Origin of the sequence: Deefgea sp. CFH1-16, from assembly GCF_016881365.1 — a bacterium.
Lineage (GTDB): Bacteria > Pseudomonadota > Gammaproteobacteria > Burkholderiales > Chitinibacteraceae > Deefgea.
In genome coordinates, this window is the sequence record NZ_WLYT01000001.1 from 1,086,536 (window position 1) to 1,143,119 (window position 56,584).

General features: G+C 48.7%; 61 protein-coding genes, 5 tRNA genes, 3 rRNA genes and 4 pseudogenes (1 of these 73 only partly in view). 17 read left to right on the forward strand and 56 right to left on the reverse strand.

Features of this window, described 5'->3' with window-relative positions:
* The first annotated feature begins 65 nt into the window (after positions 1-65).
* Entirely contained in the window at positions 66-1,637 is a 1,572-nt protein-coding gene (gene aceB / locus GKO28_RS05885) for a malate synthase A (RefSeq protein ID WP_203563952.1), read from the forward strand.
* Between the two features lie 180 nt (positions 1,638-1,817).
* Entirely contained in the window at positions 1,818-2,393 is a 576-nt protein-coding gene (locus tag GKO28_RS05890; RefSeq protein ID WP_182075672.1) for a glutathione S-transferase C-terminal domain-containing protein, read from the forward strand.
* Between the two features lie 63 nt (positions 2,394-2,456).
* Here GKO28_RS05890 and GKO28_RS21215 read toward each other — a convergent pair whose 3' ends face one another.
* The 11 genes from GKO28_RS21215 to GKO28_RS05935 all read right to left on the reverse strand — a co-directional run bounded on the left by GKO28_RS21215 (position 2,457) and on the right by GKO28_RS05935 (position 11,566).
* Positions 2,457-2,723, reverse strand: coding sequence for a TOBE domain-containing protein (locus GKO28_RS21215; protein WP_307838954.1), 267 nt, complete (start codon positions 2,721-2,723; stop codon positions 2,457-2,459).
* Positions 2,605-3,546 carry an ABC transporter ATP-binding protein gene (locus GKO28_RS05900; protein WP_182075674.1) on the reverse strand — a complete coding sequence of 314 codons (942 nt, stop codon included), beginning with the start codon at positions 3,544-3,546 and terminating at the stop codon, positions 2,605-2,607. The genes GKO28_RS21215 and GKO28_RS05900 overlap by 119 nt, the downstream gene beginning before the upstream one ends.
* 43 nt (positions 3,547-3,589) lie before the next feature.
* Positions 3,590-4,444 carry a carbohydrate ABC transporter permease gene (locus GKO28_RS05905; protein WP_182075675.1) on the reverse strand — a complete coding sequence of 285 codons (855 nt, stop codon included), beginning with the start codon at positions 4,442-4,444 and terminating at the stop codon, positions 3,590-3,592.
* A 164-nt stretch (positions 4,445-4,608) separates the two neighbouring features.
* On the reverse strand, positions 4,609-5,508 hold the full coding sequence (locus GKO28_RS05910; protein WP_203563953.1) for a carbohydrate ABC transporter permease: 900 nt from the start codon (positions 5,506-5,508) through the stop codon (positions 4,609-4,611).
* A gap of 93 nt (positions 5,509-5,601) precedes the next feature.
* Positions 5,602-6,249: an ABC transporter substrate-binding protein gene (locus GKO28_RS19360; RefSeq protein WP_247646395.1), complete on the reverse strand. Its 648-nt coding sequence runs from the start codon at positions 6,247-6,249 to the stop codon at positions 5,602-5,604.
* Positions 6,212-6,382 carry a hypothetical protein gene (locus tag GKO28_RS19365; RefSeq protein WP_247646396.1) on the reverse strand — a complete coding sequence of 57 codons (171 nt, stop codon included), beginning with the start codon at positions 6,380-6,382 and terminating at the stop codon, positions 6,212-6,214. Before GKO28_RS19365 ends, GKO28_RS19360 begins: the two co-directional genes overlap by 38 nt.
* Positions 6,363-6,806 (reverse strand): ABC transporter substrate-binding protein, encoded by a 444-nt coding sequence (locus GKO28_RS19370; RefSeq protein WP_247646397.1) that lies wholly within the window; start codon positions 6,804-6,806, stop codon positions 6,363-6,365. The genes GKO28_RS19365 and GKO28_RS19370 overlap by 20 nt, the downstream gene beginning before the upstream one ends.
* Before the next feature lie 248 nt (positions 6,807-7,054).
* On the reverse strand, positions 7,055-7,699 hold the full coding sequence (locus GKO28_RS05920) for a response regulator transcription factor (RefSeq protein WP_182075676.1): 645 nt from the start codon (positions 7,697-7,699) through the stop codon (positions 7,055-7,057).
* Positions 7,696-8,991 carry an ATP-binding protein gene (locus GKO28_RS05925; protein ID WP_203563954.1) on the reverse strand — a complete coding sequence of 432 codons (1,296 nt, stop codon included), beginning with the start codon at positions 8,989-8,991 and terminating at the stop codon, positions 7,696-7,698. Before GKO28_RS05925 ends, GKO28_RS05920 begins: the two co-directional genes overlap by 4 nt.
* Positions 8,906-9,994, reverse strand: a complete 1,089-nt coding sequence (locus GKO28_RS05930) for a PAS domain S-box protein (RefSeq protein ID WP_182075678.1) — start codon at positions 9,992-9,994, stop codon at positions 8,906-8,908. Before GKO28_RS05930 ends, GKO28_RS05925 begins: the two co-directional genes overlap by 86 nt.
* Positions 9,995-10,111: 117 nt before the next feature.
* Entirely contained in the window at positions 10,112-11,566 is a 1,455-nt protein-coding gene (locus GKO28_RS05935; RefSeq protein WP_182075679.1) for an aminoacyl-histidine dipeptidase, read from the reverse strand.
* A gap of 383 nt (positions 11,567-11,949) precedes the next feature.
* Here GKO28_RS05935 and rquA point away from each other — a divergent pair, with 383 nt between their 5' ends.
* The 4 genes from rquA (at position 11,950) to GKO28_RS05955 (ending at position 13,914) form a co-directional block, all read left to right on the forward strand.
* The gene (rquA, locus tag GKO28_RS05940) at positions 11,950-12,657 is read left to right on the forward strand and encodes a rhodoquinone biosynthesis methyltransferase RquA (RefSeq protein ID WP_182075680.1); all 708 of its coding nucleotides are present in this window, start codon (positions 11,950-11,952) and stop codon (positions 12,655-12,657) included.
* A 165-nt stretch (positions 12,658-12,822) separates the two neighbouring features.
* Complete coding sequence (locus GKO28_RS05945) at positions 12,823-13,215, forward strand: type I restriction endonuclease (RefSeq protein ID WP_203563955.1); 393 nt, start codon at positions 12,823-12,825, stop codon at positions 13,213-13,215.
* Positions 13,208-13,363 carry a hypothetical protein gene (locus GKO28_RS05950; RefSeq protein WP_203563956.1) on the forward strand — a complete coding sequence of 52 codons (156 nt, stop codon included), beginning with the start codon at positions 13,208-13,210 and terminating at the stop codon, positions 13,361-13,363. Before GKO28_RS05945 ends, GKO28_RS05950 begins: the two co-directional genes overlap by 8 nt.
* 104 nt (positions 13,364-13,467) lie before the next feature.
* The gene (locus GKO28_RS05955; RefSeq protein WP_203563957.1) at positions 13,468-13,914 is read left to right on the forward strand and encodes a hypothetical protein; all 447 of its coding nucleotides are present in this window, start codon (positions 13,468-13,470) and stop codon (positions 13,912-13,914) included.
* 172 nt (positions 13,915-14,086) lie between these two features.
* On the opposite strand, the gene GKO28_RS19375 is transcribed toward GKO28_RS05955, so the two are convergent.
* The 6 genes from GKO28_RS19375 to GKO28_RS05980 form a co-directional block, all read right to left on the reverse strand.
* Positions 14,087-14,779: a transporter associated domain-containing protein gene (locus GKO28_RS19375; protein WP_247646398.1), complete on the reverse strand. Its 693-nt coding sequence runs from the start codon at positions 14,777-14,779 to the stop codon at positions 14,087-14,089.
* 46 nt (positions 14,780-14,825) lie between these two features.
* Positions 14,826-15,404 carry a CNNM domain-containing protein gene (locus GKO28_RS19380; protein WP_247646399.1) on the reverse strand — a complete coding sequence of 193 codons (579 nt, stop codon included), beginning with the start codon at positions 15,402-15,404 and terminating at the stop codon, positions 14,826-14,828.
* A 161-nt stretch (positions 15,405-15,565) separates the two neighbouring features.
* The gene (locus GKO28_RS05965; RefSeq protein WP_182075681.1) at positions 15,566-15,964 is read right to left on the reverse strand and encodes an acid-shock protein; all 399 of its coding nucleotides are present in this window, start codon (positions 15,962-15,964) and stop codon (positions 15,566-15,568) included.
* Positions 15,965-16,087: 123 nt separating this feature from the next.
* Entirely contained in the window at positions 16,088-16,753 is a 666-nt protein-coding gene (locus tag GKO28_RS05970; RefSeq protein ID WP_182075682.1) for a HAMP domain-containing sensor histidine kinase, read from the reverse strand.
* Entirely contained in the window at positions 16,713-17,426 is a 714-nt protein-coding gene (locus tag GKO28_RS05975; RefSeq protein WP_182075683.1) for a hypothetical protein, read from the reverse strand. The genes GKO28_RS05970 and GKO28_RS05975 overlap by 41 nt, the downstream gene beginning before the upstream one ends.
* Positions 17,402-18,064: a response regulator transcription factor gene (locus GKO28_RS05980; protein WP_182077408.1), complete on the reverse strand. Its 663-nt coding sequence runs from the start codon at positions 18,062-18,064 to the stop codon at positions 17,402-17,404. The genes GKO28_RS05975 and GKO28_RS05980 overlap by 25 nt, the downstream gene beginning before the upstream one ends.
* A 191-nt stretch (positions 18,065-18,255) precedes the next feature.
* On the opposite strand from GKO28_RS05980, the gene GKO28_RS22690 reads away from it, so the two are divergent.
* Both GKO28_RS22690 and GKO28_RS05990 read left to right on the forward strand, forming a co-directional pair.
* Positions 18,256-18,459, forward strand: coding sequence for a S4 domain-containing protein (locus tag GKO28_RS22690; protein WP_203564298.1), 204 nt, complete (start codon positions 18,256-18,258; stop codon positions 18,457-18,459).
* Entirely contained in the window at positions 18,395-19,015 is a 621-nt protein-coding gene (locus GKO28_RS05990) for a pseudouridine synthase (RefSeq protein WP_203563958.1), read from the forward strand. The genes GKO28_RS22690 and GKO28_RS05990 overlap by 65 nt, the downstream gene beginning before the upstream one ends.
* Positions 19,016-19,178: 163 nt before the next feature.
* Here GKO28_RS05990 and GKO28_RS05995 read toward each other — a convergent pair whose 3' ends face one another.
* From GKO28_RS05995 to tmk, 8 genes are all read right to left on the reverse strand, one after another.
* Positions 19,179-19,412, reverse strand: coding sequence for a TIGR02450 family Trp-rich protein (locus GKO28_RS05995; RefSeq protein WP_182075684.1), 234 nt, complete (start codon positions 19,410-19,412; stop codon positions 19,179-19,181).
* A 64-nt stretch (positions 19,413-19,476) separates the two neighbouring features.
* Positions 19,477-19,848 carry a DUF2237 family protein gene (locus GKO28_RS06000; RefSeq protein WP_182075685.1) on the reverse strand — a complete coding sequence of 124 codons (372 nt, stop codon included), beginning with the start codon at positions 19,846-19,848 and terminating at the stop codon, positions 19,477-19,479.
* Between the two features lie 19 nt (positions 19,849-19,867).
* Positions 19,868-20,644: an MBL fold metallo-hydrolase gene (locus tag GKO28_RS06005; RefSeq protein WP_182075686.1), complete on the reverse strand. Its 777-nt coding sequence runs from the start codon at positions 20,642-20,644 to the stop codon at positions 19,868-19,870.
* The gene (locus GKO28_RS06010) at positions 20,641-21,420 is read right to left on the reverse strand and encodes a TatD family hydrolase (RefSeq protein WP_182075687.1); all 780 of its coding nucleotides are present in this window, start codon (positions 21,418-21,420) and stop codon (positions 20,641-20,643) included. The genes GKO28_RS06005 and GKO28_RS06010 overlap by 4 nt, the downstream gene beginning before the upstream one ends.
* A 64-nt stretch (positions 21,421-21,484) precedes the next feature.
* Entirely contained in the window at positions 21,485-21,853 is a 369-nt protein-coding gene (locus GKO28_RS06015; protein ID WP_173532396.1) for a PilZ domain-containing protein, read from the reverse strand.
* Positions 21,850-22,647 (reverse strand): DNA polymerase III subunit delta' C-terminal domain-containing protein, encoded by a 798-nt coding sequence (locus GKO28_RS06020; RefSeq protein WP_374220713.1) that lies wholly within the window; start codon positions 22,645-22,647, stop codon positions 21,850-21,852. The genes GKO28_RS06015 and GKO28_RS06020 overlap by 4 nt, the downstream gene beginning before the upstream one ends.
* Positions 22,648-22,663: 16 nt before the next feature.
* Positions 22,664-22,888 carry a hypothetical protein gene (locus tag GKO28_RS06025; protein ID WP_247646707.1) on the reverse strand — a complete coding sequence of 75 codons (225 nt, stop codon included), beginning with the start codon at positions 22,886-22,888 and terminating at the stop codon, positions 22,664-22,666.
* Positions 22,881-23,519, reverse strand: a complete 639-nt coding sequence (gene tmk / locus GKO28_RS06030; RefSeq protein WP_182075689.1) for a dTMP kinase — start codon at positions 23,517-23,519, stop codon at positions 22,881-22,883. The genes GKO28_RS06025 and tmk overlap by 8 nt, the downstream gene beginning before the upstream one ends.
* A gap of 189 nt (positions 23,520-23,708) precedes the next feature.
* Between tmk and GKO28_RS06035 the strand changes: the two are divergent.
* Positions 23,709-25,282, forward strand: a pseudogene (locus GKO28_RS06035) (IS3 family transposase).
* Between the two features lie 139 nt (positions 25,283-25,421).
* Here GKO28_RS06035 and rrf read toward each other — a convergent pair.
* The 6 genes and pseudogenes from rrf to GKO28_RS22695 all read right to left on the reverse strand — a co-directional run bounded on the left by rrf (position 25,422) and on the right by GKO28_RS22695 (position 33,268).
* Positions 25,422-25,535: ribosomal RNA gene (rrf, locus tag GKO28_RS06040) — 5S ribosomal RNA — on the reverse strand.
* 255 nt (positions 25,536-25,790) lie between these two features.
* Positions 25,791-28,683, reverse strand: a 23S ribosomal RNA gene (locus tag GKO28_RS06045).
* A 360-nt stretch (positions 28,684-29,043) separates the two neighbouring features.
* Positions 29,044-29,119: transfer RNA gene (locus GKO28_RS06050), tRNA-Ala, on the reverse strand.
* A 7-nt stretch (positions 29,120-29,126) separates the two neighbouring features.
* Positions 29,127-29,203, reverse strand: a tRNA-Ile gene (locus GKO28_RS06055).
* 128 nt (positions 29,204-29,331) lie between these two features.
* Positions 29,332-30,865: ribosomal RNA gene (locus GKO28_RS06060) — 16S ribosomal RNA — on the reverse strand.
* Together the 16S, 23S and 5S rRNA genes with 2 tRNA genes alongside form the textbook arrangement of a ribosomal RNA operon.
* Positions 30,866-31,256: 391 nt before the next feature.
* A pseudogene (locus GKO28_RS22695) lies at positions 31,257-33,268 on the reverse strand (UvrD-helicase domain-containing protein).
* Positions 33,269-33,401: 133 nt separating this feature from the next.
* Here GKO28_RS22695 and GKO28_RS06070 point away from each other — a divergent pair.
* Entirely contained in the window at positions 33,402-34,334 is a 933-nt protein-coding gene (locus GKO28_RS06070; RefSeq protein WP_182075690.1) for a flagellar brake protein, read from the forward strand.
* A 65-nt stretch (positions 34,335-34,399) separates the two neighbouring features.
* Here the strand turns inward: GKO28_RS06070 and nth are convergent, their stop codons facing one another.
* From nth to folD, 16 genes and pseudogenes are all read right to left on the reverse strand, one after another.
* Complete coding sequence (gene nth, locus GKO28_RS06075; protein ID WP_182075691.1) at positions 34,400-35,050, reverse strand: endonuclease III; 651 nt, start codon at positions 35,048-35,050, stop codon at positions 34,400-34,402.
* A gap of 72 nt (positions 35,051-35,122) precedes the next feature.
* A complete protein-coding gene (locus GKO28_RS06080) occupies positions 35,123-35,752 on the reverse strand; it encodes an electron transport complex subunit E (protein ID WP_182075692.1) in 630 nt (209 codons plus the stop codon).
* Positions 35,753-35,754: 2 nt separating this feature from the next.
* Complete coding sequence (locus GKO28_RS06085; protein ID WP_203563959.1) at positions 35,755-35,973, reverse strand: FMN-binding protein; 219 nt, start codon at positions 35,971-35,973, stop codon at positions 35,755-35,757.
* Positions 35,957-36,241 carry a hypothetical protein gene (locus GKO28_RS06090; RefSeq protein ID WP_203563960.1) on the reverse strand — a complete coding sequence of 95 codons (285 nt, stop codon included), beginning with the start codon at positions 36,239-36,241 and terminating at the stop codon, positions 35,957-35,959. The genes GKO28_RS06085 and GKO28_RS06090 overlap by 17 nt, the downstream gene beginning before the upstream one ends.
* Positions 36,238-36,384 carry a hypothetical protein gene (locus tag GKO28_RS06095; protein WP_203563961.1) on the reverse strand — a complete coding sequence of 49 codons (147 nt, stop codon included), beginning with the start codon at positions 36,382-36,384 and terminating at the stop codon, positions 36,238-36,240. The genes GKO28_RS06090 and GKO28_RS06095 overlap by 4 nt, the downstream gene beginning before the upstream one ends.
* Positions 36,381-36,593 (reverse strand): annotated as a pseudogene (locus GKO28_RS19385) (RnfABCDGE type electron transport complex subunit D); the annotation flags it as partial. The gene GKO28_RS06095 and the pseudogene GKO28_RS19385, both read right to left, overlap by 4 nt.
* Positions 36,493-37,491 (reverse strand): RnfABCDGE type electron transport complex subunit D, encoded by a 999-nt coding sequence (locus GKO28_RS06100; protein WP_374220714.1) that lies wholly within the window; start codon positions 37,489-37,491, stop codon positions 36,493-36,495. The pseudogene GKO28_RS19385 and the gene GKO28_RS06100, both read right to left, overlap by 101 nt.
* Positions 37,488-37,673: a hypothetical protein gene (locus GKO28_RS06105; RefSeq protein ID WP_203563962.1), complete on the reverse strand. Its 186-nt coding sequence runs from the start codon at positions 37,671-37,673 to the stop codon at positions 37,488-37,490. Before GKO28_RS06105 ends, GKO28_RS06100 begins: the two co-directional genes overlap by 4 nt.
* Complete coding sequence (gene rsxC / locus GKO28_RS06110) at positions 37,663-39,759, reverse strand: electron transport complex subunit RsxC (protein WP_203563963.1); 2,097 nt, start codon at positions 39,757-39,759, stop codon at positions 37,663-37,665. Before rsxC ends, GKO28_RS06105 begins: the two co-directional genes overlap by 11 nt.
* Positions 39,760-40,320 (reverse strand): electron transport complex subunit RsxB, encoded by a 561-nt coding sequence (gene rsxB, locus GKO28_RS06115; RefSeq protein WP_182075694.1) that lies wholly within the window; start codon positions 40,318-40,320, stop codon positions 39,760-39,762. It lies immediately after the preceding gene.
* Positions 40,321-40,395: 75 nt separating this feature from the next.
* Entirely contained in the window at positions 40,396-40,977 is a 582-nt protein-coding gene (gene rsxA / locus GKO28_RS06120) for an electron transport complex subunit RsxA (RefSeq protein ID WP_182075695.1), read from the reverse strand.
* A 290-nt stretch (positions 40,978-41,267) separates the two neighbouring features.
* Positions 41,268-41,516 carry a hypothetical protein gene (locus GKO28_RS06125; RefSeq protein ID WP_182075696.1) on the reverse strand — a complete coding sequence of 83 codons (249 nt, stop codon included), beginning with the start codon at positions 41,514-41,516 and terminating at the stop codon, positions 41,268-41,270.
* Positions 41,517-41,560: 44 nt separating this feature from the next.
* Entirely contained in the window at positions 41,561-42,085 is a 525-nt protein-coding gene (locus GKO28_RS06130) for a GNAT family N-acetyltransferase (RefSeq protein WP_182075697.1), read from the reverse strand.
* Between the two features lie 2 nt (positions 42,086-42,087).
* The gene (locus GKO28_RS06135; RefSeq protein ID WP_182075698.1) at positions 42,088-42,459 is read right to left on the reverse strand and encodes a hypothetical protein; all 372 of its coding nucleotides are present in this window, start codon (positions 42,457-42,459) and stop codon (positions 42,088-42,090) included.
* A 199-nt stretch (positions 42,460-42,658) separates the two neighbouring features.
* On the reverse strand, positions 42,659-43,690 hold the full coding sequence (locus GKO28_RS06140; protein ID WP_182075699.1) for a quinone-dependent dihydroorotate dehydrogenase: 1,032 nt from the start codon (positions 43,688-43,690) through the stop codon (positions 42,659-42,661).
* Between the two features lie 60 nt (positions 43,691-43,750).
* The gene (gene folD, locus GKO28_RS06145; RefSeq protein WP_182075700.1) at positions 43,751-44,605 is read right to left on the reverse strand and encodes a bifunctional methylenetetrahydrofolate dehydrogenase/methenyltetrahydrofolate cyclohydrolase FolD; all 855 of its coding nucleotides are present in this window, start codon (positions 44,603-44,605) and stop codon (positions 43,751-43,753) included.
* Between the two features lie 121 nt (positions 44,606-44,726).
* On the opposite strand from folD, the gene GKO28_RS06150 reads away from it, so the two are divergent.
* From GKO28_RS06150 to GKO28_RS06175, 6 genes are all read left to right on the forward strand, one after another.
* A tRNA-Pro gene (locus GKO28_RS06150) sits at positions 44,727-44,803 on the forward strand.
* A 24-nt stretch (positions 44,804-44,827) separates the two neighbouring features.
* Positions 44,828-44,904 (forward strand) — tRNA-Arg (locus GKO28_RS06155).
* Positions 44,905-44,941: 37 nt separating this feature from the next.
* Positions 44,942-45,017 (forward strand) — tRNA-His (locus tag GKO28_RS06160).
* A gap of 195 nt (positions 45,018-45,212) precedes the next feature.
* Positions 45,213-45,482 carry a hypothetical protein gene (locus GKO28_RS06165; protein WP_182075701.1) on the forward strand — a complete coding sequence of 90 codons (270 nt, stop codon included), beginning with the start codon at positions 45,213-45,215 and terminating at the stop codon, positions 45,480-45,482.
* A 67-nt stretch (positions 45,483-45,549) separates the two neighbouring features.
* The gene (sbcB, locus tag GKO28_RS06170; protein WP_182075702.1) at positions 45,550-46,986 is read left to right on the forward strand and encodes an exodeoxyribonuclease I; all 1,437 of its coding nucleotides are present in this window, start codon (positions 45,550-45,552) and stop codon (positions 46,984-46,986) included.
* 74 nt (positions 46,987-47,060) lie between these two features.
* The gene (locus GKO28_RS06175) at positions 47,061-47,279 is read left to right on the forward strand and encodes a DUF6500 family protein (RefSeq protein ID WP_182075703.1); all 219 of its coding nucleotides are present in this window, start codon (positions 47,061-47,063) and stop codon (positions 47,277-47,279) included.
* 86 nt (positions 47,280-47,365) lie between these two features.
* Here GKO28_RS06175 and GKO28_RS06180 read toward each other — a convergent pair whose 3' ends face one another.
* From GKO28_RS06180 to GKO28_RS21235, 4 genes are all read right to left on the reverse strand, one after another.
* Positions 47,366-48,718 (reverse strand): response regulator, encoded by a 1,353-nt coding sequence (locus tag GKO28_RS06180; RefSeq protein ID WP_203563964.1) that lies wholly within the window; start codon positions 48,716-48,718, stop codon positions 47,366-47,368.
* Entirely contained in the window at positions 48,690-51,254 is a 2,565-nt protein-coding gene (locus tag GKO28_RS06185; protein WP_182075705.1) for a CHASE domain-containing protein, read from the reverse strand. The genes GKO28_RS06180 and GKO28_RS06185 overlap by 29 nt, the downstream gene beginning before the upstream one ends.
* Positions 51,255-51,355: 101 nt before the next feature.
* Complete coding sequence (locus tag GKO28_RS21230; RefSeq protein WP_203563966.1) at positions 51,356-51,646, reverse strand: LysE family transporter; 291 nt, start codon at positions 51,644-51,646, stop codon at positions 51,356-51,358.
* Positions 51,643-51,969 (reverse strand): LysE/ArgO family amino acid transporter, encoded by a 327-nt coding sequence (locus GKO28_RS21235; RefSeq protein WP_203563967.1) that lies wholly within the window; start codon positions 51,967-51,969, stop codon positions 51,643-51,645. Before GKO28_RS21235 ends, GKO28_RS21230 begins: the two co-directional genes overlap by 4 nt.
* Positions 51,970-52,076: 107 nt before the next feature.
* On the opposite strand from GKO28_RS21235, the gene GKO28_RS06200 reads away from it, so the two are divergent.
* Complete coding sequence (locus GKO28_RS06200; protein ID WP_182075706.1) at positions 52,077-52,979, forward strand: LysR family transcriptional regulator ArgP; 903 nt, start codon at positions 52,077-52,079, stop codon at positions 52,977-52,979.
* 85 nt (positions 52,980-53,064) lie between these two features.
* On the opposite strand, the gene rplS is transcribed toward GKO28_RS06200, so the two are convergent.
* From rplS to ffh, 5 genes and pseudogenes are all read right to left on the reverse strand, one after another.
* The gene (gene rplS / locus GKO28_RS06205; RefSeq protein WP_173532416.1) at positions 53,065-53,445 is read right to left on the reverse strand and encodes a 50S ribosomal protein L19; all 381 of its coding nucleotides are present in this window, start codon (positions 53,443-53,445) and stop codon (positions 53,065-53,067) included.
* Positions 53,446-53,489: 44 nt separating this feature from the next.
* Positions 53,490-54,250, reverse strand: a pseudogene (gene trmD, locus GKO28_RS06210) (tRNA (guanosine(37)-N1)-methyltransferase TrmD).
* A 32-nt stretch (positions 54,251-54,282) separates the two neighbouring features.
* Positions 54,283-54,765 (reverse strand): ribosome maturation factor RimM, encoded by a 483-nt coding sequence (gene rimM, locus GKO28_RS06215; protein ID WP_173534586.1) that lies wholly within the window; start codon positions 54,763-54,765, stop codon positions 54,283-54,285.
* A 63-nt stretch (positions 54,766-54,828) separates the two neighbouring features.
* Positions 54,829-55,071, reverse strand: a complete 243-nt coding sequence (rpsP, locus tag GKO28_RS06220; protein WP_173532418.1) for a 30S ribosomal protein S16 — start codon at positions 55,069-55,071, stop codon at positions 54,829-54,831.
* Between the two features lie 196 nt (positions 55,072-55,267).
* On the reverse strand, positions 55,268-56,584 hold the 3' portion of the coding sequence (ffh, locus tag GKO28_RS06225) for a signal recognition particle protein (RefSeq protein WP_182075707.1). 27 nt of this gene lie beyond the right edge of the window; the window shows 1,317 of its 1,344 coding nt (coding positions 28-1,344); its start codon lies beyond the right edge, outside the window; its stop codon occupies positions 55,268-55,270.

The following is a 56,584-nucleotide window of genomic DNA, read 5'->3' on the forward strand; positions in this document are numbered from 1 at the left end:
TATAGCGACAAATACCCTGTGACGGCACATTGTGCCGTCACAGTCTCTTGCAAGGGAGCATCACGATGAATATGCGAATTAAAGGTCAAACCAGTCCAGAAGTGAGTAGCATACTGACTCCAGCTGCGCTTGATTTTTTGGCGCAACTACACCGCCAATTTGAACCCCGCCGCCGAGAATTAATGGCCGCTCGCCAAGCTCGCCAAGCGCAATTAGATGCCGGCATTAAACCCGATTTTCTCGCCGAAACGGCACACATCCGCGCCGGTGATTGGCAAATCAATCCTTTACCTGCCGATTTATTAGATCGACGCGTCGAAATTACTGGCCCGGTCGAAAGAAAAATGATGATCAATGCCCTTAATTCTGGGGCAAAATCATTTATGGCCGATTTCGAAGATTCCAACACCCCAACTTGGAACAATCAAATCGAAGGCCAAATCAATGTGCGTGATGCTTATCGCCGCACGATCAGCTTTACTAGCCCAGAGGGCAAGGTTTACGCACTCAACGATACAATTGCCACCCTCGTCATTCGGCCACGTGGCTGGCATTTAATGGAAAAACACTTTGAGGTTGATGGCGAAATCATGTCCGGTTCGCTATTTGATTTCGGTTTGGTGGTATTTCACAATCTGCAATATCGCCTCAGCCAAGGCAGCTCTTGTTATTTCTACTTGCCAAAAATGGAATCCCATCTTGAAGCACGCTTATGGAATGACGTGTTTACGTGGGCAGAAAATCAGCTCAAAGCGCCACATGCTTGTATCAAGGGCACGGTTTTAATCGAAACGATTTTAGCCGCGTTTGAAATGGACGAAATTTTATATGAACTCCGTGAGCATTCATCCGGCCTAAATGCTGGGCGTTGGGATTACATTTTTAGCTGCATCAAAAAATTCCGAATGGATGGCGACTTTTGCCTTGCCGATCGCAGCCAAATCACCATGACCGTGCCATTTATGCGCGCGTACTCATTACTGTTACTAAAAACCTGTCATCAGCGTGGCGCGCCAGCGATGGGCGGTATGTCGGCGTATATTCCGGTTAAATCCGATCCGGTAGCCAATGAAAAAGCCATGACCCAAGTCCGTGCCGATAAAGAACGCGATGCCGGTGATGGCTACGATGGTGGCTGGGTAGCGCATCCGGGCCTAGTCCCTGTGGCGATGGCCGCTTGGGATGCAGTCTTGGGTGATCAGCCCAATCAAATTAGCAAGCAGCGTGATGACATTGCCTGCTCGGCAGCCGATTTACTCAACTTCCAACCCGAAAGCCCAATTACTGAGGCCGGTTTACGCGGCAATATCTCAGTCGGCGTGCAATATCTGGCATCGTGGTTAGCGGGCATGGGTTGCGTGCCGATCCATAACTTGATGGAAGACGCGGCCACAGCTGAAATTAGTCGCTCGCAAATTTGGCAATGGCTACGCTCAGACAAAGGCGTGCTAGTTGATGGTCGCAAAGTCACCGTGGCGATGTTTCATCAATGGTTGCCTGAAGAAGTGGCTAAAATCGAAGCGCAGGGCCGTTTTAGCGCGACCTTGACTGAGGCGGCCAAGCTCTTTGACCAAATCACCACTGCGGATGAATTTATTGAGTTTCTGACGCTACCGGGCTACGCCAGAATTGCTTAATGCATATTTGATTTTATGCTTGATCTGCCTCGGGAAACCGAGGCATTTTTTGTTGTATCGGTGTAGATTCACTAGCCTATCTTACCAATGCCTCCTAGAATCTTACTTCGGTCTCAAGAGAAGCCCATAAAATGAAGCTGATTACCGCACTACATAGCCCATTCGGTCGGAAAATTCGCATTGTCTTGGCGGAAAAAAAAGATTGATTTTGAGCTGATCATTGCCAAACCTGGCGAAGATGATGCCCTGATTCAGAGCTATAACCCACTGGGTAAAGTGCCGGTTTTGGCGCTCGATGATGGCCGTGTCATTTATGATTCCAGTGTTATCGCCGAGCACTTAGACTACCTATCGCCGGTGTGTAAGTTATTTCCAAGCGATCAACGCCCAATGATTAGCGCCAAACGAACCGCGGCTTTGGCCGATGGGATTTGTGATGCTGCCGTTGCCGTCGTGATGGAGCAGCGCCGCCCTAGCGCTTTGCAAAGCCAAGACGCGATAAACCGCCAGCACGATAAAATCATTCGTGGCTTAGCCGCATTAGAAGGCCAACTCGAAGAAAAACGTTGGTTCTCTGGAGATGCCTATAGCATTGCGGATATTGGCGTCATTTGTATGCTTGAATATCTTGATTTACGCCTACCCCAACTGCAGTGGGCCACCCACTATCCGGCTTTGCAGCAATATCACCAGCGCGTCGGCGAGCGCGCGGCCATCATTGAGACTCGGCCAGTCGAGATGACTTCTGTCGCTTAAATCTAAGCCAATAAAAAAACGCAGATCTTTATCTGCGCTTTTTTTATTGGCGGTGGGCTGAGTTTAAATTCTAGCTTCAGTCGCTGGATCAAATAACACCACTTTTTTCATATCCAGCACCAGCTTAATACTTTGCCCTGTGGGTGGAACCAATCTCGGATGCACGCGCGCGATCACTTCCACCCCGTTGATTTCGGTGTACACCATGGTGTCAGGCCCCGTCGGCTCGGTGATTTTCACCTTGCACTCCAACGCACTCGATTGCGCCTCTGCCACATCCAGCTGTTCTGGCCGAATCCCTAGGGTAAATTTTCTCCCCCAAGCGCGCACGCAAATTAGGTCGTTCCGCCAAGCTAATAAAATAAGGGCTCGCCATCCCTTGCAAAGAAACGCCCAACTCGCCGTCATGCTCAATTAAGTGGCATGGAATAAAATTCATCGATGGCGAACCAATAAAACTGGCCACAAAAAGGTTGGCGGGGTTCTCATAGATATCTTGTGGGCGGCCAAATTGTTGAATCACACCGTCTTTCATGACTGCGATTTTGTCGCCTAAAGTCATCGCTTCAATCTGATCGTGCGTCACGTACACAATCGTCGTTTTCAGACGTTGGTGCAGTTGTTTGATTTCAACGCGCATTTCAACGCGCAATTTAGCATCCAAATTTGATAGCGGCTCATCAAATAAAAATAGCTTGGGATTGCGTGCCAATGCCCGCCCCATCGCCACACGTTGCCGTTGCCCGCCAGACAGGGCGGCAGGTTTACGCTCGAGCAAATGATCCATTTGCAGCATTTTAGCCACGCGAGCAATGATTTCATTTTGCTCAGCTTTCGCAATGCCGCGCGTTTCTAAGCCAAAAGCAATGTTTTGTCGAACAGTCATTGTTGGATAAAGCGCATAGCTTTGAAACACCATCGCGATATCGCGATCTTTTGGTGCGACATCATTCACCACTCGATCGGCAATACACACCTCACCGCTGCTGGGGCTTTCTAAGCCAGCAATGATATTCATTAATGTCGATTTACCACAACCGGATGGGCCAACCAAAATCAAAAACTCACCGGACTCAATATCAATATTGATGCCTTTTAAAATTTGCGTATCACCAAATGTCTTGGTGACATTTTTAATGGCTAAAGCACCCATTGCATTCTCCAAATTGATTGAATAAGCCAAGTCATCACTTGACTTAACCTTTGACCGCACCTGCCGACAAACCTTTCACAAAATATTTGCCGCAAAACACATACACTGCAATCGTTGGTAACGCCGCAATCAGTGCCGCAGCCATATCGACGTTGTATTCCTTCACATTGGTCGAAGTATTGGCCATATTATTCAAACCCACGGTAATCGGCTGACTATCCCCCGCTGAGAAAACCACACCAAATAAGAAATCATTCCAAATATTGGTAAATTGCCAAATCAACGTCACCATAATAATCGGCGTCGACATCGGCACAATAATTCGCCAAAAAATACGCCAAAACCCAGCCCCATCCAGCCGTGCGGCTTTAATCAGCTCATCGGGAATGCCCACGTAGTAATTACGAAAAAACAGCGTGGTTGAGGCCAAGCCACACACCACATGCACAAAGACCAAGCCCGTCGTGGTGCTGGCAATGCCCAGCCAACCCAAGGTTTGCGCCATGGGTAGCAGCAAGACCTGAAATGGCATAAACACCCCAAATAAAATCATCGCAAAAATGATATTTGAGCCAGCAAAGCGCCACTTCGACAACACATAGCCGTTAATCGCGCCCAAGCAGGTGGAAATCAACACCGCCGGAATGACCATTTTGACTGAGTTCAAAAAATAGCCCGACAAACCATCACAAGAAACCCCTGTGCAAGCCGAGCTCCACGCCTTACCCCACGCGGCAAAACCGATGTTTTGTGGGAAGGACAATAAGTTGCCCGTGCGGATTTCTTCCATATCTTTCACCGACGTCGTCAGCATCACATACAGCGGAATCAAGTAATACAGCGCGGCAAACACCAGCGCGGCATACACCAAACCCCGCCAAAAACGATCTTGAGTCATGCTGTTCCCCTTATCGCATCGTCGGTTCGTCGGACAAAAAACCCACCACAGAGGCACAAAGGCGCAGAGACAAGCATTCAACATCACGTTGCATTGAATTCAATATTTGTACCTCTGCGTCTCTGTGCCTCTGTGGTGAAGGTATTGGCCTTAGATTTATTTTTTTATGCATTACCGTCTTTCCTCAGCTCTGAATACAAATACGGCACCACAATGGCTGCTACCGCCATCAGCATCATCATCGCGCTGGCTGCACCGACGCCCATTTGGCCTCGAGTAAACGCCATTGAATACATAAAGGTCGCCGGCAGGTCTGACGAATACCCTGGGCCGCCACCGGTTAACGCCATAATCAAATCAAAGCTTTTAATCGCAATGTGTGAGAGCACCATCAAGGTGGAAAACACCACTGGCCGCAATGCCGGCAACACAATTTTCCAATAAATCCGCGGCAAGCTTGCGCCATCAATTTGCGCCGCTTTAATAATTGAATCATCGACCCCACGCAAACCGGCTAAAAACAGCGCCATCACAAACCCCGATGATTGCCATAAACCCGCCAGCACCACGGTATAAATCGACATATCGGAATTAACTAACCAATCAAACGTGAAATGGGTAAAGCCCCAGTCATGCATCAATTTTTCTATCCCTAAGCCGGGATTCAAAATCCATTTCCACGCGGTACCGGTCACAATGAAAGACAGCGCCATAGGGTAAAGATAAATCGTACGAATCGCGCCTTCAAAGCGGATTTTTTGATCCAATAAAACCGCCAATACGATACCAATGCCCATTGCGCCGCCAATAAACAGCACCGCAAAAATTCCTAAATTACGCACTGCAACCCACCAACGCTCATTTTCAAATAAGGTGATGTATTGCGCTAAACCAGCCCATTCATAATTGGGCAGCATGCGCGAGGTGGTGAAGGACAAATAGCCATTCCAGACAATAAAGCCATATAAAAAAACCAAGGTGAGTACAAACGACGGGGCTAAAACGAGGCGCGGCAGCCAGCGCTCCGCAAACCCATAATGGGCCGTACGGACAGGCATCGTCATATTTGGATTCTCCGCAAAAGCAAAGATAAAGAGATGGGTATATGAATGACCAGTACTACTTACTTCATATTCATCCATATACCCAATAGAGAATTACATTGTTTTGGCGGCTTTAGCGATTTTTGCCGCGGCGTCTTTGGCACTCATTTTGTCGTCATTCCAGAACTGCGTGACCACATCAAACATGGCACCTTGGGTCGCAGACTTCATCGCCATACCATGCGCCCATGATGGAATCAAAGTACCTTTAGTCGATGCCATCTTGAAGTCTTCAGCCGACTTTTGACCACACATATCAAACTTGCTCATATTCACCCCCAAACGCGCGGGAATTGAGCCTTTGTTTAAATTAAATAGCTCTTGAAACTCTGGGCTCATCAACGTTGCCGCTAATGCTTGCTGCCCTTTTTCTGCCTCTTTGTTTTTCAATTTGAACATCGCAAAACTATCAATATTAAAGGTGTAAGCATTGGCAGTACCCGGTGCGGCTACACAAAGAAAATCTTTGCCCGGCACTTTACCGGCCGCCATAAACTCGCCTTTGGCCCAGTCACCCATAAACTGCATACCGGCCTTGCCATTAATCACCATACTGGTGGCTAAATTCCATTCGCGGCCTGAGCTATTTTTGTCGGTAAGCGGTTTGATTTTTTTATACGTTTCTAAAGCCTTAATCATCGTTGGGCCGCTTAAAGTGCCTTGATCAAGTTGTACAAACGCTTTTTTTATAAAAATCAGCACCACCCACACCTAAAGCAACGGTTTCAAATACGGTGCTGTCTTGCCAAGGTTGGCCACCATACGCCACCGGCTGAACGCCAATTTTTTGTAATGCCGCTGCGGTAACAAAAAACTCATCCCAAGTGGTTGGCACTTTGGCATTGGCTTTTTTTCAATAACTCTGGATTCACCCATAACCAATTCACCCGATGCACATTCACTGGCGCGGCAACGTATTGGCCTTTGTATTTCACGACGCTAGAGACCACCGGTGGCAATAATTTATCCCAACCACCTTTTTTAGCCACGTCATCAATTGAAGCTAGCACCCCTTCGGCACCCCACTCTTGAATCGAAGGACCTTTAATTTGTGCTGCCGCAGGTGGGTTACCAGAAACCACACGCGTTTTGAGCGCAGTCATGGCGTTTTCACCACCACCACCGGCCACGGCAAAATCTTTCCAGGTGTAACCTTTGGCTTCCATCATTTTTTTTAATTCAGCCACTGACTTGGCTTCACCGCCTGAAGTCCAATAATGCAAGACTTCGACTTCAACAGCCTGTGCTGCAAAACGCAACGCCCATTCCTGCAACCAGCAAACCTAACTTGGTAAGACGCATTATCGTAATCTCCAGATGATTTTAATTTTGCCGAGTGCAGTCCTGCCTTCGGTTGTAGTCAGAATATAGTAACTACATACTGATACAAATCAGGTAATCACCGGACAGGTATTCAACCTAGGGTAAACACCTTACGATTAAATGCAAAAATGCCGTTCACTTTAGCAATGAACGGCACTGTAAACTGACTTAATTCTTTATTTATCTAAGCAAACCAATCGCTCGTTGGCACTTCTTTAAGCATGGCGGCTAATTCCATCGCCGAATGGACATGCATTTTGGTAAAAATTCGCGCCCGATGCACTTCGACGGTTTTGGTGCTGATATCTAAGCGATCTGCAATCTGTTTATTGAGCTTACCCAATAAGATTTCTTGCAGCACTTCGCGCTCGCGTGGCGTTAAATCGGCCAGCAATTCCACTACTTTTTGTTGATGCTGTGCATTACCTCGACGCTGCTGATCTTCACTCAAACACGCTTGTACGCGAGTGAGTAGTAAATCTTGATCGCACGGTTTTTCCATAAAGTCACTGGCACCATCTTTGAGTGCATTCACTGCCATTGGCACATCACCATGCCCTGTTAAAAAAATCACAGGCGGTAAATAGCTGCCTTCGCGCAGCTCGGCAAAGAGCTCAAGTCCACTCATTCCGTCCATACGTACATCAACAATCAAGCAAGCAAAACGGCTAGCATCACCCTCGTCTAAAAAAGCCTCAGCAGAGGCATACGTCACCACAGGGCAATCATGTGTTTCTAGCAATAAAGCCAATGAATCTCGTACCGCTTCATCATCATCAATCACCGCAACGGTTCGAATTGCTGCTTTGTTCGTCAAAACAGGCTTCATGATATTTCCTCACTCACATTAAAAGGCAGGCGAAACCGCATTCGAGTTCCACCACCAGGATTAGGTTCGGCCCACAAATGACCGCGATGTTGCTCAATCACTGAGCGGCAAATATTCAAGCCCATGCCCATACCTTCGGACTTGGTACTATAGAACGGTTGAAACAATTGAGCAGGATCGGCCAAGCCGCCCCCTCGATCTGCGACCGTCACCTTTAAAGTATCGGCGCTAAAACTCGCGCTAACGATAATCTGCCGCTCGCTAATCGGGGTTTCGCTCATTGATTCAAGCCCATTTTTAATCAAATTAAGCAACACTTGCTCGAGCATCACCGGGTCGCCCTGAAAACTGGGTAAATCACTCGGAATATCCAGCACAATTCGTGCCTTCATTTTTTGCACCATGGGCCCAAGTAATTGCACCGGTACGCTGACTAAATCATTCAAAATGCACAATTCTCGCGTCGGCGCGCGCTTCACGACAAACTGCCGAATGCCCCGAATAATTTGCCCGGCACGGCGAGCCTGTGCCGTCATTTTGACCAAGGTTTCTTGTACTTTACCCAGCGGAGGGTCTTTCTTGTACAGCATGGTCTCACAAGCGGCGCTATAGCTGGCAATCGCCGCTAATGGCTGATTGAGCTCATGCGCTAGACTTGACGCCAATTCGCCCATATTGACCAGTCGTGCGGTGTGCTGCAACTGATCATTGCGCGTGCGTGCCGCTTCTTGTGCTTGTTGCTTGGCGGTAATGTCAGTACAGATTTCCAAGATGGCACTGCGATTATTCACCCAATCGACTTTACGTTGCTCAATTTGATAAGTACGCCCAGTGTGCATATCGACGCTTTCAAAGACCCCATCGGGGATTACTGAATCCGTTGGCCAACGCGTTAAACAATACGCTTCGGCATCTTTGGGAATCGCAAAAGTCTTGCTATGCAAACGATTGCGATACAGCAATACCCCGGTTTCAATATCGGTCACCGACACGGCCACTTCCAGCCCTGCCAAGACCGTTCGCAATTGCTGACGCGAGCTCGCCAGCGCTTCACGCTCTTGTTTTAATTCCGTCACGTCATACATTGACGCCATCCAGCCACGATGCACACCATGACTATCGATTAATTTCGAAGAATATAAGCGCACATCAAAGCGCTCGCCATCATTGCGCATAAAGCGTAATTCAAAGCCATTGGCTGGGCATTCACCCCGCAAAATGGCTTGATAGGCATTGGCACACACATCCAGACACTCTGGCGGCCAAAAAAACCATCGGTGGCTTGGCGCCAATTAACTCCGCCTCAGACCAACCCACCATATTGGCAAACGCGCGATTCACGTAACTGAGCTTGCCATCGGTATCCATCGCACGTAAGCCGGTCACTAGCGAGTTTTCCATCGCCGAGCGAAATAAGATTTCATCGCGCAGCGCATATTCGGCATACTGCCTTTCACGCATGCGTAAGCGCAGCATTTTCAGCGACCACAACAGCAACAATAACAGCGCAGTAATTAAGCCAATCAACCAAAAATTGGATTGCTTGGTAATCGGATCGATCGACTTGGCCAATAAACGTAAACTCTGCTGGCTGGCGCCGCCAAATGGCACTTCACGAATATCTTTGCCTGTTAAGCGCGAATGATAGCGATTGGGCGCAATCACTTGGTTATTACTATCGATAAGCTGCAACTGATAGCGCTGCACCATCCACCACGGCACGCGCTGTAATAGTAAAATCGATAAATCGTAAACGGCTAACACCGCACCTTGATATTCGGTTTGATGAAAAAATGGCACCACATGCACCATTTGTGGTGAATTGCGCCAAATCACATTACTCACCATTGGATAACCCAAGGTCGCCGCACCATCAATCACTTCGGTGAGTAAAGAATCATCCAAAGCCACCAAACTTTCGGGACGGCGTTCAAAATTGGGAAAGCCATCACCACGCTGACCTTTGGCATTCACCCACTCTATATTGACGATTTCTGGATTGGACTTCATCAGCGCCTCAGCGCGGCGTTGAAAATCCAACTGCTGCATACTGTCAGACGCCAAGCCATACGCGAGGTTTTCTAAGATATTTTGATTGCTTTGCAAGCGACCACGTATTTCTTGCTCTTGCCAGAGCAAATCTTGCGCCATGGTCGCCTCACGGGCGAACAGCTCATTGCGATAATCTTGCCAAGCGTAAACCAAGACTGCCGTGAGCAATGATGCGATCGCCAAATACGCCAATGCCCACGGCCAATTGCGTTGCCAACTGCTTAAAATAGGCCATTTTTTCATAGGTGAGAGCATACGATGAAGTGGGTTCGATTCCCCATACAGTAATACCCATGCCATAGAAAAAACAAAAACCCTGCTCAATTTGCAGGGTTTTGCGTCTCAATCACCACATCGGCGTTAATTTGCCACGGGCACCGCCGCCAAACTGGCCGTCAATAAAGCCCAAAAATGCGTCACCGAGGCAATCTCAACACGTTCATCCGGAGAATGCGCGCCCCGAATCGTCGGCCCAAATGACACCATATCTAATGCGGGATACGCTTTACCAATCAAGCCGCATTCTAAACCGGCATGAATCACTTTCACTTTTGGCGCTGCGCCATACATCGCTTGGTAAGTCTCTTGCAACACGGTCAACGCCCGCGATTGCAAATTAGGTGCCCAACCGGGATAGGCTCCGCTACTTTCCACCGCAAATCCACCTAAGCGCGCAATCGCCCGAATGGTTTGTACCAATTCGGTTACGCCGGTTTCTGTTAAAGAGCGCACCATTAACACCGCATCAAAACGCCGGCCATCAAACTGCAGCACCCCCAGATTATTCGAGCTTTCCACTACGCCCGCCACTTCAGTACTCCAGCGGCGAATGCCGTGCGGTAAACCCATTAATAAGTTCACCACTTTGGCACTATCGGCGGTGCTGAGCACCTGCTCTGCTTGCGCATCGGCCAGTTGCAGGGCGATATCGGTTTCAACGCCTTGTAACTCTTGCTGCCATTCGGCCAAGCATTGTGCGGCAAATGCCGCAAAATTCGCCGCATCACACGCCGGAATCGCAATCCGCGCAAACGCTTCACGCGGTAAAGCATTACGTAATGAACCACCACGCAAACTCACTAAGCGCAAATCAAATAAAGGTATTGCTTGGAACAATAGACGGGACATGAGCTTGATGGCATTACCCCGCTCAAGATGAATATCAACCCCAGAATGACCGCCCTTCAAACCGGTTAACGCTAAATCACGCACCACCCAGCCCGCAGGCATTGGCTCGGGATGTAAAGTTTGCCCCACACTGATATCAATCCCACCCGCACAGCCAACGTACAACTCGCCCCAGTCTTCGGTATCTAAATTAAACAGCAGCTGCCCTTGTAACCAATCGGGCTGCAAACCTTTGGCGCCACTCATGCCCGACTCTTCATCGATGGTCAGCAACACTTCAAGTGGACCATGGGCTAGATCTTGGCTTTCTAGCACTGCCAATGCGGCAGCAACACCAATGCCATTATCTGCGCCAAGCGTCGTCCCCTTGGCATGCATCCAGCCATCGGCAATATAGGTTTGAATCGGGTCTTGCAAAAAATCATGCACTACGGCTTCGTTTTTTAACGCCACCATATCCAAATGACCTTGCAACACCACGCCCAGACGATTTTCCATCCCCGGCGTTGCGGGCTTGCGAATCAGTAAATTACCAACGGCATCGAGCTCATGACTTAAGCCCAATTGACTAGCCCAAGCTTGGATCTGCGCTCGCAACGCCGCCTCATGATGCGATGGTCGCGGATAAGCACACAACACGGCAAAGTGCTGCCACAACAAGCTCGGTTCAACGTTTTTACAAATCATGCAAAGCCTCAAACAACATTCAACTAGGGCGACAATCTACGGGAATTCGCCAATTTCAGCTGCAGCATTTTAGCGTAATAGGTATTTTTCACACCTAGCATAAACCCTGACAAGAAAAAAACAGCGCCACAAATCAAAACATCCCATAAGAGTATTTCAATAAAGCCCAACAAATTCAACGCTTAGATTTAAATATACCCTATAAATCAATCCAAACCACCCGCGAATAAATAAAAATAAAACGCCAGTATTACCAACCGCAAAACCAATTTTTCTTATCGCTTATTCATAATGAATTTGGTTTAAAGCAAATTCCATCTACCTCTTTTGACTTAGTCTAGATAGCGTTGATCTAGAGATCCGTCGCCTAAGGAATTGCCGCCATGACCCAAAATCATCCGAAACTGATTACCGATCCCTATTACGACGGCGTGCCTGAATACATGACCGAAGTGTATGACTGGGCCTATGTTGATCCGAAATGGGTGAAAGCACTAGATCGCAATATCGTGGTGCGTATTTTGCTGTTTTTAAACGATCAGCGACTGATGAAATGCTATCTGGATGAAATCCAACCCGGCATGCGCGTTTGGCAATTAGCCCATGTTTATGGTGATTTAGTCCGCCGCGCCGCCCAACGCGTCGGCCCCGCAGGCGCATTTCATTTAACCGATATCACCCCTATCCAAATTGAACACGGCAGCAAAAAATTAAAAGACATGGATTGGGCCAAAGTCATTCGCAGCGACGCGGCGGGTTTTGCTGGCATCGGTGGCGACTATCAATTAATTTGCAGTTTTTTCTTATTACACGAAGTGCCCGACGACAAAAAATATGAAATCGTCAATCATATGCTGGCTAAATTACCGGTTGGCGGCAAAGCCATTTTTGTCGATTATCACAATCCCAAAAAATGGCAACCGATTCGCTACATCCTCAAGCTCGTCAACCACCTGCTCGAACCGTTTGCCAATGCCTTATGGGAAAATGAAATTCAGCACTACGCCACTGATGCGGCCAAATTCACTTGGAAGAAAAAGACGATTTTTGGCGGGGTGTATCAGTGCGTGGTGGTAGAGCACGCGAAGTAAACAACAAAACCGCCGGACGATGATCTGGCGGTTTTATATACAACATATGGCGGCTATGGGGCGCTTTGAGTGCACCATTCAAATGTCATGCAGGCTTAAATTATATACAATCGTCAGCTTCGAGTTTGCTTGTTTTCATTTTCACGACATAACCTGTGGGGCTTTATGGAATTTCTTAGACGGTTAAGTGCTCTTGCTGAAAAAATTCGCCAACAAGGCGCGGCAATTCAAACTGAAGAGGCAACAAAAAATGCATTTGTTATGCCGTTCATTAATTCGGTACTTGGATATGATGTCTTTGATCCAACGGAAGTAATTCCTGAGTATGTATGTGATGTAGGAACAAAAAAAGGAGAAAAAATTGATTACGCTATTTTCAAAAATGGCGAAGTGCAGATTTTGGTCGAATGTAAAAAAATTGGTGAGCCTCTAAATATAAATCATGCCGCGCAGCTATTTCGTTATTTCCATGTAACAAATGCTAGAATTGCCATTCTAACAAATGGACAAGTTTATAAGTTTTATACAGACTTAGATTCTCCAAATAAAAATGGATGAGAAGCCATTTCTAGAATTAGACTTGCTAAATATTGATGAATTTATTGCCCCTGAACTGCAAAAATTAACTAAGGCGACATTTGACGTTGAGTCCATCATTAGTGCAGCAGGTGAACTTAAGTATGTAAGCCAAATAAAAAAAAAATAATTTCCACTCAGTTCACTCAGCCTGGAGAGAATTTCGTAAGATTTTTTGCTGCACAAGTATATGAAGGACCTTTAACTCAAAAAGTTAAAGAACAATTTAATGAGTTGACTAAAAAAGCATTGACTCAATTTTTAAATGATCAAGTTAATGATCGCCTAAAGTCAGCGATGAGTGGAGTAGCGACTCCAAGCTACGTTGATTTACCTGTGATAGAAAACCCTACAGATTCGATTGAAGAAAAAATAGAAAGTTTGATTGTTACAACTCAAGAAGAATTAGAAGGATTTCATATTGTAAAATCGATCCTTCGTACGATCATTGATTCAAAAAGAATTATTCAACGTGATACTCAAAGTTACTTCGGAGTTTTACTTGATGACAACAATAGAAAACCACTTTGTCGCTTACATTTCAATAGAAATCAAAAGTATATTGGTATTTTCGATTCTGAAAAAAATGAAACCCGCTATTCTATTGAATCACTCGATGATATCTACACGCATTCAGATAAATTAATATCAACTGTAAAAATTTATGAAAATAATGTTTAAAGCCTATTACGAAAAAACACATCAATAATAACTCTATAAGGCCAGTAGAGATCCACGCTAAAATGAAATTTTGATATGCCATAATCTTGGCGGGTTACGCCTTCGGCTAACCCGCCCGTGTAATGTATTCAGCGGCAGCTATTGATCAACAAAGGCTACAGACAAATACCCATTAATCATCACCCACACTGCCTTCAGACTTGGTCGCTGGCATCACTTTCACCAACACAATCCGTGGGCCGTTCATTTTTTTGACGACGATGGTAAAGCCATCAAATTCGATGCGTTCACCTTCGACCGGTAGATTGCCAAGTTTCCATTGAATCAAACCACCGACAGTTTCCGCTTCCGGGTGATCGATGTCTTTACCCAGCATTCGGCCCAGCGAATACAGCGATAAACTGCCTTTGCCCAACAGCGCGCCGTCGTCTTGCTCTAACCAATCATTGCGCGATTGCCGAAATTCATCACGGATTTCGCCGACCAGCGCGGCCATCAAATTATCCAGCGTGACAAAGCCCATCGGCTGCGCTTCATCGGCGTAGGTGACGATAGCAAAATGCGGCGCGCCTTCGCGAAAGCGGCGAAACAATTCTAGCACCGGCGTTTCTGGCGTGACTTGTTCCACTGGGCGCACGTAATCGCTTAAATCGGATACGTCGGCGTGGCGCAACTCGGCCAAAAATAGATTTTTTAAATGAATAATCCCCAACACTTCACCGTCTTCATTCACAAAGGGATAGCGGCTAAAGCGTTGCGTGGCGATGACTTGTAAATTTTCGGCCAGCGAGACATTGCTATGCAGCACCGCTGCCTCATGAAACGGCCGCATCAAATCGGCGACTTTCAGTCGGCCAAAATCCAATGACTGCTCAACGACATTCCATTCTTCGCGGCTATTGCCATCGCCGTTACCGCGCGCAAATCATTTTTAACTCATCGGCTGAATAATGACTTTCATGACCAGAATGCCCATCCAAACCCAATTGGCGTAACAAACTATTGGCGCTGTGATTGAGCAACCAAATCGCTGGATACATTAGCCAATAAAAGAAATACAAGGGAACCGAAGTCCATAGCGCCACGACTTCAGGGCGGCGGATGGCCAATGATTTAGGCGCTAATTCGCCAACGACGATATGTAAAAATGAAATTAAAGTGAAGGCAAAAAAGAAGGAGACGCTATGAATCAAGGCCGCCGATTCAACGCCCAGTACCATAAAGAGGGGCTCAAGTAAGCGAGAGAATGCCGGTTCACCAATCCAACCTAAACCGAGCGATGCTAAGGTGATCCCGAGCTGGCAAGCCGATAAATAAGCGTCCAGTTGACTATGCACTTTGGCGAGAATTCGCCCGCGCCAGCCATAGATTTTGGCTAAACCCTTAGCGCGAGTAGCACGCAATTTAACCAAGCCAAATTCGGCGGCAACAAAAAAACCATTGAGCAGCACCAACGCCAAAGCGATGAGGCTTAAAAAGAAATTTTCCATAATGCGGGCTAAGCCCGTCCAGAACCAATCAGCATTTTATTTTAGCGCTCCGATCCCATTGCAGGGACAAATATTCAGCAAAGCACCAAAAAGACCACGAATTACGGCAAAAAAGAGCGCATGCGCGCTCTTTTTAAACTCAATCTGACAAACAGCTCAAATTACATGGCGTGTTTTTTAGCTGCAGATGCTTTAGATGCTGAGTCTGAAGCTTTTTTAGCTTGGGCTTTTTGCGCTGCAGATGCTACGTGTGATGCTTTTTTAGCTTGAGCTTTTTGTGCTGCTGAAGCGACATGTGATGCTTTTTTAGCTTGGGCTTTTTGTGCTGCTGATGCTACATGCGATGCTTTTTTAGCTTGGGCTTTTTGCGCCGCTGATGCTACATGCGATGCTTTTTTAGCTTGAGCTTTTTGTTCTTGAACTGCGGCTGGTTTTACTTTTTTTGCTTGTGAATGATGTTTTGTTGCGTGGTGTTTAGCCGGTACAGCTTCAGCCGCAAAGCCAGATGCGGCAGTCAATGCAAAAGCGCTAGCAACTACAAGAGCAAGAATTTTTTTCATGGTCATCACCTTGTCAAAACAGAGTTAGGAAACACGAACTTCGTGTTAGCTCGCACTATAAATTTGTAAACTTAGTGAATACTTAGCCCAGCCAGCTGAGGTGTAACCAAATGTAAACGGTATTTAACTGAGCGGTATGCGCACCTTTACAATGAGTCCAGTACCCTGCATCGCATCCAATAATTCAATTTGCCCCTGCAAACGCTCAATCGTGTTTTTTACAATCGCCAAGCCCAAGCCTGTTCCTTCTGCCTCTTGCCCTAAAATACGATGAAATGGTTCAAAAACCTGTATTTTCTCCACATCACTAATCCCTGGCCCACTGTCCGCGATTTCAATACATAAAAAACCGGCGTGCAGATAGGCAGTTAGATCAACCACGCCACCTTGCGGGGTATAACGCACCGCGTTATCCAATAAATTACGCAGCAAAGTACGGATATCTAAATCATGCGCCAGTAGGCTTAGACCCTCATCTACCTTGGCCCCCAGATCGATGTTTTTTGCTTCTGCTTGTGCGGCAATCTCTTCGAGGAGTTCACGAATAATCGGTAATAACAAAATCGGCGTAACTGCCGATTTCATCAACGCTTGGCTACGCGCAAAAGCCAGCAATTGCTCAAGTAGATTTTTGGCGCGATCAATTCCTTGCTGCAAAGGAATCAAGCGAGCTTGCGTTTCGCTCGATAATTCGGTCGCCATCACATTTTGGGCCTGCAATGACAGCGCCGTCAGCGGTGAACGAAGTTCATGCGCCGCATCTGCGACAAAGCGCCGCTGTAAATCCATCGCTTTGCGCAACGCGCTCTAATAAGCGATTGATGGATGCCACAAAAGGACGAATTTCATCTGGAATCTGGTGCGCAGCCAATGGCCGCAAATCTTGCTCTGCGCGACTATCGACATCATGCGAAAGCCGCGTAATCGGTTTGAGCATGCTACTGACCATAATACTAATCAAGGCGGTCAATATCGGAATTAACACCACCAAGGGCAACACCGTTCGGTAACTACTATCGGTCGCGATTTGATCGCGGATTTCTGATTGTTGCGCCACCGCCAAACGCTCGCCAGAGCGCAAAGTACGCACAAATACCCGCCAACGCTCACCATTGAGCACAATGGTTTGAATCCCGTCATGCAGCAGATTGGCGGGCAAGGCGATCTTCTCGCCGCCAGTGCCAGCGCCACTGTCGCCCAAAGTTTGAATAATCAATTTCAGATCAGGGTCGGCTTCTTTGTCTTCTCGACTTAAGTCGGGCGGCTCAACGGGCAAGCCATGCTCGTCAACCAAGGCCGCCACTTGCCGCAATTGATCATCTTGCAGCACTTTGGCTTCTTTAAATGCGGTAAAAAAAGACAACGATCCCGCAGCGACCGCCACCAGAATAATCGCCAGCGATAGCCACAGCGATAATCTAAAGCGCAGCGACGACGTTAATTTGCTTTGGAAACCATCCATCCCATTCCCCGAATATTTTTAATCGCCGTAGCGCCGAGTTTTTTCCGCAGACTGTGAATCAAAAATTCAACCGCATTGCTTTCTACTTCTTCATTCCAGCCATAAATTCGATCTTCTAATTCTTCACGCGACAAAATTGCCCCAGGGCGCAGCAATAATGCCTGCAATAAAGAAAACTCCCTTGCCGATAAGCGTACGGTTTTATCGGCGCACTGCACTTCACGCAAGCTCGGGTCCAAAAATAACACGCCATTATTTAAAATCGGGCTGGCATTACCCGCTTTGCGGCGCACCACTGCCCGCATGCGCGCCAGCAATTCGCCCATTTCAAATGGCTTAACCACATAATCGTCGGCGCCCAAATCAAGGCCAGCGATTCGATCATTCACCGCATCTCGCGCCGTCACCAACAAAACCGGCAAGGCATGATTATTTTGTCGCGCCCAGCGTAGTACCTCCAAGCCATTACAGCGTGGCAAGCCAACATCCAGCAACATCACTTCATAGCTTTGCACATTTAACGCCGCCATCGCAGCCTCGCCATCATGCGCCCAATCCACGGCGTAAGCAGCATCTTGCAACGCCATTTGAATCGCTGCGCCGATCATAGGATCATCTTCAACCAGCAATACTTTCATATTTGCATCCATTTTCGCCGACCTTAGTCAGTATACGACGAACACCTGTCAGCGACTATTTGGCCCGCAATGACAGCCTATCCTTATCAGCATACGAAACCCCTTTCAAACTGAACTCAAGCTAAAATAGATGATTGTTTTATGAATCGATGCCATGACCCCCGCTAAACCAAAAACCAAAGCTAAGACGTATTTTATCTGCAGGCTTTAAAAATAAAGCGCCACAAGGCAATACCCAAGTAGCCAGTCTAGCAAGGGCTTTATCTAAGCTTGGTTTTTGTTCGCGTAGCGAAGCCGAAGCCTTGGTATTACAAGGCGCGGTGAGCGTGAATGGCAAGTGTGTGCGTGGAGATCAATCGCCGCGTCGATCTCGAGCGCGATCAACTCAGCGTTAACGGCCAAAGTGTTGCCGCTGAAAAGAAAGTCTATTTAATGCTTAATAAGCCGCGCGGCTTGATTACCAGCGCGCAAGATGAGAAAAACCGCGATACGGTGTTTAGCTGCTTCACTGGCGCGACGCTGCCGCACATCGGCCCGGTTGGGCGACTGGATAAAGCCAGCGAAGGTTTGCTGCTGTTCACCAACGATACCCAATGGGCGGCGCGCCTCACGGATCCGGCCAGCCATTTGGACAAAATCTACCACGTGCAAATCGATAGCCTTGCCACGCCGGCGCTGATCGCCGCCATGCAAGCGGGTGTAATCATGGATGACGGCACGCCACTCAAAGCCAAGCGCGTGACCTTGTTACGCAGCGGCGAAAAAAATGCATGGCTGGAAGTCGTACTCGACGAAGGCAAAAACCGCCATATCCGCCGCCTACTTGAAGCCAATCAAATCAACACACTACGCCTGATGCGTGTGGCGATCGGTGGCTTGCTGCTGGGTGAATTGGCAAAAGGCGAATGGCGGGAATTGAGTGCGGCCGAAGTGGCTGGCTTAAAAGCCTAATTATCCCGAAAGGCATGAAAATATCTACAAGGCGTAGGGTGGATTGAACGCAGTGATAGCCATCAAATTGCGCTTGATGGGTATCGTCCAAAATCCGGGCTCCACCCATCCTACGCGCTCAATCAGGCCGATTTCATTTTGCTTTTTCAGCCTAAACGCAGCGTTACAGCCAGCCGACTCGCCACTGCGTTTCATCCGACAGCACGCTCCAATGCAAAGTGAAATGCCGTTTACTCAACACAGCTTCTAGCGTGACCTGCACGACTTTTTGCGCGTCCAGCGGATCGAGTTCGACTTTGACGACGAGAAAGTGCTTCTCGCGTTGCTGCGGCACAACTGCAGTCCATTTGGTATTCAGCAGCTTTTTTGGATGCCAACTGCGCGTTGGGTGCGTCATCGACCTGCTCCTTTATGTCTTAAAGCGCCATATCCGCATTCAAATTATGTTTAAGCACTAATCCTTAAAACACGGGCCGATCAATCCCATACTCCACCAGCGTTTCCAGCGAGATTAAATCGAGAATATTTTCATGCGTGGCGGCAAGGACGATTTGTGGTGCCGCACCGGCTTTGAGTGCTTCGAGCCAGCGCGTCGCGCAAAGACACCATTGATCACCGGGCTTGAGCCCAGCAAAGCCGTATTCTGGCCGTGGCGTGGATAAATCGTTGCCGCGCAGTTGGGAAAACCTTAAAAACGGGGTACTGATCACCACGCAAACAATATGCTCGCCAACGTCACTTTGATCAGTTCGGCAACAACCATCACGGAAAAATCCAGTTAAAGGGGCCATGCTGCAAGGTTTGAGGGCTTGGCCTAATACATTGATATCCATGGGTATTGCTCGCTAAGGTTTAAATGGTGATGCGTTGACCGTCATACCCTACTTCAATACCAGCGGGTAAAGTTGCAGTTAAAGCGTGATACTCTAATTCATGCGTCATATGAATCAACACCGTGCGTTTGGCGGCAATATGAGCGGCAATTTGCAACGCTTGTTCTACCGATAAATGCGTTGGATGCGCTTTATGACGCAAACAATCCAAAAACAATAAGTCTAAATTGTGCAGCAATGCTTCACTCTCAGGCGGAATTTCTGAAACATCAGTGAGGTAAGCAACATTGCCAATGCGCCAGCCTAAAATCGGCCATTTGCCGTGAATCAGCGGTATTGGCTGGACCGTCACCGCGCCAACTTGAAATGGCTCAGTATCGACTTCATGAATGGTGAGTACCGGTTTATCCCAAAATTCATTGGGTTTAAACAGCGTATACGGAAAGCGCTCTCGGATATGGCCGAGCATTAAACGATTGCCATACACCGGCAAGGCGGCTTTTTGTAACCAGCAAAAAGCGCGTAAATCGTCGATACCATTCAGATGATCAGCGTGCGGATGGGTATACAGCACCGCATCCACGTGCAAAATCTGTTCGCGCAGTGCTTGGCTGCGCAGGTCTGGCCCGGTGTCGATCAAAAAAGTTTGCCCACCCGCACGAATCACCGCTGAGGCGCGGCTGCGGGTGTTTTTCGGGTCGGTAGATACACACGTTGGGCAGCGGCAACCCAAAGCGGGTGAGCCGCCACTGGAGCCTACGCCCAATAAAATGGTTTCTACGGTAAGGCTGGTCATTGTGGTTGGCGCGCACGAGCAAACAGTTTAAAGAAATTTTGCGTGGTCGCCTCGGCCACGTCGCTTAGTGGAATGCCTTTTAATTCAGCAATATGTTCCGCAACATGGCGCACCCAAGCCGGTTGATTTTGTTTGCCGCGATGCGGCATTGGCGCAAGGTAAGGCGAATCGGTTTCGATCAGCAGGCGATCAAGCGGCATTAGCCGTGCCAATTGTTTTAAATCTTCGGCTTTTTTAAACGTCACAATGCCGGAGAGTGAAATATAAAAACCTAAATCCATTGCTTGTTGCGCCACTTCCCAGCTTTCGGTAAAGCAGTGCATTACACCGCCAACGTCTTGCGCGTTTTCTTCACGCAAAATCCGAATAGTGTCCTCAGACGAGGCACGAGTATGAATAATCAGCGGCAAGCCCGTTTCACGCGCCGCGCGAATATGCGTGCGAAACCGCTCACGCTGCCACTCTAAATCCCCCGTTAGCCGGAAATAATCCAAGCCGGTTTCGCCAATGGCGACCACTTTGGGCGATTGCGCCAGCTCGACCAATTGCCCGACCGTTGGCTCGGGCGTGTCTTCGTAATCAGGGTGCACGCCCACTGAGGCAAAAATATTGTCATGCTGCTGCGCCAGTGCCAGTACCGATGGCAGCTCAGGTAAATTAACTGCGACACAGAGCGCATGGCTCACATCGTAATCTTGCATATTGGCTAATAATTGCGGCATATTGGCCGCTAGATCAGCAAAATTAATATGGCAGTGCGAATCAACAAACTTCATCATTTTTCTTCATTCAATAAAAAAGCCGCACCAGAAGGCACGGCTTGAATCATAACCGAAACAGTTACATCGTGTGCGTTGTCCGCCCTGATTGCAGATAACCGCCGAGTAAATTTTCAATTTTTACACGCGCCAAATTGCCCGCTTCATTACTGGAAAATTGAACGCCAATTCCTTGCTGATGATTATTATGCGCGCCAGGTGGTGTCACCCAAACCACATTGCCCGAAACGGCAATCCGCGCCGGATCATCCAACAGCGCCAACAACATAAAAACCTCATCGCCTAAGTTGTACAGCTTATTGGTGGGGATAAAGATCCCACCGCCTTTAATAAACGGCATATATGACGCATATAAAGCAGCTTTTTCTTTAATATTTAACGACAGCACGCCAGGACGAGAGGCGGCTGCGCGTACTGGATCTTCGCTCATATTTTTCCTTGGCGAGACGGCCCACGTAAGGCATCCACATAGGCAAACAGCAGGTTTTCAAAAACCAGTCGCTGATTGAGCGGATGACGAGATAATTTTTGCGCATCAGTGAGTTGATTCACGTATTGCATCAACTGTGGCGCTCGTGGGGCAAGACGCGTTAATGCATCTTGCCAGTCTGGATAATAACGAATTTTCCCCGCCAAGCCCAAACTAATCAGATCGTAAATCCACTTCTGTAGCCATGTAATCACTAAATCGGTATCTAGTTTGGCTTTATCTAACTCGGTACAGAGTTTTAATACATCTAAAGTCGCCGGTTCTGCAATCTGCGTTAGAAAGTTCTGCCGCACGGCGAGCCATTCTGCTGCGGCATCATCCATTGCCGCCAATGGCGCACCGCCGGTATGCGCCAAGTGCAATGCCGGATTCACCACGCCGTGGGCATTCAACCATTGCATCGCCACCGATGAATCAGGTAGCGCCAAAGGAAATACACGGCAACGGCTACGTATCGTTGGCAATAAGCGGCGCCAGTGATCGGCTACCAAAATAAAGATTGCGCCAGCAGGTGGCTCTTCGAGTGTTTTTAAAAATGCATTGGCGGCAGCCACATTCATCGTGTCGGCCGGCACGACTAATGTCACCCGCACACTGCGTCGATGTGCCGAGAGATTGACGAAGTCAGCCAAAGCCCGCACATCTTCCACTCGAATAACTTCTGATTTTTTCTTGGCTTTTTTGCTTTCAGTTTCATCTGGGCGCTCTTCTTCAGCGTCCTCCGGCTGCAACACGCGATAGTCCGGATGATTACCAGCTAAAAACCAACGGCAGCCATCGCAAACACCGCAAGGTTGCGTTGATTTTTTGTGTGTCTTCGCAAAGAAGAAATTGCGCGAGATAAACTGCAAAAGCACGCTTACCAATACCGGGTTCACCCGTCAGCAATAAAGCATGTGGCCAGCGATCACGCTCGCGTAGCAACTCTTGCCATGCAGTCTGTAACCATGGGTATAAAGTCGGTGTTTTATTCATAATCAGCAAAAATTTCCGCCAATTCGGCCTGAATTACTTCTAATGGTCGATTGGCATCAATGACACGAATCCGCTGAGGATTTTGCTGGGCTCGCTCAAGATAGGCAGCACGAACACGCGCATGAAAATCGTGTTGCTCACGCTCAAATCGATCTAACACTCGACCATTGGCCATTCGCGCTTGACTCACTTCAAGAGGCACATCAAAAATCAACGTCAAATCAGGTTCGATTAATCCTGTTTCACGTGCTTGCACCCACGCTTCCAGCTGCGCAAACTTGCCCTGATCAAGGCCACGCCCACCACATTGATAAGCAAATGTCGCATCCGTAAAACGATCACATAAAACCCATTCACCGCGCGCTAATGCCGGTTCAATCACCTCAGTTAAATGCTGAGCCCGCGAGGCAAACATCAACAAAGCTTCGGTTTCTAAAGACATCGACTCATTCAGTAGCAGCGCTCTTAGCTTTTCCCCTAAACTTGTCCCACCGGGCTCTCTTGATTGCTGTAATGCGATGCCTTTCTTAAGCAACCACGCAGCTAGCCACGCTAAATGCGTGCTTTTCCCTGCACCATCAATGCCCTCTACCGAAATAAACCGACCTCGTGCAACGCTTGCGCTCGTCATGAATCAACCAAATACAAAAAGAATCCCTGAATTGTCGCACAAACCATACAAGACAATAAACAAATTCCAGCACTAATAGGTATATCCATCCGACTGTTAACTGGAAAGGATTTTGATCAAATACCCCCCTATGTCAGACTAGTTGTCGCCTCTGAATTTTCATTGGCTTGAAAAAACAGAGGCTTCAACATGCAAAAAATCACGTATTCTGACGACTTTAAACAGCAGGCTTTGAGCAAAGTTTATCAACGCCAAGGTCGCACGATTGAATCGGTAGCTCAGGAACTTAATCTTTCTAAATTTACCCTGAAGGGCTGGATGGCTGCCGCTAAGAAAACACAAATTCCAACGCCGATTGAGCGCGCGAAACGACCTGAAGATTGGTCGATTGAGGAACGCCTTTTGGCTCTGCAACAGAGTCATGGCTTACCTGAAATTGAGCTCAATGCGTGGTGCCGTCAGCAGGGTTTGTTTCCCCATCATTTAAGTCAGTGGCGAGCGGAATTTTGTACTCCGCCAGCCATTCAAAACAGTAAAGTCGATGTTCAGTCGATGCGTGAGCTGAAGAAAGCCAATCAACAGTTGCAGCGTGAATTGAACCGCAAAGACAAGGCATTGGCGGAGGCTGCGGCGCTGCTGATTTTGCAAAAAAAGTTCAATGCCTACCTGGAGGGCGCGGACGAATGACGGCGCTGGCCGAGCGCCAGCTTTGCCTTGATTTGCTGCAAGAGGCCATTTTGGCAGGGGCTCGACAGACGTTGGCTTGCGCTATTCTCGGCTTCAATATCCGCACGATTCAGCGCTGGACTGACGGTGATACGGTGATGATTGATCAGCGTCCATTGCAGAAGACAGTGCCCGTCCACAAGTTGACTTTAGCCGAGCGAGCGACTGTTTTGGCGGTGGCTAATTCCGCCGAATTTGCGCATTTACCACCGAGCCAGATAGTCCCTCGATTAGCCGATCAGCAACGTTATATTGCTTCAGAATCAACGTTCTATCGGGTGCTGCGCGCAGCGGATCAACTCCAACATCGTCGCGCCGAGCGTCCGGCGCAAGTGCGCAGTAAACCGAAGGCCTTGTGCGCCATCGCACCGAATCAATTGTATAGCTGGGACATCACTTACTTGGCGAGCACGATTCAGGGAAAGTATTTTTACCTGTATATATTTCTCGATATATTCAGCCGAAAAATCATCGGCTGGCAGGTATACGCAGAAGAAAGCAGTCAAAACGCCAGCGACATGATGCAAGACATTTGCCGACGTGAACGCATCGCGCGCGACCAGGTGATATTGCACTCGGATAATGGCAGTTCAATGAAGGGTTCGACGATGCTGGCGACGCTGCAAAATTTATGGGTTGCGGCATCATTTAGTCGACCGGCAGTGAGCAATGACAACCCGTACTCCGAGTCGTTATTTAAAACGCTGAAATACCGCCCGATGCAGTTGCCCAAGCCATTTGAAGATTTACTGGCGGCACGGCAATGGGCGACGCAAGTGGTGCATTGGTACAACGAAGAGCATCGTCATAGCAGCATAAAATACGTCACGCCGACCGAGCGCCATGCTGGCGAAGATCAGGCGTTGTTGGCGCAACGAATTGCCGTTTATGAAGCGGCGCGAGCTAAGAATCCACGGCGGTGGTCAAGCAAAACGCGCAACTGGGAAAGGACGAAAATTGTGCATTTGAATCCAGAAAAGCTATCCGATACAGAGGTCTTACTTGTAAGGGAAAAAATGGCGCAAAAGATGGCATAGGATTTAACGATTGAGGCGACAACTAGTTTGACAATTACCGATACCACGCATAGGTATCTTATCTTCAATTCACCACAAACCCAGAAACAACGCGCAGCAAAAAGCCCGACTCTTTCGAATCGGGCTTCTCTATAGGGAAGTCTGGCAATGACCTACTTTCACACGGGCAATCCGCACTATCATCGGCGCTGAGGTGTTTCACTGTCCTGTTCGGGATGGGAAGGAGTGGGACCACCTCGCTATGGTCGCCAGACATTAAACTGTCTGGTGCAACTCTTTCGAGTCACACGAGAGTTATCGCATTCAGCTTCTGCTCTTGACTTGGAATCTTATTTCCTCATCTCACAACCGCCTACAACGCTAACTCGTAAAATCAATAGAAGAAGTAATTATACTACACTTTCCAACCACACTGTTTCAGTATTTGTCTTCGTATTCATGCACTTACGTACATTCCTACGTATTTGGGTCGATTATATCCTTCGTCGCACTACGCGCTTCAGGTTATAGGATCAAGCCTCACGAGCAATTAGTATTGGTTAGCTTAACGCATTACTGCGCTTCCACACCCAACCTATCAACGTCCTGGTCTCGAACGACTCTTTAGAGGATTTAAAACCCTAGGGAAATCTCATCTTGAGGCAAGTTTCGCGCTTAGATGCTTTCAGCGCTTATCTCTTCCCGACTTAGCTACCCGGCAATGCCACTGGCGTGACAACCGGTACACCAGAGGTCAGTCCACTCCGGTCCTCTCGTACTAGGAGCAGCCCCTCTCAAATTTCCAACGCCCACTGCAGATAGGGACCAAACTGTCTCACGACGTTTTGAACCCAGCTCACGTACCACTTTAAATGGCGAACAGCCATACCCTTGGGACCGGCTACAGCCCCAGGATGTGATGAGCCGACATCGAGGTGCCAAACTCCGCCGTCGATGTGAACTCTTGGGCGGAATCAGCCTGTTATCCCCGGAGTACCTTTTATCCGTTGAGCGATGGCCCTTCCATACAGAACCACCGGATCACTATGTCCTGCTTTCGCACCTGCTCGACTTGTCGGTCTCGCAGTTAAGCCGCCTTTTGCCATTACACTATCAGTACGATGTCCGACCGTACCTAGGCGACCTTCGAGCTCCTCCGTTACAATTTGGGAGGAGACCGCCCCAGTCAAACTGCCTACCATGCACGGTCCCCGATCCGGATAACGGACCAAGGTTAGAACCTCAAAGGGGTCAGGGTGGTATTTCAAGGACGGCTCCACTGAAACTAGCGTCTCAGCTTCAAAGCCTCCCACCTATCCTACACAAACCACTTCAAAGTCCAATGCAAAGCTACAGTAAAGGTTCACGGGGTCTTTCCGTCTAGCAGCGGGGAGATTGCATCTTCACAAACACTTCAACTTCGCTGAGTCTCGGGAGGAGACAGTAGGGCCATCGTTACGCCATTCGTGCGGGTCGGAACTTACCCGACAAGGAATTTCGCTACCTTAGGACCGTTATAGTTACGGCCGCCGTTTACTGGGGCTTCGATCAAGAGCTTGCACCCCATCAATTAACCTTCCAGCACCGGGCAGGCGTCACACCCTATACATCCACTTTCGTGTTGGCAGAGTGCTGTGTTTTTTGATAAACAGTCGCAGCCCCCATTTCTCTGCGGCCTTATATAGCTCCAAACGCAAGGTTCTTCACCTATAAGGCACACCTTCTCCCGAAGTTACGGTGTTAATTTGCCGAGTTCCTTCTCCCGAGTTCTCTCAAGCACCTTAGAATACTCTTCCTACCCACCTGTGTCGGTTTGCGGTACGGTTCAATATAAGCTGAAGCTTAGTGGCTTTTCTTGGAAGCAGGGTATCAGTTACTTCATCACCTAAGTGAATCGTCATCATGCCTCAGCGTTAACAGCGTCCCGGATTTGCCTAAGACACCCGCCTACACACTTAAACCAACTATTCCAACAGTTGGCTAACCTAACCTTCTCCGTCCCCACATCGCACTTATATCAAGTACAGGAATATTAACCTGTTTCCCATCGACTACGCATTTCTGCCTCGCCTTAGGGGCCGACTCACCCTGCGCCGATGAACGTTGCGCAGGAAACCTTGGGTTTTCGGTGAGGGAGCTTTTCACTCCCTTTATCGCTACTCATGTCAGCATTCGCACTTCTGATACCTCCAGCATCCTTCTCAAGACACCTTCACAGGCTTACAGAACGCTCCTCTACCATATGCCATAAATGGTCATATCCGCGTCTTCGGTTATCAATTTGAGCCCCGTTACATCTTCCGCGCAGGACGACTCGACCAGTGAGCTATTACGCTTTCTTTAAATGATGGCTGCTTCTAAGCCAACATCCTGGCTGTCTGTGCCTTCCCACCTCGTTTTCCACTTAATTGATCATTTGGGACCTTAGACGGCGGTCTGGGTTGTTTCCCTCTTGACCCAGGACGTTAGCACCCCAGGTCTGTCTCCCATGCTCGCACTTGACGGTATTCAGAGTTTGCCATGGTTTGGTAAGTCGCGATGACCCCTAGCCATAACAGTGCTTTACCCCCGTCAGTGATACATGAGGCACTACCTAAATAGTTTTCGAGGAGAACCAGCTATTTCCAAGTTTGTTTAGCCTTTCACCCCTATCCACAGCTCATCCCCTAACTTTGCAACGTTAGTGGGTTCGGACCTCCAGTGCGTGTTACCGCACCTTCATCCTGGCCATGGATAGATCACTTGGTTTCGGGTCTACGCCCAGCAACTATGCGCCCTATTCGGACTCGGTTTCCCTACGCCTCCCCTATTCGGTTAAGCTCGCTACTGAACGTAAGTCGCTGACCCATTATACAAAAGGTACGCAGTCACCCCATTTTTCAAGGGCTCCCACTGTTTGTATGCATCCGGTTTCAGGTTCTATTTCACTCCCCTCCCGGGGTTCTTTTCGCCTTTCCCTCACGGTACTGGTTCACTATCGGTCGATGATGAGTATTTAGCCTTGGAGGATGGTCCCCCCATCTTCAAACAGGATTTCTCGTGTCCCGCCCTACTTCTCGTACGCTTAGTACCACAATTGACTTTTCATATACGGGACTATCACCCACTATGGTTGGACTTTCCATTCCATTCTATTAAGTCTACTGCTATCACGTACAGGCTCTTCCCATTTCGCTCGCCACTACTTTGGGAATCTCGGTTGATTTCTTTTCCTCCGGTTACTTAGATGTTTCAGTTCACCGGGTTCGCTTCGCTAGACCTATGTATTCAGTCTAGGATGACCCAAAAGGGCCGGGTTTCCCCATTCGGAAATCGTGGGATCAAAGCACTTTGCCAGCTCCCCCACGCTTATCGCAGGCTATCACGTCCTTCGTCGCCTATCATCGCCAAGGCATCCACCAGATGCACTTATTCGCTTGATCCTATAACCTCAAACACGTAAAACGTATCTCAGATTAATGAAATCGTATTTGCGACTTGCAAGTGAGTTCTCATTTCACTTGCGGTTCAGTTCCACTGGCATGAGACCAGCACAACTGAACAGATACAATCAACCCAATATTTTTACTTTGAAACTAAACTCAACAACAACTGCAAGCAGTTATTCTCAAATCAAATTCCATTACAATGTTTATTGGAATTAATTACTTCTTCTATTTTGTTAAAGAGCGATATTTAATTAATCATTAAATGAATAATCATTCTAATTTTAGAAACCAGAATAAAATACACTGCACACAACAACGTGCAATACATAGAATTCTATTTTCTACAGCAGACAATGGTGGAGGTTAACGGACTCGAACCGTTCACCCCCTGCTTGCAAAGCAGGTGCTCTACCAGATGAGCTAAACCCCCGTGATACTGGTGGGTCAGATAGGAATCGAACCTATGACCCCCGCGTTATCAACACGGTGCTCTAACCAACTGAGCTACTGACCCATATCGTCGTCAAACCAACTCAATGTCAAAGTATCTAATTGCTTAGTACTTCTTCATGTCGTCAAGCCGACATTCTTCAAATCTACAGCCGATGAGTGTGAGTACTTAATCTACCAATCTTTCTCTTGAAAGGAGGTGATCCAGCCGCAGGTTCCCCTACGGCTACCTTGTTACGACTTCACCCCAGTCATGAATCCTACCGTGGTAACCGGACTCCCGAAGGTTATCCTAGCTACTTCTGGTAAAACCCACTCCCATGGTGTGACGGGCGGTGTGTACAAGGCCCGGGAACGTATTCACCGCGACATGCTGATCCGCGATTACTAGCGATTCCGACTTCATGCACTCGAGTTGCAGAGTGCAATCCGGACTACGATCGGTTTTGTGAGATTAGCTCCCCCTCGCGGGTTGGCGACCCTCTGTACCGACCATTGTATGACGTGTGAAGCCCTGGTCATAAGGGCCATGAGGACTTGACGTCATCCCCACCTTCCTCCGGTTTGTCACCGGCAGTCCCATTAAAGTGCTCAACTGAATGTTAGCAACTAATGGCAAGGGTTGCGCTCGTTGCGGGACTTAACCCAACATCTCACGACACGAGCTGACGACAGCCATGCAGCACCTGTGTTACGGTTCCCGAAGGCACTCCTCTATCTCTAAAGGATTCCGTACATGTCAAGACCAGGTAAGGTTTTTCGCGTTGCATCGAATTAATCCACATCATCCACCGCTTGTGCGGGCCCCCGTCAATTCCTTTGAGTTTTAGTCTTGCGACCGTACTCCCCAGGCGGTCTACTTCACGCGTTAGCTGCGTTACTAAGCTCCGAAAAGCCCAACAACTAGTAGACATCGTTTAGGGCGTGGACTACCAGGGTATCTAATCCTGTTTGCTCCCCACGCTTTCGTCCATGAGTGTCAGTATTAGGCCAGGGGGTTGCCTTCGCCATCGGTGTTCCTCCACATCTCTACGCATTTCACTGCTACACGTGGAATTCCACCCCCCTCTCCCATACTCTAGCGAGACAGTCATAAACGCAATTCCTAGGTTGAGCCCAGGGATTTCACGTCTATCTTATCAAGCCACCTGCGGACGCTTTACGCCCAGTAATTCCGATTAACGCTTGGACCCTACGTATTACCGCGGCTGCTGGCACGTAGTTAGCCGGTCCTTATTCTTCGGGTACTGTCATCCCCAGTAGTTATTAACCACTAGGATTTCCTCCCCGACAAAAGCGCTTTACAACCCGAAGGCCTTCTTCACGCACGCGGCATTGCTGGATCAGGCTTTCGCCCATTGTCCAAGATTCCCCACTGCTGCCTCCCGTAGGAGTCTGGACCGTGTCTCAGTTCCAGTGTGGCGGATCGTCCTCTAAGACCCGCTACTGATCGTTGCCTTGGTAGGCCTTTACCCTACCAACTAGCTAATCAGCCATCGGCTGCTCCAATAACGTGAGGCCTTGCGGTCCCCCACTTTCCCCCTCAGGGCGTATGCGGTATTAGCACTCCTTTCGAAGCGTTATCCCCCATTACTGGGTACATTCCGATGTATTACTCACCCGTTCGCCACTCGTCAGCGGTGCAAGCACCCTGTTACCGTTCGACTTGCATGTGTAAAGCATGCCGCCAGCGTTCAATCTGAGCCAGGATCAAACTCTTTCGTTTAATCTAGCTGAATTTACATACTTGGCTTAGTACTCATTACTCAAAGAAACACTTGGTTAAAAACCAAGATTTCTTTTAAATCTTGAGTGTAAGCACTTGTTTGACTGGCAAACCAAGCACTCACACTCATCGGCTGTATTTTGTTAAAGATCAGTGGCTTAGACACCGAAACCAGCTGGAAAACCGCTTGTTTCGTTTGCTGTGTCAGCAGCAGAGAGGCCGAACTATACCCACCCACCTAAAGTCCGTCAACACCTAGTTGCAAAGAAAACCACACAAAGGTGCTAAGTTGTTGAATTACATACGATCTAATTTCAACATTAATTCTGCTGCCGCGTAAAAAACAGAACGATGCCAAGCCTCGATTACGGATATATATAGCGCCAAATGCTTATTTCGCCGTTTTTGCCCCTAAATTCGCTAACATTTTCGCCGCTAGACTGGAATGTTCTTTCTTAATATCGGGTGATGGCTCGTATTTGGCGGCTAAACGCCCGCTAAACATCACATCCGCTGCTGGCAATTCATCTAAGAACCGACTTGGTCGCGTAATCTGCCATTCACCGGCGCGTTTGCGTTTGCCGCAATAGGTAATTGTTAAACTGCGCTGTGCTCGGGTAATGCCGACATACATTAAGCGACGCTCTTCTTCGACCATGCCCGATTCAATTGAATTTTGATGCGGCAAGATATCTTCTTCGCAGCCGATTAAAAACACATGTGGGTATTCCAAACCTTTACTGGCATGTAGCGTTGAAAGCCGCACCGCATCGATTTCGTCTTCGGAGCGCCCTTCGAGCATGATGCGTAAATCAAAATTTTGCGTGATTTCGTCCAAATTACTACCGGCACTATCGACTTTCTTTTTAATCATCTCGCCCAAGCTCAGGATATTCTTCCATTTACTTTCGGCGGGCTTGGGCTCTTCAGATTCATACAACCAAGTTTCAAAATCAATCGCCCCCACAATTTCACGAAAGAGCTGATCGGCCGGTTCTGATTTAACTTTGTCTTGCATCCGCTGAATAAATCGGCAGAAGGTATAAAGCATTTCGCGCTGCGCGGGTTGAATCTGATGCGCAAAACCTTCTTCAAATACGGCAGAAAACAAAGAAACTTGCCGCTCTTTGGCATAACTGCCCAATTTTTCCAACGTGACATTGCCAATACCCCGTTTGGGCGTCGTGACCGCACGGATAAATGCCGGTTCATCATCATCGTTGGCAATCAAATGCAAATACGCCAGCACGTCTTTGATTTCAGCGTTATCAAAAAAACTTTGCCCGCCGGACATCACATATGGAATATTTTCAGCACGCATTTGCGCTTCAATAATCCGCGACTGAAAATTACCGCGATATAGCACCGCATAATCGGCAAAACTCGTGCGCCGTTGAGCGCCATGTGCATTTTCAAGCGTTCGGCGACTAAGCGGGCCTCATCGTCTTCACCCTTGGTTTCGACCACTTGCACCAAATCGCCGACCCCAAGATCAGACCATAATTGTTTCTCGAATAATTTCGGATTGTTTGAGATCACCGCATTGGCGCAGCGTAAAATCCGCGCCACCGAGCGATAGTTTTGTTCCAGCTTAATCACATGCAGCTTAGGAAAATCAATTCGCAGCAAATTCAGATTTTCAACATTTGCCCCGCGCCAAGCATAAATACTCTGATCGTCATCCCCTACCGCAGTAAATTGCCCGGTTAACTCAGTCAGCTGTTTGACCAGTTGGTACTGCGTGGTATTGGTGTCTTGATATTCGTCGATCAATAAATAGCGCAATCGATGCTGCCATTTTTGCAAGACCTCGGGATGGGCCTCAAACAAATCCACCGGCAGACGAATCAAATCGTCAAAATCAATCGCTTGATAAGCAAATAAGGTGTCTTGATAGGCGCGATACAACTTGGCTAACTGCACTTCACCCTCTGAGGTGGCGATGGCTAACGCTTGCGTGGGAGAAATTCGATCACTTTTTAATGTGGAGATTTGACTGACTGTAGCGCGAATCAATGATTTATCAGTGGTAATCAATTGATCGGCGATAATTTTGGCTGAATCGGCCGAATCCAAAATCGAAAACTTCGGTTTGTAGCCTAAGTGCGCCGCCTCTTCGCGCAAAATTCTCATGCCCAAACTATGAAACGTCGAAACGGTTAAACCTTTTAAACGACTCGCTGGCAATAAGCTCGCCACCCGCTCCTGCATTTCTCGCGCGGCTTTATTGGTAAAGGTAATCGCGGCGATATTGCGCGCATCCATTTGCGCTTCTTCGATTAAGTAAGCGATTTTTTGCGTGATCACTCGCGTTTTGCCTGAACCCGCGCCAGCCAGCACCAAACAAGGGCCGGACAGATATTGCACGGCAGCGCGCTGAGGAGAATTAAGCAAATGCAGCATGGAAAACTCGGTTTAAACAGAAATAAGATGGTATCACGTCGCTACAATGCAACGCCGCCAGCCGGATGCTTGGCGTAAAGGCAAACTTAGATTACAAGAATATCTTATATATGGCTTATCTTTGGTGAACTGCATGCCCCAATCTGACCTCGTCCCCCTTCGCCCACAAGAACTCGTTGTTGGCGAACCGACACCTTACGCCATCTTTGATGCCGAGAATCAATTACTGCTGAGCGCCGGGCAAATCATCCACACCGAAAAACAGCTGGAAACGCTCAATAAACTGGGCATGTTTCGTAATCCAGCGTGGCGTGGCGTTCGAGTCGCCGGTGCCGAGGGCGGAGCAAGAGTTCGCACCAATACCCCGCCCGCCGAGCGAGTCATCGCCAAACCCGCACCAAGCAAACGCCATTTAGCGCAATTTAAATTGCCTCCCGGCAGTGCTCTGCATATTCAGCTGAGCGTTGATCCGCTCAATCATAGTGAATCGGTCAAACTGATCGGCTGGGTCGATAAAATGAGTGTTTTAATTAGCGCACTCAATGCCCATGGGGCCGTCTTACCGTATCGAGAGGGGCAATCGATTAAAGCCAAAACCATTGCCGGTAAGGATGTGATTTCATTTGATGCGGTGATTGAAAAAGTCTGCTTTTCGCCGTTCCCCTACCTGCACCTAAGCTGGCCCGAAAGCTTGCAAATTCGGCAGCTCAGAAACAGCCTGCGGGTGAACACTCACTTGATTGCTAGCATTAGCGGCGATGGCATCCATAGCACACCCGCAAAAATCACCAATTTATCAGCTAGCGGAGCCATGCTCGAAGGCAGCAATCTGCAGTTAGCTACGGATCAAGAAATCAGCATGGCGCTGCGACTACATGCGGCAGGGATTGACCATACGATGAGCATTCGTGCCATCGTTAAAAATCAAAAAAACAGAAGCGCCGAACAACTCAATTCAATATGGATTGGAGTTTATCCCGCTGGCTACGGCAGAACGCTTGGTACTCGAGCATTACATTTTCAGTACGATTTTGGAATAAACCCAGCACGATCTCAAACCAACTAACACCCCAAGCACTAACGGTATATCGATGCAGTTTATTTTTTACAGTGCACACATCGATATACCCATCAAAAGCCTTTCGGTGGCGTCATAATTTTACTGCGGTAATCGCAGATATCGTTTTCAATACAGCGCCAGCATTCTGGTTTGCGCGCTTTGCAAATATAACGACCATGCAAAATCAACCAGTGATGCGCATTGAGTAAAAATTCTGGCGGCGTCACCTTGAGTAATTTATCTTCCACCGCCCGCACGTCTTTGCCCTTGGCCAAACCGGTGCGATTGCCAATGCGGAAGATATGCGTATCCACCGCAATCGTCGGAATACCAAACGCAGTGTTCATCACCACGTTGGCCGTTTTGCGCCCAACGCCGGGCAGCGCCTCTAAGCTTTCCCGATCTCGCGGCACTTCGCCGCCGTGTAAGTCGATCAGCATTTGGCAGGTTTGTAATAAATGCTTGGCCTTGCTGTGAAAGAGTCCAATGGTATTGATGTAGGACTTAAGCCCATCAAGCCCTAGCGCCAAAATCCCCTCGGGGGTATTGGCCACCGCAAATAACAGCTTAGTCGCTTTATTCACGCCCACATCGGTCGCCTGCGCTGATAGCAACACCGCCGTCAGCAACTCAAACGGCGTGGTGTAATTCAGTTCTGTGGTTGGATTGGGGTCTAACTCAGCCAAACGCGCATAAAAGGTATAGCGAGTTTGCTTATTCATGCCGCAATACTCTGCAATGCCAATTTAGCCGCCAACTTGGCCTTGGCTTCCGCTCGACGATCCAGCGCTTGTTTACCCGCAAATTAAAAAACCCAAGCCAATAAACGCCCCGGGCGGCAAGATGGCCAGCAAGAATTGATAATTGTATTCAGCAGGAATCACATGAATCACCCAGGATTTGGCGCTGGCGCCAAACACCAGATCAATACCCGACAACAGTGTGCCTTTGCCGACTAACTCGCGCATCGCGCCCAAAATCGCCAGCACCAGCGTGAGCCCTAGCCCCATCATCACGCCGTCAAGCGCCGATTGCGCCACGCCGTTTTTTGACGCATACGCTTCAGCTCGCGCTAACACGATGCAGTTGGTGGTAATCAAAGGAATAAAAATCCCCAGCACCACGTATAAATCATGCACATAGGCATTCATCAATAAATCAACCATCGTCACCAAGGCGGCGATGATTAAAATAAAAATCGGCGCCCGCAATTCATTGGGCACCAAGCTGCGAATGCAGGCAATCGCCGCACTTGAAATCAACATCACCAAGCTCGTCGCTAAGCCCAGCGACACGCCATTCACAATATTGCTTGAGATCACCAGCACTGGGCACAGGCCCAAAAATTGCCCTAAGGCGGCATTTTGCTGCCAAATGCTGTTTTGAATAATCGTTTTGCTTTCGTCTTGTGTTAACAAGGCCATGCTTAGGCTCCAAACAAAGTAGCGTGTTCTGCCGCCACGTAATTCAAGGTGTTTTTCACCGCTTTCACCACCGCACGCGGGCTAATGGTTGCGCCCGCAGCAGCATCAAAAGCGCCACCATCTTTTTTAACCCGCCATAAATCGGCCGTTGGTGACGACAGCGATTTACCATCAAAACCCAAAATCCAGTTCGACTTAGCGGCATCAATATAATCGCCCAAGCCCGGCGTTTCTTTGTGCGCCACCCACGCGAACGCCCAAAACCTGCCCAGCGCGGCTCACACCGACCAATAATTTAATCTTGCCCGAATAGCCATCTGGCGCAATGGTTTCCACCACCACTGCCGTGGTTTGGCCATTTTTCATCGCCCGATAAATCTGCGCGCCGGCTGGATTATTTAGCTGCTGTTGGGCTGCGGCAGTTTGCGGCAACGCGTCCAGCAGCAATTCGTTGTCATAACTACCCGCTGGCAACACTTGCGCGATCAACGCCGCACGGGCGGGTCACGCTCATTTTTGGCAACACTTTCCTTCGTTAAGGCATAGGTTCCGGCCATTAAAGCGGTAAAAACCAGAGCAAAAACCAATAAAGTCAAAGCACCGCGAACGCCATTTTGCACCATGGTTTTCATGCTTTAGCTTCCTTTTTATCCGCGGATTTACTACTGCCCTGTGGTTCGGTCTTGCGACGACTATTTGCTTCGGTCTTGCGACCGAAGACCGCTGGCTGCGTATATTGGTCAATAAACGGCGCGGCAATATTCAGAATCAACACCGCAAACGCCACCCCGTCGGGATAGCCACCAAAGGTGCGAATCAGCCAAGTGAGTAAACCTATTAACGCGGCGTAAATCAAGCGGCCCCGCAACGTTGTTGGCGCGGTCACCGGATCGGTAACGATAAAAAAATGCGCCCAGCACCGCTGCGCCACTGAGTAAGTGAAACGCGGGACTGGTGTATTGCGCGGGATTAATCAGATGAAACAATCCCGACATGCCCAATAGCACCGTCAAAAACGCCACCGGCAACGGCCACGCAATAATCCGCTGTTGCAGCAAATACAAACCGCCCAGCAAATAGCCCACGGCGATTAACGCCACTGAACTCGGTAAAAAACTCAACCAATCGGCCGACTGAAAAATTGCACCACTAAAAATATCGCTCATGCTGTGCTGCTGCAGCAAAGCGGTTTTAACGCTATCCAGTGGCGTCGCTGATGCAAGGGTATCAAATGACAGCCCTTGTGGCAGATGCCCGCTCAAGATATACCCAAACTGCTGCCAAGTCGTTAAATCCACACTTGGCAAAGACAGCGGTGCATTCCAGCGGCTCATTTGTGCCGGAAACGACACCATCATCACCGCAAAACCCACCATCGCTGGATTAAATGGATTTTGCCCCAAGCCACCGTATAAATGCTTAGCCAAACCAATCGCAATCACGGTGGCCAACACCACCATCCACCAGCTAGACAGTGGCGGTAAAGACAGCGCCAACAACCATGCAGTGACAATTGCCGAGCCATCGGTGATAAAAGGCTTGATGGGATAATTGCGTAATTTTAAGCACGCTGCTTCAGTGGCTATCGCCGTGACCGTCGCCAGCAGGATTTGCAGCAAAATGCCAGCGCCAAACACCCAAGCATAGGCGGCGATACCGGGCAGCAGAGCTACGGCAACTTTGAGCATCACCACTTGCAGCGGTGTTGGTTTGATCAAATGCGGTGATGTACGAATCATTCTTTTCCCTCTGCGGCTGGTTTCGCCGCTTTTTTTGCCGCCGCTGCAGCCATCGCGGCGCGAATCTTGGCGGCTTTTTCTTCGTCTATCGCTGGCTTCTCAACCGCTGCTGGAGCGACGACTGGCGATGGAACGGATTCACCAGCGTCCTTCGCTGCTTTCTCGGCTTTTTTAGCCGCCACAGCAGCCATCGCCACACGAATCTTGGCGGCTTTTTTCTTCGTCGATGGCTGGCTTCTCAACCGCTGCTGGCGCGACGACTGGCGGAGGAACGGCTTCACCCGCGTCCTTCGCCGCTTTTTCGGCTTTCTTGGCCGCCGCAGCGGCCATCGCCGCACGAATCTTGGCGGCCTTTTCTTCATCTATCGCCGGTTTCTCAACCGCTGCTGGCATGACTGCTGACGAAGGAACGGATTCACCAGCGTCCTTCGCGGCTTTTTCGGCTTTCTTGGCTGCCGCAGCAGCCATCGCCGCGCGAATCTTGGCAGCCTTTTCCTCATCCATCGCGGGTTTGGCTGCTGTATTTTGCTGCAAGCCAGCACCAGAACCATCTACAGGGCTATGCACTGCAGGGGTATTTGCTGCGGCTTTTTTCGCCGCTGCTGCTGCCATCGCAGCTTTAATTTTCGCCGCTTTATCGGCGTCGATTGCTGGCGCAGCCGCGCTGCTGGCAGGCGTTTCACCTTTGGCGGCCGCTGCACGCGCCATTGCTGCGCGAATTTTCGCGGCTTTATCGTCGCCATCAGCAGCAGGGGCCACGCTGGCTTCAGGCGCGGCGACTTCACTCACCAGTGGTTTTGGCTCGGCTCTGGCCGAAACAGATTGACCCGCAGCTCGCGCCGCTAAGCGCGCGGCTTTTTCTTCTTTTTCACGCTCATCGCGGAACTGCTTAAATTCATGTCGTTCGCGCGCGGTATCGGCCGATTTCTTCGCGCGCTCAGCATCCCAGATTTCAGATTTGGCAAAGCGATAATAATCCACCAACTGAATACTTGACGGGCACACATAAGCACAAGCGCCGCATTCGATGCAATCAAATAGATTGCGCTCTTGCGCCTTGCCAAAGTTTTTACTGCGCGCAAACCAATACAAATCCATCGGCTGCAATTCTTGCGGGCAAGCCACCGCGCATTCACCACAACGAATACACGGCATTTCACGGGGTTTTTCAGGGAAATGGGCCGCGTCCATCGCAATAATGCAGTTGCCGGCCTTAGTCAAACCCACTTGCGTTGATGGCAAGGTAAAGCCCATCATCGGCCCGCCATAAATGCAGTCACTGGGCGCTTTTAGTCCGGCAAATTTTAATAAATCGTCAATCGGTGTACCAATCAAAGCCTCAACATTACACGGCTTTTCGACATTGCCGGTAAGCGTCACCACCCGTGAGATTACCGGTTCAGCGTGCTCTAACGCGGCGTAAATACTGTAAATCGTCGCCACATTAAAGCATTGCACGCCCAAATCGGTGGAGCGAACGCCGCTAGGCACTTCGATATTGGTCAGCAATTTAATCAGCTGTTTTGCGCCACCCGATGGGTAAAGTGTGGGTACCACCACGACTTGAGCGCTAAATCCGCAGCCGATTAGCGCTGCGCGCAAGGCTTCAATCGCCTCGGGTTTATTGTCTTCGATGCCGATGAGCACTTGTTTGGCATTGAGTAATTGCCGAACAATCGCAATCCCCGCAACGATCTCAATAGCGCGCTCGCGCATCAATCGATCATCACACGTGATATACGGCTCACATTCAGCGCCATTAATGATCAAGGTATCGAGCGGCTCGCGGCTGATTAATTTCAGATGCGATGGAAACACCGCGCCGCCCTGCCCAACCACGCCCATGTTTTGCACATATTCGCGAATCGCCTTGGCGTCACCACCTTGCATCGCGGCGCGCCAATCAAATTTTTCGCGCACAATCCATTCATCAAGGCCATCGCTGGCCAATGTCAGGCAGCTTTGCGTTAAACCCGAAGGATGCGCCACCGCTTGCGGGTCGATTGCAATCACCTGCCCCGACGTTGGCGCGTGCACTGCAGCTGAAATATTGCCATTGGCTGCGGCAATCATTTGTCCTTTGAGAACGCGATCACCCACGCTCACCAAGGGCTGCGCGATATTGCCAATGCTTTGCTGCAAAGGAATCGATAACCGTGCCGGAATCGGCATTGCCACAATCGGCGAGCGATTGGATAAATCTTTCATCTCGGGCGGATGCACGCCACCATGAAATGGAAAAATCTCGTAACTCAACGTCGCACTCATTTATTTCACCTGCTTTAGTTGAATCACCGGATAACGCCATTTCCACGTATTGACGTTTTCACCAACGACGACCATATCGATGCAATCGACCGGGCACGGCGCAATACACAGCTCGCAACCAGTGCATTCTGATTCAATCACTGTATGCAATTGCTTGGCGGCGCCAACAATCGCGTCGACTGGGCAGGCTTGAATACACAGCGTACAGCCGATACAGACGTCTTCCCGAATCACCGCCACCGCACGTGGTTTTTCAGCCGCGCCGCCGCCATCGTCAAAAGGAATAAATTCTTTACCCAGCAACTCCGCCAGTTTATGAATGCCATCCGTTCCACCCGGTGGGCATTGGTTAATCGGCGCTTCATCATTGGCAATCGCCGTCGCATATGGTTTACAACCCGGATAGCCGCACTGGCCACACTGAGTTTGCGGCAATACCGCGTCGATTTTATCCACCAAGGGATCTTCATCAACCTTAAATTTAATCGCCGCCCAACCCAAAACGGCGCCAAGCAACACGGCCAATCCGGCCATCAACGCCAGTGCGAATAGAAAACTCATTCAAATACCTTACAAACAAGGGAGTGAGGAGTTGGGAGTGGGCTGGGTCTACTACTCCCTACTCCCTACTCACAATTATTTAACCAATCCGGCAAAACCCATAAATGCCAAACTCATCAAACCGGCGGTAATAAACGCCGCTGGCGTACCTTTAAAGGCTTGCGGAATATCAGCGCCTTCGAGTCGTTCGCGCATCGCGGCGAACAAAATCAAAATCAAAGAAAAGCCCAGCGCCGAGCCAAAGCCAAACACCAAGGACTCCAAAAAAGTATGCTTGGCGGTCGAATTAATCAGTGGCACGCCGAGCACCGCGCAATTGGTGGTAATCAGCGGCAAATAAATCCCCAAGGCCTGATACAACACTGGGCTGGCTTTATGGATAAACATCTCGGTAAATTGCACAATCGCCGCAATCACCACAATAAACGCCAGCGTGCGCAAATATTCCAAGTGCCAAACAATCAACACTTGGTCGATCATCCACGACGTACCCGACGCCAAGGTCAACACGAATGCGGTCGCCAAGCCCATACCGATCGAGGCTTCGAGTTTTTTTGATACGCCCATAAACGGGCACAGCCCCAAAATCCGCACCAGCACCACGTTGTTCACCAACACCGCACCGACGAGTAATAAGAGGTAATGATTCAAATCCATGATGTTCTCAGCCCTTGAGGGATTGCATTGAAGTATTGGCTTATAAGCATTGACTACCAACGGCTACAGCTCGATACATCCATTTTACTTTTAATTCTCATGTAAGCGGCTACGCCGCATGTATTAGCCCTAGCGCAAGCGACACCGCCATGATGATAATCGATCACAACACCAAGACAGTTCGATACACAGTAGTAGGGCGGCTTAGCCTGCGTAACCCGCCAATTTAATTCGCGTGTAAAGCATTGCAATCAGTGCGGGTTGATAAAACTAACCCCGCCCTACTGGCTTTACTTCTCGCCCCAACGCCACTGCGTCGGTTCGCCTTTACGCCAGCAGATGATCAAAAAAGTCAAACTGAGTAATCCAAACCCACTCCAAAATAGCAATGGTTGATGATCTGGCAGCTTGAGAATAACGGCTAAAATCAGCAGCATCAGGTAAGCAAGCAAAACACACCACCCCTGCCAACTTGACGGCATCCCCCAACCCCAGCCATAGCGTTTGGCTGGAAACCAATACTTTTGCTTTGTTGACATATCCAAACCTCAATCAAGCATCACTTCAAAAAGTACATGTCTTATCAATCGTCGCCTAGGCGCTGTTTCGGATGCCGATAAATCTGCCATTGCCCACCGCGAAACTCGACTTTTTTTTCTAATGTCGCGCCTACTGCCTGCGCCAATTGTATCGACGGTGCATTATCGCTATGGATAAAACTAATCAAATTCAGATCAGGTACGCACTCTAAAGCCATCGCCTGAATACCGCGCACCGCTTCGCTGGCAAAACCTTGCCCCCAATACGCACGGCTCAAGGCCCATTTGATTTCGGGGGCTGGCCAGTCGTTGGGATACCATAAGCCCGCAGTCCCCAACACCAAACCGGTGGCCTTTTCTTCAATCGCATACGGGCCATAACCGCGTAAAACCCAATGTCCAAGCATACTCGACATCGCACGCCAGCTTTCGCCCTCGGAGAGCGCACGGCGAAAGGTGAATTGAGTACACTCCAGATCAGAATAATGCGCGTGCAGTGCTGGCCAATCGGCATCAGTGAATTGCCGCAAGATTAAACGAGGCGTTTCAAATTGCAGCAAAACCGGCATGATTATTTCGCCTTAAATGTCGGTATTGTTGCTTGTTTCTCTTCACAGCCAAACAACACTTCCCCGCCTTGCTCATGCACCCAGTGTTGGCAGATTTGGCGTTGGTCGGTGGCGAATTTGGTTTTTTTGCGTTTGATCAGCCGCTTGACCATCAATTGCACTGCTTTGGGCGCACTGGCGATGGTGTTGAGTACCGCCGTTTCATGCTGATTGCCGCCGTCTTGCGCGTCTTTTACCACGGCATTCCACACGGTGAGCACCGTACGCATGACGCCGGCGAACTGCGCTTTGGAGCAGCCATTGGGTAAACCGACTAACACCGGCTGGGCAAAAGTCAAAATAACTTGGGTGATTTGTTCGTCTTGAGCGTTCAACAGAGATCCTTTTTCAACTAAATGGGCTGACCCGCACCGCATTTTTACTGGGTCATAGAGCGGGAGGTTGCTAACGTCGTTGACGTTTGCTCTTCAACGACACGCGTTTGGCGCTCAACCCCGAGTGTGCCACGAATGGGATTGAGCTTAACGTATCTTGCTTGATGATTTCATGACCTAGATCGTTGAAATACCACGATTAGCGCTGACTTTGCCCGCGGGCAATGGCTTGGGCGCAATCGGCAATCAATTGCGGTCCGGCATAAATCAATCCGCTATAAATCTGCACCACGGCGGCACCTGCACGGATTTTTTCCGCCGCATCTTCCCCAGACACAATGCCGCCAACACCAATAATTGGCAAAGCGCCATCGAGCACGCGCGACAATTCGCGAATCACTGAGGTTGATTTGGCCCGCACCGGCTCGCCCGATAGGCCGCCGGTTTCTTGGCCATGCCGCAGATGTTCAACGCCAGTCCGCGACAAAGTGGTATTGGTGGCAATCACGCCATCGATTTGATTGGCGATGAGTAATTCGCCCATTTCTTGGATTTGATTGCCATCCAAATCCGGGGCAATTTTGACCGCGATGGGCACATAGCGACCATATTGATCGGCCAAACGCGCTTGCTCGGTTTTTAATGCCTGCAATAGCGCGCCAAATTCACTGGCTTGCTGCAATTGACGCAGGTTTTTGGTATTCGGGCTAGAGATATTCACCGTCACATAGCTGGCGTGGTTATACACCTTACGCAAGCCGATAAGATAATCATCAACAGCATTTTCTATCGGGGTATCGGCGTTCTTGCCAATATTGATGCCGAGTACGCCCTTATACTGGCTGGCTTCAACATTTTTGATTAGTTGGTCAACGCCGCCATTATTAAACCCCATGCGGTTAATAATCGCCCGCGCTTCTGGCAAACGAAATAAACGTGGCTTGGGATTACCAGCTTGTGGGCGCGGCGTTACCGTGCCGATTTCTAAAAAGCCAAAGCCCAACTCGGCCAAGGTATCAATGTAATCGCCATTTTTATCCAAACCCGCAGCCAAACCGACCGGATTGGGGAACTCAATCCCCATCACCGTGACTGGATTATTTTGCACTGTTGGCGTGAGCGTGCGCAAAAAACCCGTGCTGTGCAGCAAGCCCAAGCCTTTAAATGCCGCGTGATGCGCGCGTTCCGCATCCATCATAAACAGCAGCGGTTTAGCCAGTTGATATGCCATTACAGAACCTTATTCAAAATCTTTTAGAGGTAAATGGCGGGTTTAAACCCGCCTTTAGAATTAGCCGTTACGATTTACGCAAGCGTCATACGTATTTTGCATCAATGTGGCCACCGTCATCAAACCGACGCCGCCTGGTACAGGGGTAATCCAGCTAGCGCGCTCTTTGGCGGCGTCAAATTCCACGTCGCCGCACAATTTGCCGTTTTCTAAACGATTGATACCCACGTCAATAACGATGGCGCCTTCTTTAATCCATTCGCCTTTAACAAAGTTAGGAATCCCAACGCCAGCCACCACCACATCCGCACCGCGGACTTTTTCGGCCAAATCTTTGGTTTTGCTATGGCAGATCGTTACTGTTGCTCGTGCTAGCAACAACTCCAATGCTTGTGGACGACCGACAATATTGGACGCACCAACCACGACCGCATCTTTACCCACCAAATCAATGCCGGTTTTTTCCAGTAAAGTCATCACACCGCGTGGCGTGCATGGACGCAGCAAAGGCATTTTCAATACTAAGCGGCCAATATTGTAAGGGTGAAAGCCGTCAACATCCTTAATCGGGTCGATCAATTCAATCACTTTATCGGCATCAATATGCTTAGGCAGCGGCAATTGCACCAAAATCCCATCCACATCGTCACGGGTATTGAGCTCGGCAACCAGCTTTAATACCTCGGCCTCTGCAGTATCGGCCGGTAAATCATAGGCAAATGAGGTAATTCCGGCGTTTTCACACTGGCGTTTTTTATTGCCAACGTAAACTTGTGATGCCGGATCGCTACCAACCAGAATCACCGCCAAGGCTGGCGCACGTTTACCGCTCGCGACGCGCGCATCAACTTTAGTGCGTACTTCAGCAACAATTTCTTGAGAAATGGCTTTGCCATCAAGGATCTGGGCAGTCATGGGCTTACTCCGGCTGTTCTAGTGAAGGGGCGCATTTTCTCACTATTTCACTTTTTTCACAAAAAAGTTCGCACAAGGTGTTGACGGGAAGAATTTGGCAACGTATAGTTCGGCCTCTGTTCGGGGCGTAGCGCAGCCCGGTAGCGCACCTGGTTTGGGACCAGGTGGTCGTGAGTTCGAATCCCACCGCCCCGACCAGAAACACTTAGTAGTAAATACGGAGCTCCCGTAGCTCAACCGGATAGAGCAACGACCTTCTAAGTCGTAGGTTACAGGTTCGATTCCTGTCGGGTGCGCCAAGCATGCCGAGAATTCGCAGATTATTAAAGTTTTGTGGTGGCTGTAGCTCAGTTGGTAGAGTCCAGGATTGTGATTCCTGTTGTCGTGGGTTCGAGCCCCATCAGCCACCCCACAAAAATCAAGGCCTCAACGCAAGTTGGGGCCTTGTTCATTTCCGCTTCACATTTACCGCAATCTAGACCTCTCCCCCTTCTAAGCCAGTAATCAACCTGGGCTTATCGCCCAATTCAAATCATCTAAAAAACTTTTTTTCATTCTATTGATTTAAATCGAGTTGTTTTTCACCTAGTGCTTGCACACTCAGAGCATGAAATATGCTTTTGCGCATTTAAATCTCACTTGCCACGCCAAAAAAAGCTGTGCGCCCTGCGATTGTTCGGATGCCGAAATTGCGATTCGCCATTATGCTAGCGGCAAGCATCTTTTAGGCGCGATGAGTGCTGAGCAGCGCGATTGGTGTCTTGATGAAATTAAGCGCTTTATGCCCGAGCAAAATCGCAGTGAACTGGCGGCGCTGAATGACGATGCTTTGGCGCGTTGGGTATTAAAAAGCTGGCGCTACTCGGTGCGCTTTTAATTTTGCCACGCCCAAAATGGCGTAATCCCGTTATGATGACAAGGTTTAATCAACTGACGGTAGCGCAATGGATAGCACTTTTTTCTGGCACGATTACGAAACCTTTGGCGCAACGCCACGCTTGGATCGACCCAGCCAATTTGCCGGGATTCGTACCGATAGCGAGCTCAATGAAATCGGCGAGCCGTTGATGATCTATTGCCAACCCGCCAATGATTTTTTGCCCGATCCTTTTGCTTGCCTACTCACCGGCATTACCCCGCAAACTTGCTTAGAAAAAGGCCTCCCCGAAAATAAATTTGCCAATTTGATTGAACGCGAGTTGGCTCAGCCCGGAACGATTGGCGTGGGTTACAACACCATTCGATTTGATGATGAAGTGACGCGTTATCTATTTTGGCGCAATTTAATGGATCCCTATGCCCGCGAATGGCAGAACGATTGCTCGCGCTGGGATTTACTTGATGTAGTTCGCGCCTGCTATGCACTGCGCCCTGCCGGGATTGAATGGCCAGTGAATGACGAAGGAAAAGTTAGCTTTAAGCTTGAGCACCTAAGCCAAGCCAACCATCTGGCGCATGAGACGGCGCATGACGCCTTATCAGACGTCAGAGCGACGATTGCTTTAGCTCGGCTGATTCGCGAAAAACAACCTCGGCTGTTTGATTTTTGCCTCGCTTTACGCAAAAAAGATCGCGTCTTTGACGAAATCAATCTCGCTAATCCAAAACCTTTTATTCATATCTCCGGCATGTATGGCGTTGATCGCGGCAATTTGGCTATCGTTTGGCCGCTGGCGACACATCCCACTAATAAAAATGAAATCATCGTTTGGGATTTAGCCTTTGATCCTAGCGAGCTATTTACGCTGGATGCGGCAACGATGCGCGAGCGAATGTTTAGCAAACAAGCCGATTTAGCCGAGGGCGTTACACGACTGCCCATCAAGACCATTCATGCCAATAAATCGCCCATTGTGGTCAGCAATTTAAAAACGCTGAGCGCCGAGCAAGCGGCCCTTTGGGGCGTTAATCTGGACGCCATTCAAACGCATGCCGCTAAGTTGGCCAATAGCCCCGATTTAAACACGATTTGGCGCGATGTTTTTAAGCGCAATAACCAAGGTGAAACCATTGATGTTGATGCCAATTTATACGGCGGCTTTGTTTCTCCGACCGATCGCCGCACTCTGAACCGCATTCGCACCCTCTCGCCAGAAAAACTCGCGCTAGAACCAGCGCACTTTGACGACAGGCAGCTCGAAGAATTGTTCTTCCGCTATCGCGCCCGAAACTACCCAACCAGCTTAAACGAACAAGAAGTGCAGCGCTGGGACAAATGGCGTAGTGACAAATTATTTGATGGCGCAGCAGGCGCGCGGACGCTCGAAGCGTATAGCGAAGAAATTGATCGCCTTTCTGAAGACGCCGACGAGCGCGGCGAGACTATTTTAGCGGCGCTGTATGATTACGCAGAAATGATTGCGCCAGAAATAAACTATTGATGTATTGGTCTGTAGCTTATATTTTTATTTAAATACAGGCCGATACCCATAAATAATCCCTTATGGTTGCCGCAATGAGCCCAATTCTTAAACAAAAAATACGCCAAGTTTGTGAGCAAAAAATCGCGGCAAAAGGCGACAATGTGGGCTTATCTTTTTATGCTTTTTTCGCCAATAAAAACACGCATCCCGCCTTATTGATGGAGGCTGCCACGTGGTGGATTCAAACGCATCAGCTTGATCATTTTGAAAAAGCCAGCAAAATTAAAGCGCTGGTTGATGCGCAAGATTGACGTTGAATAACTGCTATTTTAAAAAATCATTTCAATGGCGACTGCCGTATCGCGATTGGCAGCGTACGAAACCCTTGCCAGCCTATTTAGCCTGGAGATGGTTTCATGCCCCATTTTTCGACTATTTTTTTCAAATCTTCGAACTTGACTGGTTTCGAGAGAAAATCATTCATCCCCACTGCGTAGCAATGGCGGACATCTTCAGCAAACGCATTAGCGGTCAGCGCGACAATTGGAATACTTCGCTTTTGGTTTTCGAGTGCGCGAATCGCCTCGGTCGCAGCAAAACCGTCCATTTCTGGCATTTGGCAATCCATAAACAGTAAGTCGTAATTATTTTGTTGGACGGCATTGAGCGCCTCACGACCATCGGCGACCACGTCAACCCGACAACCGATTTTCTCTAACATCAATACCGCAATTTTTTGATTAATTTGATTGTCCTCTGCCAGCAAAACATAAGTTTTATGCTGCATCTCAGCAATATGATGCATCGTCACCAAGGCTCTTTCATCCTCGGGCCTTTGCTGCAAATTGAGCACTTCGTTTAAACACGCATGTAATTGCGCAGTACGAATCGGTTTACTTAAAAATGCGGCAAACCCGATTTCTTTCGCCAAGGCCGCTTGCCCTTGCTGGCTTACTGCAGTTAATAGTACCAGCGGTAGGCTGGTATTCAATTGTCGAATGGCGCGCCCCAAGTCTAAGTTATCCAAAATGGCGACGATAAAATCGGACTGATTGGCAACCCGAGCGAGTACGGCTGCTTCATCGGCAAACACCTCAACAACTAAACCCATACTTTGCAATTGCAAACTGAGCAACTCGCGATTAATCGCAACATGCTCCAACAGCAAAACCCGTCGCCCCTGAATGATGGGGGCCAAGCTCGGTTGGCCCCCATCCCGTTCGGCCACATCGAGTAACAGATTAAATGAGAAAATAGCACCCGCACCAAGCTGGCTCTTTACCTCAATCTGACCGCCCATAATCTCGCATAAGCGCTTACAAATAGATAATCCCAAGCCGGTACCACCGAATTGTCGCGTCGTGGATGAATCGGCCTGAGTAAAGGGCTGAAATAATTTAGGCTGTACTTCTGGCGCAATACCCACACCAGTATCTGAGATCGCAATATAGAGCCGATATTGCCGCTCATTGACCGGCTCGGCATGAACTCGGGCAACGACTTCACCTTGCGCAGTGAATTTAATCGCGTTATTGAGTAAATTAAGCATAATTTGTCGAATGCGCGCCGGGTCACCGCGCAATCGCCAAGGCGTAGAAGGATCAATCAAGCACGCCATCGCTAGATTTTTTTCTGCGGCTTTGGCCGAAACCAAATCAAATGTGTCTTCTAAAGTGCAGCGAACGTCAAAGTCGATCTGCTCAATTTCTAATTTGCCGGCTTCAATTTTTTGAAAAATCGAGTAAATCATTAATTTGGCACAGCAATAAATCACCACCGGAATGAATCGCAGCCAAAAATTCATGTTGCTGACGATTTAATTCGGTATCGGCCAATAACGATGAAAAGCCTAAAATAGCATTCAATGGTGTTCTAATTTCATGGCTCATATTGGCCAAAAATGCACTTTTCGCTTGATTGGCTAATTCGGCGACATTCAGTGCTTCTGATAATTCATTTTCGATTTGTTTTCGTGCCGTTAAATCCATAATAATGGCGCCAAAATACACTGCGCCATTAAATTCCCAAGCCGATAGCGAACACGCAATGGGAAATTCATCCCCTTGCCGATGTAATGCCAATAATTCTGCTTGATGTGCAAACCCAATTTCACTGCCTACCTTGGCATTGGCAGAAAAAATAGTTTGATAAATAGCTCGGTCTGCTGGCGAAATCAGTATTAATAAATCCTCACCGAGTATTTCTTCTTTACCATAGGCAAATAATTTTTCGGCACTGGCGTTAAATGACAAAATTCGCCCGGAGGCGTCGGTAACAATAATGCCCTCACCTGCGGTATCGACCAATGAACTAAATTTGGCCTCAGATTCTCGCAACGATGCGGCCATTGTTTTTGCTAAACGCATCGCTTTATGATTACTCAGCAATAATGTGCGCAATAATGCAAACAATAAAACACTCACCAGCAAACCACCCATCAACATATTTCTTTCATTTTGATAGCCAACAGCGGCAACAAACGCCTTACTGGGCGCGAGCTGTAATGTCCATTGGTGATTAGGTAAATTCAATGTAAATACTTGCTGGCGTAAATCTGAATCGCCCAGAGCCGGTATCGTCTGATTCGCGAACATCAACGCCTTAGGGTTTGTGGTAACGCCATCAAATAACTGGATATTGAACTGTTGCAATCCTTGTCCTAGGGTGGCCAAGATCCAATCTTTCATCCAAAATGGACTGGCAATCACGCCACGAAAAGCAGCTTGCCGCTGCGCCACAGTACGAGTCGGCATCGCTCGCTGAAATACCGGCACCATTAAGATGCTGCCGATTTGTTGATCTTGCAGCGTTTCTTGGGGCAACTTTATTTTGCCAGTGAGCGTTGGCTGGCCGGTATCACGAGCCAATTCAATGGCACGACGACGCACACTTTCAGAATAAAGATCAAAACCAATCACATACTGGTTTCGCCAGTTTCTCGGCTCCAAATAAGTATCGACCGCATAAATGGCTCGCTCACCCGCTGGGTGAACTTGGAAGTTTGGTCTGATTTTTTGCTGCGTTGTTTCAAACTGCGATTTTTGCGCCGCGCCACGCAGATACGCGGCATAGCTGATGCCCAGCACACCCGGTAGGCGCTGTTGTATAAATAGGTGCTCGATATACTGATGCCACTCTTCGGGGCTAGTAATATCTTTAATGGCAAACAAGCCATTCACACTGAGCAAAATGTGCTCATAGATTTTAATTCTTTCATTGATCCGCTCGGCCAATTCCTGCGCTTGACGATTAAATTGCAATTGATTTTGTTCGCGCCGACTTTTTTGCGCCTGATCCCAAGCGGTAATGGTCAAAGCAATGCCAATCAACAATACCAACCAAGGCATTAAATCTTTAGCTTCAACGCGATGGCTCAGTGCGAGTTGTTGGCGCTCATTCAAATCTGCCGCTAAGGCCAAACCAATGACACACCAAACCGCGACAAAGCTATCCAATGAAATCAGCGCACTATTTAAATCCTGTGCGGCAAACGGCCCACGCCCTTGTAAAGTGGCCCAAATGGCCACAGAAACCACCACAAATACACAGCTAGTAACGCCTCGCCCCTGATCATGCCAAGCTGCCCAAGCGATTGGTGGCAATAATAAAAGCAGCAATAAAGGGGAGCTCTGTGCAAAAACAGGCGCAAAAACAATGGCTAATAACGGCGCCAAAATGGCAAAAAACGCAATAATCATACTGAATTTGGGGAATGGTTTTCGCTCTATCGCTGCTGACCAGCAACATAAAATCAAGGGCGTCATGACTAAAATCCCACAAACATCGCCCATCCACCATGTACTGAACACATTCAACCAAGCTGCGGCAGGTAGCACGCCACCCCAGATCAAACTTAAGCAACCAATCAGCGCACTACAAAGTGCGGCCAGTAATGCGATCAAAACCAAGCGGAATACATTTTGAAAGCGCGATAATAATTGAGCATGCCCAATCCAGCGTTCTATCAGGATCGCCCCCACTAAAGCTTCCAGCGTGTTGCCTACCCCAATCGCGGCGCAGACTAAAATACTTTGTGAATTGATCGGTAAATTTTGCGCCCACAGATTGGCGAGATTGGCGGAGAAAGCCGCCACCATAAGGAAGGGTATTGAGCGATAGCCAATGAGGATCATGCCTGCGATGGCAATACCTGCTGGTGGCCAAATAGGTGAAACACTGGTCGCGGCAAATGCCAGATGCAAACTGTATTTGGCCACGACAAAATACAATAACCCAAATAGACAACTCGGCAAGTAAGTAGGCAAAAAGCCAAACGGATGACGCATCCTATGGGTACCTATTGAGTAAAATCCTTACGTATCACTCAATATAGCCAACAAAACAATCATAAAGCGTCATTTAAACGTCAAACAAAACCAAAATAACATTAAGCCATTACCAAGCTGCCAGCTAAAAACAACATCGTCCCACCGGTAATACCATCAATCCACTGCCAAGCAATGGGGCGCGACAAATATCTGGACAATGCTTGTGCCGCAAATCCCAATACCGAAAACCACAACAGCGACGCAGTCGCAGCACCTAAAATAAAACTCGGCTGCATTGGCAGCGGATAACTACCGCCAATTGAACCCAATAGCACAACGGTATCAAGATACACGTGTGGATTAAGTAGAGAAATCGCCATAATCGTCAATAAAGCACGCAGAGCGCTCACGCCTCGGGCTGGACCTCCACCTGTAAAGTATTGCGGCGTAATATCGCCGCCCAACTGCGCAAGCCATAACACAACAAAAAAGCTGCGCCGCCCCAGCGGGCAATCGACATCAAGATGGGCGATGATTGCACCAAAACCCCCATCCCCAGCACGCCTGCAGTAATGAGTAACCCATCCAGGGTGATACACACTGCCAAGGTCAGCAATAAATGCTGCTTTTGAACGCCCATTTTCAGTACATAAGCATTTTGTGCACCTATCGCCATAATCAGCGCGGCACATAAACCCAAGGCCTTCGTAAATACCACCAGATCAAACACCATAGAACACCTCTTCAATGAGGTTTCCATTGTCATGCGAGAATACAATTAATTAAATATGATTTATTATTTCTAATTAATCATTAAAATTTCTTAATAAATGGACTGCAATGCTCGATACCCATAAAGGCGAGGCGCTATTGGCAGTGATCGATAGCGGTAGCTTTGAACAAGCTGCCAAATCGCTACACCTCACACCATCTGCTGTTTCCCAGCGAGTAAGCGCGCTAGAAAGCCAGCTTGGCACACCACTCTTAATTCGCACGCGCCCTTGCCGCGCAACACGCGCCGGACAACGCCTACTGCAATATCTACGGCGCAGCCAGTTTTTAGAGCATGAGTTTTTAGCCGAACTTGAGCATGAACAGCAGCATTTTTTACCGGTACCGATGGTGGTCAACCACGACACCCTTGCCACGTGGTTATTACCCGCTTTGAGCCAGTTTTTGCAAGATGAGCAACTATTACTCGATATTAGCTTGGACGACCAAGACCATACTTATACCCAGCTAGAGAGTGGACATGCCTTAGTGGGGATTTCTAGCGAATCGGAAGCATTACGAGGCTGCCGCGCCCAAGCTCTCGGCATTATGCGCTACCGCCTACTGGCACATCCTGACTTTGCCAGCCGCTATTTTCCGCAAGGCTTGCAACGCGAAGCTGCGCGCCGCGCGCCATTGATGGTTTTTAATCGTAAAGATGCGCTGCAAAGTAACTTCTTATTGCGAACGCTCGGTCTGCCTAGCACTCATCTCAATTGCCATTATGTCCCATCGAGCGAAGCATTTTTACAAGCCATTGAATTGGGTTTGGGTTACGGCATGGTGCCCGAAATACAATACCAACCAGCTACGGGCCAGCGTCATCTGATTGATCTGGCGCCAAGCCAGCCTACCGATATCATGCTGTATTGGCATTGCTGGCAAGTGCAATCCCCCAAACTAGAGCGGCTTAGTCAAGCAGTGATCCAAGCGGCCAAGCAAGCACTATTACCATTAGCAACCGAGGATTAACCTCAAACGAAAAAAAAACCCGCATTCGCGGGTTTTTTCTGCGCTACGCAGGGTAGCTGGCACTTGAGTCGTTGTGAAAAAGCAATTAAGCCTTAGCAGCAACCACTTTACGTGCTGGCAATTTTTCCTTAATACGTGCAGATTTACCTGAACGATCACGGAGGTAATACAATTTAGCGCGACGAACATCACCACGACGCTTAACTTCAACTGAAGCTACGAGTGGAGAGTAAGTTTGGAATGTACGTTCAACGCCCATACCAGAAGAAATCTTACGCACGATAAAGGCGCTGTTCAGACCACGGTTACGTTTAGCAATAACAATGCCTTCGTAAGCCTGTAGACGTTCACGAGTACCCTCTTTCACTTTTACGCTAACGATAACGGTATCGCCAGGTGCAAAATCAGGGATTACTTTGTTCAAACGAGCAATTTCTTCTTGCTCAAGTTGTTGTAACAAATTCATTGGATACTACTCCGTATGTGAAACCGTACCTTCCACGCAATGGTTTAATCCATTGAGCTTGCTGAATATTCAGTTTTGAATTCAGCCAGAAGACGAGCTTCCTCTTTAGTTAACTGACGACCTTGCAACAAATCTGGGCGGCGTAACCAAGTACGCCCCAAAGATTGCTTTAGGCGCCAGCGCCTTATTGCGGCATGATTGCCTGACATCAAGACATCAGGAACGATCATATCGCGATAATTTTCGGGACGGGTGTAATGCGGACAATCCAGCAACCCATCCACAAATGAATCTTCCACCGCACTGGCCGCGGTATTTAATACCCCGGTATCAGGCGGGATACGGCGTCGATTAAGATCATCGCGGGCAATTCACCACCCGATAATACATAATCACCAACCGAAATTTCTTCGTCGACTTGCGATTGAATCACTCGCTCATCAACGCCCTCATAACGCCCACATAACAAAACTAAACCCGGCATTTGCGCCAAAGCCTCGGCTTTTTTATGCGTTAGCGGTGCACCTTGCGGTGACAAATAAACCGTATGCGGCACGACACCTAATTCACGCTGACGTTGCTTTGCAGCAGTCAACGCTTCATCCAAAGGTGCAGCAAACATCACCATGCCAGGACCACCGCCGAAGGGGCGATCATCAACGCGATGGTAATTATCCGTCGTGTAGTCACGCGGATTCCATGTTGTTAATCCGATTAAATTTAATTCTACCGCGCGCCGAGTTACCCCATGCGCACTGATGGCATCAAACATTTCCGGAAATAAAGTAACAACATCAAATTGCATGCAAACCTAAGCACCGTGCCATGGGATGAGGATTAATAATCCAAACCCCAGTCCACGCGCATCACACGCGTCTCAAGATTGACATCCAGCACAACGTGTCCAACAAAAGGCACAAGGCGCTCTGTTGTTTCATCTTTTACAACGATGACATCGTTTGCGCCAGTTTCAAACAGCTTCTCAATGACGCCCAAGCGCTCGCCTTGCTCATTGAATACTGCCAAGCCAATTAAATCAGCCCAATAGTATTCACCTTCTCCGGCGGCAGGCATGCTGCTACGCGGAATCGAAATTTCGCAGCCTTTGAGTGCAAATGCCGCATCACGGTCATTTACGCCTTCAAGCTTGGCGCCTAATTTCTTAGGTTGCACATGCGAATCAACGACTTTATAAGCACGGAAAACACCGTTTCGCCCTAGCCACCAGACTTTGTAGTCCAGCAAACTATCAGCATGTTCGGTATCCGCGACGAGGCTAATCCAGCCTTGAATGCCAAAAGCCCCGTTCACATAGCCCATCGATACCAAATCATTGGGTATCTCAGTAGCAGAGTGCGAGGCCTTAAGATTGTTTGACACTGATTACTTAGCTGCGTTTTTGATCAAACGAGCAACAGTATCTGAAGGCTGAGCGCCAACACCTAACCAGTAAGTTAGACGATCTTGAGTCAAACGAACGGCTTCTTCAGCACCGCGAGCTTGAGGATTGTAGAAACCTACGCGCTCGATGAAACGACCATCGCGGCGGTTGCGCGAATCAGTCACAACGATGTTGTAGAACGGGCGATCTTTTGCGCCACCACGAGCTAGACGAATCACGACCATAATAAAACCCAATATTGGTAATTAGCAGAAAGGCGGCGATTCTGCCAGAAATCGGCGTTTACTGCAAGGTCGAGCAGAGATTATGTTCTAAACGGCAATAGTAAATTGCTGTAGCACTGCGACTTTAAAACAACTACCGTATGGGTATCAAACTGAAGCCTGAATAAAGCAAGGGCTACAACTAGATACCCATAAATTACATGCCAGGCATCATGCCTTTTAAGCCACGCATCATTTTCATCATGCCGCCGCCCGAGAACTGCTTCATCATTTTTTGTGTTTGCTCGAACTGCTTAAGCAAACGATTCACTTCCTGTACGGTTACGCCAGATCCGGCGGCAATTCGGCGTTTACGACTGGCTTTTAATAGCTCAGGCTTACGACGCTCAAGCGGCGTCATCGAATTAATAATCCCTTCAATTCGTGCCACTGATTTATCGTTCACTTGGCTATCGGCCATCGCCGCCATATTGCCTGGCAATTTATCCATCAAGGCCGACATTCCACCCATTTTTTTCATTTGCTGAATTTGGGTTTTAAAGTCTTCCAGATCAAATCCCTTACCGGATTTGACCTTTTTCATCATTTTGAGTGCTTCGGCCTCATCGACTGAATTTTTAACATCTTCAATCAGTGAGAGCACATCGCCCATACCGAGCACGCGGCTGGCCATCCGATCAGGATGGAATGGCTCTAACCCAGTGAGTTTCTCTCCGGTACCTAAGAATTTAATTGGCTTGCCGGTCACATGCCGTACTGACAGTGCGGCACCACCGCGCGAATCGCCGTCCATCTTGGTCAAAACAATACCGGTTAACGGTAAAGTTTGGTTAAAGGCTTGGGCGACATTCACCGCATCTTGACCTTGCATTGCATCAACGACAAACAGTGTTTCAACCGGATTCACCGCAGCATGCAGGGCTTTGATTTCAGCCATCATCGCTTCGTCAATCGCTAAACGACCCGCCGTATCGACGATTAATACATCATAAAAATGACGTTTCGCATGATCAATCGCCGCCAAAGCGATATCTACCGGCTTTTGACTTACATCAGATGGGAACCAATCCACCGTTAATTGACCAGCTAGCGTTTTGAGCTGCTCAATCGCCGCGGGCCGATAGACGTCGGTTGATACCAACAGGACTTTCTTCTTTTGTGTTTCTTTCAGTAACTTGGCTAACTTACCCGATGTCGTTGTTTTACCGGCACCTTGCAAACCCGCCATCAAAATAACGGCAGGTGGTACTGCAGCCAAATTGAGCGCATCATTTTGTGCACCCATTAATTTGGTCAGTTCTTCGTAAACAACACTAATCAAGGACTGCCCTGGCGTTAAGCTACCAACAACCTCTTGGCCTTCTGCACGAACTTTGACGTCAGCGATAAATTGCTTCACCGCCGGCAGCGCCACGTCGGCTTCGAGCAGCGCCATGCGAACTTCGCGCAGCGCATCCTTCATATTGTCTTCAGTCAAGCGGGCGTTACCGCGCAGCGTTTTAACTACACCACC

Excerpts from the sequence above, each read along its gene's own strand:
- GKO28_RS06025 (WP_247646707.1), bottom strand. The coding sequence starts at position 22,888 with ATGAATAAAACACCGACTTTATACCCATGGTTACAGACTGCATGGCAA.
- GKO28_RS05995 (WP_182075684.1), bottom strand. The coding sequence starts at position 19,412 with ATGACGCACCCAACGCGCAGTTGGCATCCAAAAAAGCTGCTGAATACC.
- folD (WP_182075700.1), bottom strand. The coding sequence starts at position 44,605 with ATGACTGCCCAGATCCTTGATGGCAAAGCCATTTCTCAAGAAATTGTT.
- GKO28_RS05910 (WP_203563953.1), bottom strand. The coding sequence starts at position 5,508 with ATGACGATGCCTGTCCGTACGGCCCATTATGGGTTTGCGGAGCGCTGG.
- GKO28_RS05990 (WP_203563958.1), top strand. The coding sequence starts at position 18,395 with ATGGCAAGTGTGTGCGTGGAGATCAATCGCCGCGTCGATCTCGAGCGC.
- aceB (WP_203563952.1), top strand. The coding sequence starts at position 66 with ATGAATATGCGAATTAAAGGTCAAACCAGTCCAGAAGTGAGTAGCATA.
- tmk (WP_182075689.1), bottom strand. The coding sequence starts at position 23,519 with ATGACGAGCGCAAGCGTTGCACGAGGTCGGTTTATTTCGGTAGAGGGC.
- GKO28_RS05935 (WP_182075679.1), bottom strand. The coding sequence starts at position 11,566 with ATGATTTGTAAAAACGTTGAACCGAGCTTGTTGTGGCAGCACTTTGCC.
- GKO28_RS05975 (WP_182075683.1), bottom strand. The coding sequence starts at position 17,426 with ATGGATGGTTTCCAAAGCAAATTAACGTCGTCGCTGCGCTTTAGATTA.
- sbcB (WP_182075702.1), top strand. The coding sequence starts at position 45,550 with ATGGATAGCACTTTTTTCTGGCACGATTACGAAACCTTTGGCGCAACG.
- GKO28_RS21235 (WP_203563967.1), bottom strand. The coding sequence starts at position 51,969 with ATGGTGTTTGATCTGGTGGTATTTACGAAGGCCTTGGGTTTATGTGCC.
- GKO28_RS06185 (WP_182075705.1), bottom strand. The coding sequence starts at position 51,254 with ATGCGTCATCCGTTTGGCTTTTTGCCTACTTACTTGCCGAGTTGTCTA.
- GKO28_RS05980 (WP_182077408.1), bottom strand. The coding sequence starts at position 18,064 with ATGAAAGTATTGCTGGTTGAAGATGATCCTATGATCGGCGCAGCGATT.
- GKO28_RS06095 (WP_203563961.1), bottom strand. The coding sequence starts at position 36,384 with ATGAAAACCATGGTGCAAAATGGCGTTCGCGGTGCTTTGACTTTATTG.
- GKO28_RS06175 (WP_182075703.1), top strand. The coding sequence starts at position 47,061 with ATGAGCCCAATTCTTAAACAAAAAATACGCCAAGTTTGTGAGCAAAAA.
- rplS (WP_173532416.1), bottom strand. The coding sequence starts at position 53,445 with ATGAATTTGTTACAACAACTTGAGCAAGAAGAAATTGCTCGTTTGAAC.
- rsxC (WP_203563963.1), bottom strand. The coding sequence starts at position 39,759 with ATGAGTGCGACGTTGAGTTACGAGATTTTTCCATTTCATGGTGGCGTG.
- GKO28_RS19380 (WP_247646399.1), bottom strand. The coding sequence starts at position 15,404 with ATGGAAAATTTCTTTTTAAGCCTCATCGCTTTGGCGTTGGTGCTGCTC.
- GKO28_RS06010 (WP_182075687.1), bottom strand. The coding sequence starts at position 21,420 with ATGAAGTTTGTTGATTCGCACTGCCATATTAATTTTGCTGATCTAGCG.
- GKO28_RS05905 (WP_182075675.1), bottom strand. The coding sequence starts at position 4,444 with ATGACTCAAGATCGTTTTTGGCGGGGTTTGGTGTATGCCGCGCTGGTG.
- nth (WP_182075691.1), bottom strand. The coding sequence starts at position 35,050 with ATGAATAAGCAAACTCGCTATACCTTTTATGCGCGTTTGGCTGAGTTA.
- GKO28_RS05945 (WP_203563955.1), top strand. The coding sequence starts at position 12,823 with ATGGAATTTCTTAGACGGTTAAGTGCTCTTGCTGAAAAAATTCGCCAA.
- rsxB (WP_182075694.1), bottom strand. The coding sequence starts at position 40,320 with ATGAGTTTTCTATTCGCACTGGCGTTGATGGCCGGATTGGCCGTGTTG.
- rsxA (WP_182075695.1), bottom strand. The coding sequence starts at position 40,977 with ATGGATTTGAATCATTACCTCTTATTACTCGTCGGTGCGGTGTTGGTG.
- GKO28_RS05965 (WP_182075681.1), bottom strand. The coding sequence starts at position 15,964 with ATGAAAAAAATTCTTGCTCTTGTAGTTGCTAGCGCTTTTGCATTGACT.
- GKO28_RS05900 (WP_182075674.1), bottom strand. The coding sequence starts at position 3,546 with ATGGGTGCTTTAGCCATTAAAAATGTCACCAAGACATTTGGTGATACG.
- GKO28_RS05920 (WP_182075676.1), bottom strand. The coding sequence starts at position 7,699 with ATGAAGCCTGTTTTGACGAACAAAGCAGCAATTCGAACCGTTGCGGTG.
- GKO28_RS06140 (WP_182075699.1), bottom strand. The coding sequence starts at position 43,690 with ATGGCATATCAACTGGCTAAACCGCTGCTGTTTATGATGGATGCGGAA.
- GKO28_RS06180 (WP_203563964.1), bottom strand. The coding sequence starts at position 48,718 with ATGATTTACTCGATTTTTCAAAAAATTGAAGCCGGCAAATTAGAAATT.
- GKO28_RS06200 (WP_182075706.1), top strand. The coding sequence starts at position 52,077 with ATGCTCGATACCCATAAAGGCGAGGCGCTATTGGCAGTGATCGATAGC.
- GKO28_RS05970 (WP_182075682.1), bottom strand. The coding sequence starts at position 16,753 with ATGGATTTACAGCGGCGCTTTGTCGCAGATGCGGCGCATGAACTTCGT.
- GKO28_RS06080 (WP_182075692.1), bottom strand. The coding sequence starts at position 35,752 with ATGGCCTTGTTAACACAAGACGAAAGCAAAACGATTATTCAAAACAGC.
- rquA (WP_182075680.1), top strand. The coding sequence starts at position 11,950 with ATGACCCAAAATCATCCGAAACTGATTACCGATCCCTATTACGACGGC.
- rpsP (WP_173532418.1), bottom strand. The coding sequence starts at position 55,071 with ATGGTCGTGATTCGTCTAGCTCGTGGTGGCGCAAAAGATCGCCCGTTC.
- GKO28_RS06005 (WP_182075686.1), bottom strand. The coding sequence starts at position 20,644 with ATGACCAGCCTTACCGTAGAAACCATTTTATTGGGCGTAGGCTCCAGT.
- GKO28_RS06130 (WP_182075697.1), bottom strand. The coding sequence starts at position 42,085 with ATGCCGGTTTTGCTGCAATTTGAAACGCCTCGTTTAATCTTGCGGCAA.
- GKO28_RS06125 (WP_182075696.1), bottom strand. The coding sequence starts at position 41,516 with ATGTCAACAAAGCAAAAGTATTGGTTTCCAGCCAAACGCTATGGCTGG.
- GKO28_RS06015 (WP_173532396.1), bottom strand. The coding sequence starts at position 21,853 with ATGAGCGAAGATCCAGTACGCGCAGCCGCCTCTCGTCCTGGCGTGCTG.
- GKO28_RS06070 (WP_182075690.1), top strand. The coding sequence starts at position 33,402 with ATGCCCCAATCTGACCTCGTCCCCCTTCGCCCACAAGAACTCGTTGTT.
- GKO28_RS05930 (WP_182075678.1), bottom strand. The coding sequence starts at position 9,994 with ATGAAAAAATGGCCTATTTTAAGCAGTTGGCAACGCAATTGGCCGTGG.
- rimM (WP_173534586.1), bottom strand. The coding sequence starts at position 54,765 with ATGGGCTATGTGAACGGGGCTTTTGGCATTCAAGGCTGGATTAGCCTC.
- GKO28_RS05950 (WP_203563956.1), top strand. The coding sequence starts at position 13,208 with ATGGATGAGAAGCCATTTCTAGAATTAGACTTGCTAAATATTGATGAA.
- GKO28_RS06000 (WP_182075685.1), bottom strand. The coding sequence starts at position 19,848 with ATGGATATCAATGTATTAGGCCAAGCCCTCAAACCTTGCAGCATGGCC.
- GKO28_RS06165 (WP_182075701.1), top strand. The coding sequence starts at position 45,213 with ATGAAATATGCTTTTGCGCATTTAAATCTCACTTGCCACGCCAAAAAA.
- GKO28_RS06100 (WP_374220714.1), bottom strand. The coding sequence starts at position 37,491 with ATGATTCGTACATCACCGCATTTGATCAAACCAACACCGCTGCAAGTG.